This is a genomic window from Haemophilus sp. UMB1048 (genome assembly GCF_030218125.1).
Classification (GTDB): domain Bacteria; phylum Pseudomonadota; class Gammaproteobacteria; order Enterobacterales; family Pasteurellaceae; genus Haemophilus_D.
In genome coordinates this window covers 1-57,671 of record NZ_JASOPB010000009.1, presented here as the reverse complement: position 1 = coordinate 57,671, position 57,671 = coordinate 1, and the positions used below count along the sequence as shown (strand labels likewise).

General features: G+C 41.0%; 51 protein-coding genes, 7 pseudogenes and 1 riboswitch (1 of these 59 running past the window's edge). Of the genes and pseudogenes, 26 read left to right on the top strand and 32 right to left on the bottom strand.

Annotated elements, in window-relative coordinates:
- The 3 genes and pseudogenes from QP437_RS08990 to QP437_RS08980 form a co-directional block, all read left to right on the top strand.
- Positions 1-394, top strand: partial view of a porin gene (locus tag QP437_RS08990; protein ID WP_049381432.1) — the 3' portion only. It extends 728 nt beyond the left edge of the window; the window shows 394 of its 1,122 coding nt (coding positions 729-1,122); its start codon lies beyond the left edge, outside the window; it ends in the stop codon at positions 392-394.
- A gap of 198 nt (positions 395-592) precedes the next feature.
- Positions 593-1,459 (top strand): Hsp33 family molecular chaperone HslO, encoded by an 867-nt coding sequence (hslO, locus tag QP437_RS08985; RefSeq protein ID WP_285267612.1) that lies wholly within the window; start codon positions 593-595, stop codon positions 1,457-1,459.
- A 193-nt stretch (positions 1,460-1,652) separates the two neighbouring features.
- Positions 1,653-1,877 (top strand): annotated as a pseudogene (locus QP437_RS08980) (transposase); the annotation flags it as partial.
- A gap of 54 nt (positions 1,878-1,931) precedes the next feature.
- On the opposite strand, the gene putP reads toward QP437_RS08980, so the two are convergent.
- From putP to QP437_RS08965, 3 genes and pseudogenes are all read right to left on the bottom strand, one after another.
- Complete coding sequence (putP, locus tag QP437_RS08975) at positions 1,932-3,422, bottom strand: sodium/proline symporter PutP (RefSeq protein WP_054420213.1); 1,491 nt, start codon at positions 3,420-3,422, stop codon at positions 1,932-1,934.
- Between the two features lie 13 nt (positions 3,423-3,435).
- A complete protein-coding gene (gene putA / locus QP437_RS08970; RefSeq protein WP_285267611.1) occupies positions 3,436-6,888 on the bottom strand; it encodes a bifunctional proline dehydrogenase/L-glutamate gamma-semialdehyde dehydrogenase PutA in 3,453 nt (1,150 codons plus the stop codon).
- Positions 6,889-7,123: 235 nt separating this feature from the next.
- Positions 7,124-7,240: pseudogene (locus QP437_RS08965) on the bottom strand (radical SAM protein); the annotation flags it as partial.
- Between the two features lie 101 nt (positions 7,241-7,341).
- Between QP437_RS08965 and QP437_RS08960 the strand changes: the two are divergent.
- The 3 genes from QP437_RS08960 to QP437_RS08950 are packed head-to-tail and all read left to right on the top strand — an operon-like array spanning position 7,342 to position 8,154.
- Positions 7,342-7,533: a hypothetical protein gene (locus tag QP437_RS08960; protein WP_065244088.1), complete on the top strand. Its 192-nt coding sequence runs from the start codon at positions 7,342-7,344 to the stop codon at positions 7,531-7,533.
- A 14-nt stretch (positions 7,534-7,547) separates the two neighbouring features.
- On the top strand, positions 7,548-7,970 hold the full coding sequence (locus QP437_RS08955) for a recombinase family protein (RefSeq protein WP_285267610.1): 423 nt from the start codon (positions 7,548-7,550) through the stop codon (positions 7,968-7,970).
- A complete protein-coding gene (locus tag QP437_RS08950; RefSeq protein WP_285267609.1) occupies positions 7,918-8,154 on the top strand; it encodes a hypothetical protein in 237 nt (78 codons plus the stop codon). The genes QP437_RS08955 and QP437_RS08950 overlap by 53 nt, the downstream gene beginning before the upstream one ends.
- Before the next feature lie 266 nt (positions 8,155-8,420).
- On the opposite strand, the gene merA is transcribed toward QP437_RS08950, so the two are convergent.
- From merA to QP437_RS08930, 4 genes and pseudogenes are all read right to left on the bottom strand, one after another.
- Complete coding sequence (gene merA / locus QP437_RS08945; RefSeq protein WP_001031935.1) at positions 8,421-10,061, bottom strand: mercury(II) reductase; 1,641 nt, start codon at positions 10,059-10,061, stop codon at positions 8,421-8,423.
- Between the two features lie 28 nt (positions 10,062-10,089).
- Positions 10,090-10,482: an Hg(II)-responsive transcriptional regulator gene (merR, locus tag QP437_RS08940; RefSeq protein WP_285267608.1), complete on the bottom strand. Its 393-nt coding sequence runs from the start codon at positions 10,480-10,482 to the stop codon at positions 10,090-10,092.
- A gap of 199 nt (positions 10,483-10,681) precedes the next feature.
- A pseudogene (locus QP437_RS08935) lies at positions 10,682-10,807 on the bottom strand (7-cyano-7-deazaguanine synthase); the annotation flags it as partial.
- Between the two features lie 25 nt (positions 10,808-10,832).
- Positions 10,833-10,898: riboswitch (PreQ1 riboswitch) on the bottom strand.
- Between the two features lie 69 nt (positions 10,899-10,967).
- Positions 10,968-11,792, bottom strand: a complete 825-nt coding sequence (locus QP437_RS08930; protein WP_285267607.1) for an alpha/beta hydrolase — start codon at positions 11,790-11,792, stop codon at positions 10,968-10,970.
- Positions 11,793-12,052: 260 nt separating this feature from the next.
- Here QP437_RS08930 and pckA point away from each other — a divergent pair, with 260 nt between their 5' ends.
- On the top strand, positions 12,053-13,669 hold the full coding sequence (gene pckA / locus QP437_RS08925; protein ID WP_197543851.1) for a phosphoenolpyruvate carboxykinase (ATP): 1,617 nt from the start codon (positions 12,053-12,055) through the stop codon (positions 13,667-13,669).
- Between the two features lie 119 nt (positions 13,670-13,788).
- On the opposite strand, the pseudogene QP437_RS08920 reads toward pckA, so the two are convergent.
- The 6 genes and pseudogenes from QP437_RS08920 to QP437_RS08895 all read right to left on the bottom strand — a co-directional run.
- Positions 13,789-14,229: pseudogene (locus QP437_RS08920) on the bottom strand (poly-beta-1,6 N-acetyl-D-glucosamine export porin PgaA); the annotation flags it as partial.
- Positions 14,230-14,439: 210 nt separating this feature from the next.
- The gene (gene fecE, locus QP437_RS08915; RefSeq protein ID WP_049371815.1) at positions 14,440-15,207 is read right to left on the bottom strand and encodes a Fe(3+) dicitrate ABC transporter ATP-binding protein FecE; all 768 of its coding nucleotides are present in this window, start codon (positions 15,205-15,207) and stop codon (positions 14,440-14,442) included.
- Complete coding sequence (gene fecD / locus QP437_RS08910) at positions 15,207-16,190, bottom strand: Fe(3+) dicitrate ABC transporter permease subunit FecD (protein WP_285267606.1); 984 nt, start codon at positions 16,188-16,190, stop codon at positions 15,207-15,209. Before fecD ends, fecE begins: the two co-directional genes overlap by 1 nt.
- The gene (fecC, locus tag QP437_RS08905; RefSeq protein ID WP_285267605.1) at positions 16,190-17,179 is read right to left on the bottom strand and encodes an iron-dicitrate ABC transporter permease FecC; all 990 of its coding nucleotides are present in this window, start codon (positions 17,177-17,179) and stop codon (positions 16,190-16,192) included. Before fecC ends, fecD begins: the two co-directional genes overlap by 1 nt.
- Positions 17,179-18,069 (bottom strand): Fe(3+) dicitrate ABC transporter substrate-binding protein, encoded by an 891-nt coding sequence (locus QP437_RS08900; protein WP_285267604.1) that lies wholly within the window; start codon positions 18,067-18,069, stop codon positions 17,179-17,181. Before QP437_RS08900 ends, fecC begins: the two co-directional genes overlap by 1 nt.
- Positions 18,070-18,160: 91 nt before the next feature.
- Positions 18,161-19,027: a DMT family transporter gene (locus QP437_RS08895; protein WP_285267603.1), complete on the bottom strand. Its 867-nt coding sequence runs from the start codon at positions 19,025-19,027 to the stop codon at positions 18,161-18,163.
- Between the two features lie 113 nt (positions 19,028-19,140).
- Here QP437_RS08895 and msrAB point away from each other — a divergent pair, with 113 nt between their 5' ends.
- The gene (gene msrAB, locus QP437_RS08890; RefSeq protein WP_285267602.1) at positions 19,141-20,202 is read left to right on the top strand and encodes a bifunctional peptide-methionine (S)-S-oxide reductase MsrA/peptide-methionine (R)-S-oxide reductase MsrB; all 1,062 of its coding nucleotides are present in this window, start codon (positions 19,141-19,143) and stop codon (positions 20,200-20,202) included.
- A gap of 9 nt (positions 20,203-20,211) precedes the next feature.
- Positions 20,212-20,688, top strand: coding sequence for a redoxin family protein (locus QP437_RS08885; RefSeq protein ID WP_285267601.1), 477 nt, complete (start codon positions 20,212-20,214; stop codon positions 20,686-20,688).
- A 43-nt stretch (positions 20,689-20,731) separates the two neighbouring features.
- Here QP437_RS08885 and QP437_RS08880 read toward each other — a convergent pair whose 3' ends face one another.
- The 6 genes from QP437_RS08880 to QP437_RS08855 all read right to left on the bottom strand — a co-directional run bounded on the left by QP437_RS08880 (position 20,732) and on the right by QP437_RS08855 (position 25,566).
- Positions 20,732-21,277, bottom strand: coding sequence for a carboxymuconolactone decarboxylase family protein (locus QP437_RS08880; RefSeq protein ID WP_005695174.1), 546 nt, complete (start codon positions 21,275-21,277; stop codon positions 20,732-20,734).
- A gap of 104 nt (positions 21,278-21,381) precedes the next feature.
- Complete coding sequence (locus QP437_RS08875; RefSeq protein WP_285267600.1) at positions 21,382-22,455, bottom strand: MBL fold metallo-hydrolase; 1,074 nt, start codon at positions 22,453-22,455, stop codon at positions 21,382-21,384.
- A 38-nt stretch (positions 22,456-22,493) separates the two neighbouring features.
- On the bottom strand, positions 22,494-22,868 hold the full coding sequence (locus QP437_RS08870; RefSeq protein ID WP_054420200.1) for a hypothetical protein: 375 nt from the start codon (positions 22,866-22,868) through the stop codon (positions 22,494-22,496).
- A gap of 69 nt (positions 22,869-22,937) precedes the next feature.
- Complete coding sequence (gene manZ, locus QP437_RS08865) at positions 22,938-23,771, bottom strand: PTS mannose transporter subunit IID (protein WP_049368117.1); 834 nt, start codon at positions 23,769-23,771, stop codon at positions 22,938-22,940.
- Between the two features lie 10 nt (positions 23,772-23,781).
- Entirely contained in the window at positions 23,782-24,579 is a 798-nt protein-coding gene (locus QP437_RS08860) for a PTS mannose/fructose/sorbose transporter subunit IIC (protein WP_005695178.1), read from the bottom strand.
- 18 nt (positions 24,580-24,597) lie between these two features.
- Positions 24,598-25,566 carry a mannose/fructose/sorbose PTS transporter subunit IIB gene (locus tag QP437_RS08855; protein WP_285267599.1) on the bottom strand — a complete coding sequence of 323 codons (969 nt, stop codon included), beginning with the start codon at positions 25,564-25,566 and terminating at the stop codon, positions 24,598-24,600.
- Between the two features lie 294 nt (positions 25,567-25,860).
- Between QP437_RS08855 and QP437_RS08850 the strand changes: the two genes are divergently transcribed.
- From QP437_RS08850 to QP437_RS08830, 5 genes are all read left to right on the top strand, one after another.
- The gene (locus QP437_RS08850) at positions 25,861-26,337 is read left to right on the top strand and encodes a DMT family transporter (RefSeq protein WP_014064277.1); all 477 of its coding nucleotides are present in this window, start codon (positions 25,861-25,863) and stop codon (positions 26,335-26,337) included.
- Positions 26,338-26,385: 48 nt separating this feature from the next.
- Positions 26,386-29,133, top strand: coding sequence for a YdbH family protein (locus QP437_RS08845; RefSeq protein WP_285267598.1), 2,748 nt, complete (start codon positions 26,386-26,388; stop codon positions 29,131-29,133).
- Positions 29,117-29,323, top strand: a complete 207-nt coding sequence (locus QP437_RS08840; protein ID WP_115180228.1) for a YnbE family lipoprotein — start codon at positions 29,117-29,119, stop codon at positions 29,321-29,323. The genes QP437_RS08845 and QP437_RS08840 overlap by 17 nt, the downstream gene beginning before the upstream one ends.
- Positions 29,324-29,507: 184 nt before the next feature.
- Entirely contained in the window at positions 29,508-30,011 is a 504-nt protein-coding gene (locus tag QP437_RS08835; protein WP_285267597.1) for a DUF4189 domain-containing protein, read from the top strand.
- 210 nt (positions 30,012-30,221) lie between these two features.
- Positions 30,222-30,590, top strand: a complete 369-nt coding sequence (locus QP437_RS08830; RefSeq protein ID WP_285267620.1) for a rhodanese-like domain-containing protein — start codon at positions 30,222-30,224, stop codon at positions 30,588-30,590.
- Positions 30,591-30,750: 160 nt separating this feature from the next.
- On the opposite strand, the gene QP437_RS08825 is transcribed toward QP437_RS08830, so the two are convergent.
- Positions 30,751-31,086 (bottom strand): thioredoxin family protein, encoded by a 336-nt coding sequence (locus QP437_RS08825; RefSeq protein ID WP_285267596.1) that lies wholly within the window; start codon positions 31,084-31,086, stop codon positions 30,751-30,753.
- A 153-nt stretch (positions 31,087-31,239) separates the two neighbouring features.
- A complete protein-coding gene (locus tag QP437_RS08820) occupies positions 31,240-31,818 on the bottom strand; it encodes an NAD(P)H-dependent oxidoreductase (protein ID WP_285267595.1) in 579 nt (192 codons plus the stop codon).
- Positions 31,819-31,995: 177 nt separating this feature from the next.
- On the opposite strand from QP437_RS08820, the gene QP437_RS08815 reads away from it, so the two are divergent.
- A complete protein-coding gene (locus tag QP437_RS08815) occupies positions 31,996-32,886 on the top strand; it encodes a LysR family transcriptional regulator (RefSeq protein WP_285267594.1) in 891 nt (296 codons plus the stop codon).
- A 94-nt stretch (positions 32,887-32,980) separates the two neighbouring features.
- On the opposite strand, the gene QP437_RS08810 is transcribed toward QP437_RS08815, so the two are convergent.
- The 3 genes from QP437_RS08810 to QP437_RS08800 form a co-directional block, all read right to left on the bottom strand.
- Positions 32,981-33,964 carry an alpha/beta hydrolase-fold protein gene (locus QP437_RS08810; RefSeq protein WP_285267593.1) on the bottom strand — a complete coding sequence of 328 codons (984 nt, stop codon included), beginning with the start codon at positions 33,962-33,964 and terminating at the stop codon, positions 32,981-32,983.
- Positions 33,965-33,993: 29 nt separating this feature from the next.
- Positions 33,994-34,440, bottom strand: coding sequence for a tetratricopeptide repeat protein (locus QP437_RS08805; protein ID WP_285267592.1), 447 nt, complete (start codon positions 34,438-34,440; stop codon positions 33,994-33,996).
- Between the two features lie 224 nt (positions 34,441-34,664).
- The gene (locus tag QP437_RS08800) at positions 34,665-34,796 is read right to left on the bottom strand and encodes a LysR family transcriptional regulator (protein WP_285267591.1); all 132 of its coding nucleotides are present in this window, start codon (positions 34,794-34,796) and stop codon (positions 34,665-34,667) included.
- Between the two features lie 98 nt (positions 34,797-34,894).
- On the opposite strand from QP437_RS08800, the gene QP437_RS08795 reads away from it, so the two are divergent.
- On the top strand, positions 34,895-35,596 hold the full coding sequence (locus QP437_RS08795) for a glutathione S-transferase family protein (protein ID WP_285267590.1): 702 nt from the start codon (positions 34,895-34,897) through the stop codon (positions 35,594-35,596).
- 142 nt (positions 35,597-35,738) lie between these two features.
- Here QP437_RS08795 and QP437_RS08790 read toward each other — a convergent pair whose 3' ends face one another.
- Positions 35,739-36,812 carry a T6SS immunity protein Tli4 family protein gene (locus QP437_RS08790; protein ID WP_285267589.1) on the bottom strand — a complete coding sequence of 358 codons (1,074 nt, stop codon included), beginning with the start codon at positions 36,810-36,812 and terminating at the stop codon, positions 35,739-35,741.
- 245 nt (positions 36,813-37,057) lie between these two features.
- Positions 37,058-37,852 (bottom strand): formate/nitrite transporter family protein, encoded by a 795-nt coding sequence (locus QP437_RS08785; protein ID WP_049364747.1) that lies wholly within the window; start codon positions 37,850-37,852, stop codon positions 37,058-37,060.
- Between the two features lie 823 nt (positions 37,853-38,675).
- Here QP437_RS08785 and QP437_RS08780 point away from each other — a divergent pair.
- A pseudogene (locus QP437_RS08780) lies at positions 38,676-39,278 on the top strand (transposase); the annotation flags it as partial.
- A 54-nt stretch (positions 39,279-39,332) separates the two neighbouring features.
- Here QP437_RS08780 and QP437_RS08775 read toward each other — a convergent pair.
- Positions 39,333-40,676 carry an FAD-dependent oxidoreductase gene (locus tag QP437_RS08775; RefSeq protein ID WP_049369855.1) on the bottom strand — a complete coding sequence of 448 codons (1,344 nt, stop codon included), beginning with the start codon at positions 40,674-40,676 and terminating at the stop codon, positions 39,333-39,335.
- Between the two features lie 128 nt (positions 40,677-40,804).
- Here QP437_RS08775 and QP437_RS08770 point away from each other — a divergent pair.
- The 3 genes and pseudogenes from QP437_RS08770 to QP437_RS08760 form a co-directional block, all read left to right on the top strand.
- Positions 40,805-41,047, top strand: a pseudogene (locus tag QP437_RS08770) (transposase); the annotation flags it as partial.
- Between the two features lie 349 nt (positions 41,048-41,396).
- Positions 41,397-42,524 (top strand): annotated as a pseudogene (locus tag QP437_RS08765) (monovalent cation:proton antiporter-2 (CPA2) family protein); the annotation flags it as partial.
- Positions 42,516-43,160: an NAD-binding protein gene (locus tag QP437_RS08760; RefSeq protein WP_336620762.1), complete on the top strand. Its 645-nt coding sequence runs from the start codon at positions 42,516-42,518 to the stop codon at positions 43,158-43,160. The pseudogene QP437_RS08765 and the gene QP437_RS08760, both read left to right, overlap by 9 nt.
- Before the next feature lie 36 nt (positions 43,161-43,196).
- On the opposite strand, the gene QP437_RS08755 is transcribed toward QP437_RS08760, so the two are convergent.
- From QP437_RS08755 to QP437_RS08745, 3 genes are all read right to left on the bottom strand, one after another.
- A complete protein-coding gene (locus QP437_RS08755) occupies positions 43,197-43,487 on the bottom strand; it encodes a hypothetical protein (RefSeq protein ID WP_285267588.1) in 291 nt (96 codons plus the stop codon).
- A 353-nt stretch (positions 43,488-43,840) separates the two neighbouring features.
- Positions 43,841-44,431 (bottom strand): hypothetical protein, encoded by a 591-nt coding sequence (locus QP437_RS08750; RefSeq protein ID WP_285267587.1) that lies wholly within the window; start codon positions 44,429-44,431, stop codon positions 43,841-43,843.
- A 297-nt stretch (positions 44,432-44,728) separates the two neighbouring features.
- Positions 44,729-45,196, bottom strand: coding sequence for a single-stranded DNA-binding protein (locus tag QP437_RS08745; RefSeq protein WP_115180231.1), 468 nt, complete (start codon positions 45,194-45,196; stop codon positions 44,729-44,731).
- Positions 45,197-45,358: 162 nt separating this feature from the next.
- Between QP437_RS08745 and uvrA the strand changes: the two genes are divergently transcribed.
- The 5 genes from uvrA (at position 45,359) to QP437_RS08720 (ending at position 51,700) form a co-directional block, all read left to right on the top strand.
- Entirely contained in the window at positions 45,359-48,190 is a 2,832-nt protein-coding gene (gene uvrA / locus QP437_RS08740) for an excinuclease ABC subunit UvrA (protein ID WP_285267586.1), read from the top strand.
- Positions 48,191-48,304: 114 nt separating this feature from the next.
- A complete protein-coding gene (locus QP437_RS08735) occupies positions 48,305-48,535 on the top strand; it encodes a hypothetical protein (protein WP_285267585.1) in 231 nt (76 codons plus the stop codon).
- A 287-nt stretch (positions 48,536-48,822) separates the two neighbouring features.
- Positions 48,823-49,401 (top strand): prolyl oligopeptidase family serine peptidase, encoded by a 579-nt coding sequence (locus QP437_RS08730; RefSeq protein ID WP_285267584.1) that lies wholly within the window; start codon positions 48,823-48,825, stop codon positions 49,399-49,401.
- Between the two features lie 335 nt (positions 49,402-49,736).
- On the top strand, positions 49,737-51,053 hold the full coding sequence (locus QP437_RS08725; RefSeq protein WP_285267583.1) for an ATP/GTP-binding protein: 1,317 nt from the start codon (positions 49,737-49,739) through the stop codon (positions 51,051-51,053).
- A gap of 5 nt (positions 51,054-51,058) precedes the next feature.
- A complete protein-coding gene (locus QP437_RS08720) occupies positions 51,059-51,700 on the top strand; it encodes an RloB family protein (RefSeq protein WP_285267582.1) in 642 nt (213 codons plus the stop codon).
- A 265-nt stretch (positions 51,701-51,965) separates the two neighbouring features.
- On the opposite strand, the gene QP437_RS08715 is transcribed toward QP437_RS08720, so the two are convergent.
- Together QP437_RS08715 and QP437_RS08710 are read right to left on the bottom strand one after the other, a co-directional pair.
- Positions 51,966-53,492 carry a DHA2 family efflux MFS transporter permease subunit gene (locus tag QP437_RS08715; protein ID WP_285267581.1) on the bottom strand — a complete coding sequence of 509 codons (1,527 nt, stop codon included), beginning with the start codon at positions 53,490-53,492 and terminating at the stop codon, positions 51,966-51,968.
- A gap of 8 nt (positions 53,493-53,500) precedes the next feature.
- A complete protein-coding gene (locus QP437_RS08710; RefSeq protein WP_285267580.1) occupies positions 53,501-54,670 on the bottom strand; it encodes an EmrA/EmrK family multidrug efflux transporter periplasmic adaptor subunit in 1,170 nt (389 codons plus the stop codon).
- Positions 54,671-54,960: 290 nt separating this feature from the next.
- On the opposite strand from QP437_RS08710, the gene QP437_RS08705 reads away from it, so the two are divergent.
- Positions 54,961-57,671 (top strand): ESPR-type extended signal peptide-containing protein (locus QP437_RS08705; protein ID WP_285267579.1); only part of this gene is annotated, 2,711 nt, incomplete at its 3' end.

The following is a 57,671-nucleotide window of genomic DNA, read 5'->3' as shown; positions in this document are numbered from 1 at the left end:
CTTAGCATATAACTTTGTTCACACTACTTATGGTTTAGACTTTGCTCACAAAGATACTAAAAATAAAGATGGCGCAGGTAACAAGGTAAAAAATAATGAAGTAACCGCAGTAATTCGCCAAGGTTTAAATGAAGACTGGAACGTATATGCAATGTATTCTTATAAAACTGAGAAAACGTTACCTGTGGGTTCTGCATATTCCAAATCAACAGATCGCCAATTCTTAGTGGGTACTGAATACTATGTGTATAATCAAGGTTCATTAAAAGTTAAACCATTCATTGAATGGCAAGCGACTCGTACTAAATACGAGAATACCTTTGATGACGCAGGTAAACAGCTTGATCGTAGCCGTGATTTCAAAACTGTTATCGGTTTACGTGCATACTGGTAATTTATCAGTTTAATTTTATAAAGTGAGCGGATAGTGAAAGCTATCCGCTTTTCTTTTTGGCTTGTAATTTTGATTTTCACCCCCATAATACTGCTCAGGCGCAAAGTGCGGTAACAAAATGACATCTTTTTTGAATGTTTACGATTTATTCGAAAAATTGACCGCGCTTTTTACTCAAAGAATAAATAGGAACAAATAATGAATTACACTCAAGACAATGACAAACTTTACCGCTACCTTTTCCAAAACCGTGCCGTGCGTGGTGAATGGGTGCGATTAAATCAAACTTTTACTGATACGTTGAATACTCATCATTATCCAAAAGCGGTACAAAACTTATTAGGTGAGATGATGGTGGCGACTAATTTATTGACTGCAACATTAAAATTTAACGGTAATATTACTGTTCAAATTCAAGGTGATGGTCCATTAAAATTAGCTTTAGTAAATGGTAATGACCAACAACAGATCCGTGCATTAGCACGTGTACAAGGCGATATTCAAGACGGTATGAGCCTTCATGATATGATCGGCAAAGGCGTATTAGTGATTACGATTGCTCCAACTGAAGGTGAGCGGTATCAAGGCGTTATCGGTTTAGATAAACCAACGATTACGGAATGTTTAGAAGACTATTTTGTTCGTTCAGAACAATTACAAACTCAGCTTATTATTCGCACGGGTGAATATGAAGGCAAACCAGTTGCTGCAGGAATGTTGCTACAGATTATGCCAGATGGCCAAGGTACACCAGAGGATTTTGAGCATTTAACTACGTTAGCTGCAACCGTAAAAGATGAGGAGTTATTTGGATTACCCGCAGAAGAATTGCTTTATCGCTTATATCACGAAGAAGTAGTGGAAGTGTTTGAACCACAAGCTGTTTCTTTCTTCTGTGGCTGCTCACCGGAGCGTTCAGGGGCAGCATTATTACTGATTCCAGAAGCTGAAATTGAGGAAATCTTAGAGGAGCATAAAGGCAGCATTGATATGCAGTGTGAATGTTGTGGCACACATTACTTCTTCAATAAAGAAGCGATTGATAAACTCAAACAAGCACAATAAGAAAAATTCCCATTCATGATCTGCTCCCCAAAAGTTAGACTAAACTTCTAACTGATTAAGGTGCAGATTTTTTATGACTAAATATAATCAACTTTTCAAACAACAAGTCGTGAATTTCTATTTCGAATATCACGAAAATCTTGCTTTAACATTAAAGCATTTCAACTTAGCGGTAAAAACCGTTAGATATTGGATTTCTCAAAGTATGTCACGAAAAGGAAATTGTTTGGATAATGCAGCAATGGAAAGCTTTTTTGAGTGAATAAAAACGGAGTGTTTTCACGGAAAATCGTTTACTGGCATTGATGAACTTGAAAAGGTTATCAATGATTATGTCCGGTACTATAATGAAGAACGAATCCAATTAAAATTAAAAGGACTGAGTCCGATACAATATCGAAAGCAGTCCTTTAAATAACAGTCTAACTTTTGGGGGTCAGATCATTTTGTTTAGGTTTTTTGTTAAATAAAGTTAGCATCTTGTTTCAAATTCTGCTAGGGCTTCATCAAATTGTTGTTGCACTTTTGGATGAACAGATGCAAAGACAGATGATGTTAAAGTAATAAATGAGCAAACTAAGAAACCGGGAATAATCTCATAAAGTTTGGATAAATCGTCCCAGCCTAGATAGCGCATGAGTGGGCTCCATGCAACGACGGTGATAGCGCCAGATAGCATTCCCCATAATGCAGCTTTTGAGCTAATGTTACGGTTAAAGAGAGAAAGAATCACAACTGGTCCAAATGCAGCACCAAAGCCAGCCCAAGCGTACGAAACTAATCCCATCACTTTTGAGTTAGGGTCATGTGCGATAACGATAGCAATGACAGAGATGAGTAACACCATTAAGCGACCAACCCAAACTAATTCTGTGCTAGAGGCATTTTTACGGAAGAAACCTTTATAGAAATCTTCTGTAATAGCCGCAGAACACATCAATAATTGCGCAGATAAGGTACTCATAATTGCGGCAAGAATTGCAGATAATATGATGCCGACAATCCAAGGGTTAAACATGACTTTGGATAATTCAATGAATACAGATTCTGCATTCGCAAGGTCAATGTTTCTTTCAGTGAAATAAGCTAGTCCAAAATAACCGACAGCAACTGCACCACCTAAGCAAAGGATCATCCAAGTAATACCGATTTGGCGGGCTTTATTTAAAGAAGCAACAGAGTCTGCAGCCATAAAGCGAGCCAAAATATGTGGTTGCCCGAAGTAGCCTAAACCCCATGCCAAGGCAGACACTACACCAATACCAGAAACGTTGTGCAACCAGTTACTATAAGGAATACCTGTTACAGCAGATTTTGCTTCAAGTGCCATTTTGAGATCATCCCAACTGATCGTGAGAATAACCATCACAGGAGCAAGAATTAGAGCAAAAATCATCAATGAAGCCTGAATGGTATCACTCCAAGAAACTGCTAAGTACCCACCAATAAAGGTGTAGCTAATCGTCGCAATCGCACCAAACCAAAGCGCGGTAGTGTAATCCATGCCTAATAGGCTTTGGAATAATTTCGCACCAGCCACTACTCCAGAGGCACAATAGATGGTAAAGAAGAACAAGATAATACCTGAAGAGATAATTTTCAGTGCTTTTTTCTGACGAGGAAAACGTTGTGCAAAGAACTCCGGTAACGTTAAGGCGTTGCTATATTTTTCAGTAAAAATACGCAAGCGACCAGCAACAACACGATAGTTCAAATAAGCCCCAATAGTTAACCCAACAACAATCCAAGCTTCGGATAAACCAGAAAGGAAAATCGCACCTGGTAATCCCATTAATAACCAGCCGGACATATCTGATGCACCAGCAGACATGGCAGTAACAAAACTGCCCATTTTGCGACCACCTAGAATATAGTCGTCAAAATTCTGCGTGGAACGGTAGGCATATAATCCAATGCCTAAAATAACGAGCAAATAGAGCCCAAAGGTAATGTAGATTTGCATAAATTACTCCTTCTTAATGTTCTTCAGAAGACATTAACGAGGTGTTCCCGCCAGCAGCTGTGGTGTTGTAACTGCGAGAGAACTCATCGTATAACGGTAAAATATCTTGGGTAGTTTGCCAATCATAGCATTTAAAAATAGCTGAGCTGTTTTCAGCTAACCATTGGCGTCGTTCTTTGCTTAACTCTGCTAAGTAGATACCTTTTTGGCAGTGGCCTAGTTTAGTATCAACTCTTACGCCCGCTTTACTAGATTTAGCTAATGGATGACTTGGCTCAACTAAAATCGTAAAGCCTTTTGCCAATAGTTTATTTGCAGCTTTTTCTGATGTAGCTAAATCGCCATTTAGAATTGCTACTTCAGAAGGCAAGTAAGCTAAAGAGTTGCGTTCACCAGTAATACTGTCTAAAACAGGTTGTGCATTACCTAGACTGTTTTCATCCCCAAATTGGCTGTAGTAGCGGTCTGTTTTTGTTAAACGTTGCAAATAGAATTCGCCACCGGCTTTCGGACCTGTACCAGATAAACCATGACCACCAAATGGTTGTACGCCCACAACTGCACCAACAATATTACGGTTAATATAGAAGTTACCGCAGAGGAGGTGTTTTTCAACTAAGTCCATCTGTTTACGGATACGGCTATGGCAACCACCAGTTAGCGCATAACCTTTCGCATTAACTTCATTGAGTACGTTAACTAAGTTCTCTTTTTTATAACGCACGATGTGTAAGATAGGGCCAAACACTTCACGTTGTAATTGGTTAAGATTATCTAAAAGATAGACTGCTGGTGCGACAAAATGACCATTGGTTGGTGCCTCTAATTCGACATAAGCACGAGAGACTTTCCGCATATTCGCTTTATGATTTTCTAGATTTTGTTTCGCTTCTTGATCAATTACAGGGCCAATGTCTGTTGAGAGTAAACGAGGGTCGCCAAGGCTAAATTCGTTAATCGCTTCTGTAATCATTTTATAGTAATGATCTGCAACATCTTCTTGTAATAACAAGATACGTAGTGCAGAACAGCGTTGACCAGCAGAGTCAAATGCAGAGCTTAAAACGTCTGCAACAACTTGTTCTGGTAATGCAGAGGAGTCAGATACTAATACGTTTTGTCCACCAGTTTCAGCAATTAAAACAGGATCGTTATCCGCTTGTGCAATTCGTTTTTCAATCAATTTTGCAACTTCAGTTGAGCCAGTAAACACAACGCCATCAAAAGCTTGTTGTACTAATGCCGCCCCTAAATCGCCTGCCCCAAGCACCAATTGTAATGCCTCTTTTGGTACGCCTGCTTGGTGTAAAAGTTTTACTGCTGCATATGCAATAAGAGAAGTTTGTTCTGCTGGTTTAGCAATTACCGCATTTCCTGCTGCAAGGCTTGCAGCGACTTGTCCGGTAAAGATAGCTAAAGGGAAGTTCCAAGGAGAAATACAGAGAACTTTTCCGCGTGGTGGACCCAAGTGTTGATCTTTTGCGAGATATTCAAGCTGATTTGCATAATATCTGAGAAAATCGACCGCTTCTCGTAGCTCTGCAATTGCATTTGGTAATGTTTTACCAGCTTCAACAATGGCAAGTTTCATCAATAAGCCGAAGTTTTCTTCATATAAATCTGCGGCTTTTCGTAATACATTTGCTCGTTCAGTTGCGCTTTGTGCTGCCCATGTCTCATTATTTGCCGCATTAAATACAGCTTGTGCTTCAGTTGGGTTTAAGAAAGCAACTTCCGCTAAGCTCTCTTTCAGATTAGCTGGATTAACGACGGTATGTGCAGCTAAGTTTTCTGCATTAGCCAGCACCGTGAGTGATTGCGCATTTTCGATAGGTGCTTCGTTTAATGCTTGTTCTAATTTAGCTAACTCAAATTCGTTGCTTAAATCAAAACCTGCAGAGTTTCTACGATCATTAAATAGTTCAAGTGGATTGCGTACTAATTTATTCGGTTCACCATTAGATTTCTCATAGAGTTTCCAAGGCGGAATCACTAATTGTTCTACCGGAATATTTTCATCGACCAATTGATGAACAAATGATGAGTTTGCCCCGTTTTCTAATAAACGGCGAACTAAGTAAGCTAATAAGGTCTCGTGCGTGCCTACGGGGGCGTAAACACGGACTTGGCGATTAAAATTCTCTTTGCCAACAATGTTGTCGTATAAGCTTTCACCCATGCCATGTAAGCATTGGAATTCAAATTGTTTGCCTTGACCTAATTCGTGGATCGTACACATGGTTTGTACGTTATGCGTCGCAAATTGTGGGTAGATTACATCTTGAGCAGCAAGTAATTTTTTCGCACAGGCAATATAAGAGATATCGGTATGATTTTTGCGAGTATAAAGCGGGAAACCATCTAAGCCATCCGCTTGCGCCCATTTTACTTCGCTATCCCAATAAGCTCCTTTTACAAGGCGAATCATTAAGTAACCGTCTTTTTCTCGGGCAAGATTGATTAAGTAATCCAATACAAATGGGCAACGTTTAGAGTAAGCTTGAACAACATAGCCAATACCTTTGTAGCCTTTGAGTTCTGGCTCATCTAGTAATTTTTCTACTAAATCCAGAGATAGCTCTAAACGGCTAGCTTCTTCTGCATCAATGTTTACGCTGATGTTATATTTTTTGGCAAGTAAGAAAAGTTCTTTTACGCGCGGATAAAGCTCGTCGATAACACGATCATATTTCGCACGCCAATATTTTGGATGGATAGCAGAAAGTTTAACGGAAACACTGTTACCATTATAGATAGTGCGACCTGCAGCATCTTTCCCCACACTTTCAATGGCATGGAGATAATCATTAAAATAACGATCTGCATCCGCTTGGGTCATGGCTGCTTCACCAAGCATATCAAAAGAGAAGGTAAAGCCTTTTTCATAACGAGGTTTAATGTTCGTTAGCGCTTTTTGCATGGTAACGCCAGCTACGAATTGTTTCCCTAAGATTTGCATGGATTTTACAATGAGCGTACGCATAATCGGGGCAGAGAAGCGAGCAAAGCTACGGCTTAACGCATTTGCGAGGCTTTTTTCGTCTAAATTTTCACTAATTTTTTTACCGAAAACTAAGCCATAACTAGCTGCGTTGATAAAAAATGAGTTAGCGTTACCAATGTGAGATTTCCAGTTACCATCACGTAATTTTTCATAAATCAAATCATCGCGGGTTTCTGCATCAGGAATACGTAATAGCGCTTCAGCTAAGCACATTAGTGCGACACCTTCTTCACTGCTTAATGAGAATTCTTGCATTAAGGCATCTGCGCCATATTGTTTTTGTTTAAGATGGCGAAGTTTGTTAATAAGTTTGATCGCATTGTCAGTAATGCGTTTTTCTTGTTCTTGGGTAAAATCTAAGGTTTTAAGCAAGTTATCTACTGCCGTTTTCTCATCTAAGCGATAGTTTTCGGTGATGAGTTGGCGTTCAGGACGGTAGGTTTTAGAAAGTTGGAAGGACATAGTAATCACCCCTTGTTACTTTGTTACAAGATTGTTAATGAACATAAAATCAACAGAGGGAAAAGTAAATGCTTTTTTCTCGAATTTGTGAATCACTTCACAGAATTGTGTGAAAATAATGCAAAATTCACGAAAATACTGAATAAATAGCGATATTTTTTAGTTTTTGAAGAAAATAGAAAAGCAAATTTGAGAAGAATCGCCTGATTCTTCTCAGAAAGATGTTAATAAGATATTACTCGATACCAATAATCTTATGAGTTTGAAGGCTTAACTGCCATTTAGGTTTAGTAGCACGAAGATTTAATTGACCTAATTGAGTGATAGTTTCTAATAAATTCATTTTGCCATCATGCCCATTAAGCATATGTGCCATATCAAAAATGAATTCTTTTGCAATTTTAAACATTTGCTAGTCCTTTTTCTGTTGAATTTTGAACATAGGAGTTAATTATGGATTATGATTATCAAAAAGGCTTTGAAGAAGGTTATAGAATGATTATGGGGGCATCCGCATTGCTATCTCTAGCCCCTATTCAACCATTAACACCACTTGGAAGCACTCCATTTAGAGAGGGATTAAAAGCTGGTATAAATTTAGCTAAAAGAAATAACCAACAGTCATTTAATAACATTTTTAAGTAATTTTAAGAGAAAAGATGGCATTAATAGGCTTCGCTAGAGTATCAACTCAACAGCAGGATTTGAGTGAACAGATTCAAGCATTAAAAGAATACGGCTGCAAAAAAATTTTCTCAGGGAAACATTCCGGTAAAGCTGAGAAAAATAAAGCACAATTGGATGAACTACTGGATTATGTTCGAGAGGGTGATGTTGTTGCAGTAACTAAGCTTGATCGCTTAGGAAGGAGCCTTGCTCAGTGTTTGAATACACTTGAACTATTTAAGAATAAAAATATTGGCTTTGTTGCAATTCAACAAGGAATAGATACTCGAACCCAAAACAATCCTATGGGGATGGCACTAATTCAATTGTTAGGTATTTTTGCTGAATTGGAAAGGAGTTTTATTGTTGAGCGTACTCAGGAAGGGAAGCGAACAAAAACTTGCTTCGGGTCATAAAAATGCTTTAGGCGGCCGTCCACCGAAAGTAACAGATAAAATACGCAAAAAGATTTATGCGGATTTTAAAGCTGGTGATTCTATTTCAACAGTAATGAAACGATATGATTTATCTAAATCAACGGTGGCAAGAATAAAAGGTATTTATAATAGGGAAATACTTAATTGTAGAGAAAAAGCCTAATAATTTTGAATTATTAGGCTTCTTATATAATTAATTCTTCATTTTATCGTAGTGTTCAATAGCTGCTTCAAGAACTCTAGCCAATCCTTGTCGTTCAGGGCCATTTCGGCCATCAATTCCTGCTCCACCTGGACGCTCAAATTTAGAGAAATCATAAAAAGTTCTTACAATTTCTTCTAATAAGTTAGCTCTATTAAGAGGGGTATCGTTTTCAGTATTTCTTAACCATTCTTCAATAATTTTCTTTATATCCTAAAAAAGTTCCCTTAGCCTGCACAACAAGATAATTTCGAAATATCTTTATCGAACGTAAGTGCAACTAATTTTAGCCCTTCAGCCATTGTTAAATATGGTGCTAGGGTTTCTGTTAAATCTTCTATCGTTAAGCCAAATTTAACAGCTAATGATGCTGCATAGATGACATCTCCTGCATTTTCAGATACAATATGAACCCCTAATACTTTTAGTGTTTCTGCATCTGCTACTAGTTTAAATACACCGGTTGTTTCACGGTTTACAATTGCTCTTGGAACAGCATCTAAAGGTAATACAGATGTCTTCACATCATACCCTTTCTCTTTTGCTTGTTCTTCTGTTAAACCAACCGTTGCAACCGTCGGATTCGTAAACGTAACAGCAGGAACTACCGATAAATCTATTTTTTTGTTTAATCCACCAATAGCATTATCAGTAATAATTCCACCTTCATAGGCTGCTACATATACAAATTGTGGTCCTAAAGTCACATCTCCTGCTGCATAAATCTTTTCATTACTTGTTTGACCAAAATCATTGATCAGGATTTCATTATTTTTTCCAGTTTCAACACCTGCTGCACTTAAATTTAAAGAATCCGTATTTGGTTTTCTTCCAGTGGCAACAAGTAACTGATCTGATTCAATGACTTCTCTACTGCCATTTACTGTTACGTAAACCCTTTTTATCTCTCCACTTTGTTCAACACGCTCAAAAGTTGCCCCTTTGACAAGGTTTATACCCTGTTCAATTAACGCTTTTTCAACTGACTCTGAAATCTCAGGATCATACTCCTTTAAAAGTCGCTCACTTCTTTGCATAAGCGTTATTTCTGAACCTAAATGATGAAATAGTTGTCCAAGCTCCATTCCAATGTATCCTGAACCAATTACAGTTAATCGTTTTGGTATTTTCTTTAACTCAAGAAGTGTTGTACTAGTTAAATAGTCCATTTTTTCAAGTCCTGAAATTTGGGGCAACGAAGGCGATGCACCTGTTGCAATTAAAAAGCGTTTTGCAGATAACTTTGCCCCATTGACCTCAACCGTACTAGCATCAACGAATTTTGCTTCACCTTTAATTAAATCAAAATTATATTCATCAATTAAATCCATATATTTTTGATTCCGAAGTTCGCTCACCAATTTATCCTTTTGCGTGATTAAACTAGCTAAATCCACTTCTCCAGCGGATGTTTGTAAACCTATAAACGGATTGTCTTTTGATAAATGATTGATTTCCCCTGCCCTAAGAAGAGTTTTTGACGGAACACAGCCAATATTCACACAGGTTCCCCCAACCGTTCCACGCTCAATCATTCCAACTTTTGCACCGTATTCTATAGCTTTAATTGCCGAAGAAAAGGCAGCAGCACCAGAACCAATAATAAGAAGGTCATAATTGTCTTCATTAATTAACGCCACGTTTTCTAGTGATGATACTTCTTCAATTTCTCCGGCTTGGTAATTTGCTTCATCAATCGCCTTTATTGCACTTTCAACCTCAATATCATCGGGCAGTTCAAATACTGCTTCACCACGACGATAACTAGACTCAATATTTTTAGCACCTATCTTTTCAAGTGCTGATTCTACGTGTTTTTCACAACCCGTACAGGTCATTCCTGAAATGTTTACCTTAAATTTATTCATAAAAAAGCTCCTTTCGTTAATTAATCTCTCATGTTAATGTTTCTATTATTGGACACGAATGTAATTGCTTTTCAGCTGGACATCGTTGTTTTAAGTCGTCTAACATAGTTTCAATTCGTTTTAAATCCTCTATTTGTTTTTGCACTTCCTTTTGTTTTTTAGAAACAAATTCGAACATATCTTGACAACGAACTTCATCTTTATCTACAACACCAAGTAATTTATAAATCTCGCTTAAAGAGAAACCAAGTTCCTGTATTCGTTTAATAAACCCAATACGCTTAACGTCATCATATGAATATATCCGATAACCAGCTTCCGTTCGGTGAGGTTCTTGTAATAAATTTTTTCGCTCGTAATATCTGATCGTTTCTTTATTAACTCCACATTTATCTGCAAACTCACTAATGCGATAAATCATCTTATTTCACCCCCTGAATATTATAAACCATGTACCATAGTACACGGTCAAGTAAATTGGACTATTTTATTTTTTTTCCAAAGTATCACTCGTATGTGATTGATACTTTTATATAATACTATTGATTATCCTAACATCCCACCAGAAAATCCAATTTAAACACCAGTTGTTTTTAAACTATTAAGTATTCGTTAAGCCCTTTTTCTAGCTCAATTGCATGACGTTGTCCGTATTGAAAGGTCACTACTTCGACATTTTCTTTGCCGAATTCTGCGATGACCTGAAATAGGCAAGTTGTGGAGTCTTGGCCGCCTGAAAAAATCACAAGGGCTTTTTATTTTGTTGCATAAACATCCTTAGTTTTGTTTTCTCGTCAAATATTGACTAACCGTGGGAAAGTTTCGAACCACGGAAAATGAAGAGAAAATAAGCGGTCAAATTTCTTGGGGCAGATCATCATGATAACGGGGATTTTTTTGGACGTTTTATTGTTGCACTTGTTCCAAGCTATGTTTGATTGCGTCAGGAATTGAGCCACCGTGGTTTTTATTGGGAATGGAAATAAACGCCACGGAATTTCCTTGTTTGGTTAATATTTCCGCCAGTTGATGCGCATTGATTGTTCGCATTTGTTTCCGTTGATTAATACGCTGTAATTGCTCTTCAGTGATATTCGGATCCTGTTCAGGATGTTCTTCATAAGAGCCTAATGTAATCAGAATATGTGATGGTTTTTGGCTAATCCATGGCTCATTTTGAGGCAAAAATGAACCATTCCCCCACCAAAGAGAAGGGCTTGCCAATGTGTAATGTTGAAATAAATCCGGTTGATGGAAGAGCACGTATAATCCAAACAACCCACCAAAAGAATGGCCAAAGAAATATTGTTTTTCCTTATTGATATCGAAATGCTGTTCAATATAAGGCTTTACATCTTGTTGAATAAAACGTAGAAAATCAGCGGCTTTCCCTCCTTTGGCAAATTCAGCGCCTTCTACTGGAAAAGTGTAATCTCTCATTCGTTCCTCAATGACGTAAGCTTTATCAGATACATAACCGATACCAACAATAAGGGGGAGTGGTTTATGAGGATTGACAGCATTCACTGCTATTGGAAATTGAGCGTTACCATCTAGCGTATAAAGTGCGGTCAGTTTTTTCGACGTTTTCGGTGGAATAGCAATAAACAAACGATAATGCTTGCCTTCAAAAGTAAAATCTTTTTGTTGAATTTGATACATTTTTTTCATGCTTTCTTGAATAGGAGGAATCTTAAAGTTGGGTTCTGCTTGCGCGCTTTGCGTACACATCAGCAGGAAAAATAAAAAGGGTAAACGCAGAAATGAGAACATGGTTATCCGGTCTTAATTTGAGAATGGTTATCACTATATAGGAAAAGTAAAGGTGAAATCAACCGCACTTTATCTTGGCTCCCAAAAACACCCTAAAAATAGGTAGAAATTTCCAATGAATGTTCAAAAATGAGATCTAGTTAACATTTTTTTTTTGACAATTCCCATACAATGAGCATAGGAAAAAATTTTTAAACTTTTTAATCAAGAGGTGAACTATGACTGATGTTAAAAACGTAATTAAAGAACTTGAAGCCGTTGGTATTCGTGATGTTAAAGAAGTGGTTTATAACCCAAGTTATGAACAACTTTTTGAAGAAGAAACAAAACCAGGCTTAGAAGGCTTTGAAAAAGGTACACTTACCACAACTGGCGCGGTGGCTGTTGATACAGGGATCTTTACCGGTCGTTCACCGAAAGATAAATATATCGTTTTAGATGATACCACAAAAGATACAGTGTGGTGGACGTCTGATGTAGCGAAAAACGATAATAAACCAATGACTCAAGAAACGTGGTCAAGCTTGAAAGGTCTTGTGACTAAACAACTTTCTGGTAAACGTTTATTTGTGGTGGATGGTTTCTGTGGTGCAAGTGAAAAAGACCGTATCGCAGTGCGTATTGTGACGGAAGTGGCATGGCAAGCACACTTTGTGAAAAATATGTTCATTCGTCCGACAGAAGAACAATTAAAAACTTTTAAACCAGATTTCGTGGTGATGAATGGTTCTAAATGTACTAACCCGAACTGGAAAGAACAAGGTTTGAACTCTGAAAACTTCGTTGCATTTAACTTAACTGAGCGTATTCAATTAATCGGTGGTACTTGGTACGGCGGTGAAATGAAGAAAGGTATGTTCTCAATGATGAACTACTTCCTACCACTTAAAGGTGTAGGTGCAATGCACTGTTCTGCTAACGTAGGTAAAGACGGTGATGTAGCAATCTTCTTCGGTTTATCAGGTACAGGTAAAACCACCCTTTCCACCGATCCAAAACGTGAATTAATCGGTGACGATGAGCACGGTTGGGATGATGTAGGTATCTTCAACTTCGAAGGTGGTTGCTACGCGAAAACTATCCATCTTTCTGAAGAAAATGAGCCAGATATCTACCGTGCAATCCGCCGTGATGCATTATTAGAAAACGTCGTGGTTCGTGCAGATGGTTCAGTTGATTTCGATGATGGTTCTAAAACAGAAAATACTCGTGTGTCTTACCCAATTTATCACATTGATAATATTGTTAAACCAGTATCTCGTGCAGGTCACGCAACGAAAGTAATTTTCTTAACTGCGGATGCATTCGGTGTGTTACCTCCAGTGTCTAAATTGACACCAGAGCAAACCAAATACTACTTCTTATCTGGTTTCACTGCTAAATTAGCTGGTACAGAGCGTGGTATTACTGAGCCAACTCCAACTTTCTCAGCATGTTTCGGTGCAGCGTTCTTAACTCTCCACCCAACACAATATGCTCAAGTATTAGTTAAACGTATGCAAGCTGCTGGTGCAGAAGCGTATTTAGTTAATACTGGTTGGAACGGTACGGGTAAACGTATCTCAATTAAAGATACTCGTGGTATTATCGATGCAATCTTAGATGGTTCTATAGAAAAAGCTGAAATGGGTGAGTTACCAATCTTTAACTTAGCGATTCCAAAAGCATTACCTGGTGTAGATCCTGCGATCTTAGACCCTCGTGATACTTATGCTGATAAAGCACAATGGGAAGCGAAAGCGAAAGACCTTGCAGGACGTTTCGTGAAAAACTTCGAAAAATATGCGACTAATGCAGAAGGTAAAGCACTTATTGCAGCGGGTCCAAAAGCTTAATTAGAGAATATCATATCTAATTAAACATCTCTAAAAATAACCGCACTTTGGTTTTTAAATCAAAGTGCGGTTTTCTTTTAAACATTCAGTGCATTTTTTGCCGCAGTGTAGTTTTAGTTTTTGGTTTCAGTGGGGGCTAATGCGCCACCAAGCCATCCATTTGGATTATCAGGGAATTGCTTTTGCAATTGGGAATAGAATGCAACGGCACGGTCGTATTGTTTTTCATTTCGAGCGGCTTTGCCTAAATTTTCCAGTTCATTTTGAGAAAATTGCGCGGGTGCGCAGCTTTCGCAAAGTGAAAGTGCTTTAGCGGATTGATTCGTCCTCAGATAGAGTGTAATTAAATCATCGCGCACTTTAATATCGTGTGTCCTCTTAAATAAGGCCTCAAGTTTTGGAATAGCTTGATTTAATTGAGCCTCTCCTTGACGAGAGAAAATGATGATATTTTCTCGTTCGGTATCAATAGAGGAATTTTGGGCATAGGCAACCTGTACTACTGAGGTACTGACACCTACTAATAGCACAGCCTTAAAGATATGGGATAGAGACTTCATATTAACTTCTACTATGTTTAATTATAATTATTTATTGTGGACTCCATATTTATGACAATGTAAAGAAAGTGTAAGTTTCGTAAAGTGGTCTGACCTCAAGTTGGGCGATAAAAAATATTAGTTATGTATAACAGCGGATGTTTTAGGTAAAAAAATAGGCGTTTTAGTAAAATAAAACGCCTATTTGATATTTAGAGAAGTGATTGAAAGTTATTTCAAAATAAACATCGGTGTGTTACTGATAGGATCACGATGAATGATGACATCCAAATCAAACACATCCTTAAGTAACTCTTCGGTCATCACTTCATCAGGTGTGCCTTGTGCCATTAAGGCACCTTTTTTCATGACGATTAAGTAATCGCAATAGCGGCAGGCTTGGTTGAGATCATGCAACACCGTAATCACGGTTTTACCGTTTTGTTGCATTTGTCGCATCATGCCCATGAGTTCTGCTTGGCGGTTTAAATCCAGATAAGTGGTAGGCTCATCGAGTAGCACTAATTCGGCATCTTGCGCAAGAGTCATGGCTAAAAATACCCGTTGTTGCTGGCCACCGGATAAATCGGAAACTAACTGCTCGGCGAGTTCGGTAGTTTGTGTTTGTGCCATCGCCCAATTAACCAATTCTTCATCTTTTTGGCTGAGTTTGCCCCAGAGATTTAAGTAAGGCGAACGCCCGTAGGCGATCAATTCCCGCACTTTAATCCCTTCGGGTACCAGGTGTTGCTGCGGGAGAAAAGCCAATTCTTGGGCATATTCTTTAGGGCTTTTTTGCCAAATATCCTGACCTTTATGGGTGATTGAACCTTGCTTTGGCTTAAGCAAGCGAGCTACCGCTTTTAATGTGGTGGATTTACCGCAACCATTTGGGCCGATTAATGCAATCACTTTATTTCTCGGGAATTTTAGCGACAGATTTTTAACCACGAGTTTATCTTGATAACCTAAAGATAAATTATTGATTTCAATGCTCATTATTTAGTTCTCATCAATAAGTAGAAGAAATATGGCGCACCGATAATCGCGGTCAGAATACCCGCTGGTAGTTCAGTTGGTGGGTCAATCACCCGCGCCAAAATATCCGAAAGTTGTAATAAGAGGGCGCCAATAATCAAGGCTGCCGGTAATAGGGTGCGATGTCTGCCACCGACTAAACGACGGGCAAGATGCGGAGCAACCAAGCCTAAAAAGGCAATCGGACCACCAATTGCCACAGCTGTAGTGGAAAGAGCTACCGCTAACACTAAAACGCTAATTTGCACTTTATTTACGGTTACGCCCAGGGTGGAGGCTTTGTTTTCACCTAAACCAAGGGTATCGAGATCGCGACAGAAAATAAATGGTAAGGGCAGCAATACCACTAACCATGGCAATACCACATTCAAATAAGACCAGCTGCGCCCCCACAGGCTTCCTGTGAGCCATAACATAGCCGTGTTGATCTCGACCGGATTGGTAAGCATCAGATAATGACTAATGGCTGCCCATAATGCGGAAAGTGCGACCCCAATGATTGCCATTTTGATAGGGCGGAAGTTAAAACCGCACACGATCCATAAAATGACAAAAGAGAGCACGCCGCCTAAAAAGGCAAAAATTGGCATCCAGTAAAATGCTAAGTTTGGCAAGAACATCAATACCGAAACAGCAACCAACCCAGCCGCGTTGTTAATCCCTAAAATGTCGGGAGAGGCAAGTGGATTGCGCACCACGCTTTGCACTAACACACCAGAAATTGCTAAGGCTCCGCCTAATAAAATCGCTAACACTGCACGGGGGAGACGATATTCCATCAAGGTAAAATAGTTTTTATCATCAGGCTGAAAGGCCGCCCAAATTTCCTCAAAAGAAAGCGTATAAGTGCCAAGGCGAATACTCAATCCAAAGAGTAGTACCATCATACTGAGCGTGATGACATAAAAGCCGATAGCGCGAAAAGATACATGAGAGGTTCGCATTAGTGTCTTCCTCTGGCAAATAATACAAAGACTGGGGCACCGATTAAGGCAAGCACCGCACCAGCAGGCACTTCGCTAGGGAAGTTCACCGCACGGGCAATGGTATCTGCAGCGAGCATTAAAATTGCACCGAGTAACATCGCCATAGGGAGCGATTTTCGCAAGTCATAACCAATCCAATAGCGGGCAAGATGGGGCACGAGTAAGCCAATAAAGGCAACTGGGCCAGCAACACTCACGCTTGAGCCCACAATCAATAACGCCATGATGTTAGCGTACCAACGTAAACGAAAGAGATTGATGCCTAGGGAACGAGCGGATTCATCGCTTAAATTGAGTAAATTCAAACGGCTGGCAAAAAATAGGCAGAAAAGTGCGGTCAAAATAAAGAACGGAAATAACGTCAATAATTCATTCCAACGGGCATGTGCAATGCCGCCAGCTAGCCAACTCATAATACCGAAGGCATGATCTTCCGCGATAATGAGCACCAATTTCGTGAGCGCTGCACAAAGTAGTGATACGGCAATCCCCGCTAAAATCACTCGGCTACGATCTCCACTGTTGTCTTTCCAACCATTGCTGATCAGCATTACCACAAACCAACTCAGACCGCCGCCGATACTAGCCACTAAAGCAATGCTATAACCAGAAAGAATCAGGGGGCTAAACGCACTGGTGGTCACCATGGCAAGACTGGCTCCCGAGTTCACGCTGAGTAGTGTAGGCGAGGCTAGTGGATTACGCGTAATGGTTTGTAACAACGCCCCCGCCACCGCAAGATTGGCACCTAAAATCATGCCAACTAATGCGCGCGGTAAGCGTAAATCGGTTACCGTAATTTTGGCAATTTCATCGCCATCGGGGAGGAGCGCTTGTAAAGCTGCAAGCGGTCGAATTTCGATGGGATAATACAAAAACAGGCTTCCCCATAATAGAAAAGCCAGAATGATAAGGGAAACTCCCCAACGGAAAGTGGACTTCATCATTATTTTTGTTTCACGAAACCTTCAATTTGTTTTGCCATAATTTTGCTCGCTTCTAAGCCACGACCGCGAGCCCACATGTCAGCGTCAACGCTGTAAACATGATTCGCTTTTACGGCAGGAATGGCTTTCCAAAGTGGCTCGGCTTCCCATTTGCGCGCAATACTTTCATCACGATAATGGGCGATGAACAAGTATTCCGGTTTTTCCATTACTAATTGTTCAAGGTTGATTTCCACGAAAGCCTGATCGCTATTGAGTTTGGTTGGGGCAAAACCTAATGTCGTTAAGAAACTACCCACATAGCCATTGTCATTTTGGATATTAAATTTATCTTCTCGGGAAGTACTAAATGAGGCTTTTTTGCCTTGTACACCTAGATTTTTTGCAATGTTGGCAATGTAATCATTATGTTCATTGATCTTCGCTTTCATTTCGGCGCTTTTACCCACTAAATCACCAATTTTCTGCGCAGTTTCAAGATTTTCTTGGTAGCTTTCATGACGGGAATCAAACATCACTGTTGGCGCAATTTTTTTCAATTCTTCAAATACTGCAGTATGGCGAGATGGATCAGCAATAATTAAATCGGGTTTGAGGGAAGCAATCACTTCAAGACTCGGTTGAGAACGCGTACCAACGGATTGCCATGCAGCAATTTTTTCGCGTACTTGCGGCAGAATACGATCGACTTTGTTGTCGTCAGCCACACCCACTGGGCTAACACCGACTTGGGCTAAAGCATCCACAAAAGAATATTCCAATGCCACAACACGGCTTGGGGTTTTATCAAGGGTAAATTCACCTTTCGCATCTTTAACCGTCACGGCGCTAGCGAATGCGGATACCATTAATAATGCAGAAGCTAAAGTGGTTTTGAATAATTTTTTCATAATGTGTCCTCAATAATAAAAACCATTTGGATTATACACTCAAACAATGTTATTGGGAATAGTTATATTTTATCTATTTGGTCGGATTTCTCTATTTTGCCCGCATTCTAGCAAGCAAGTTGACAGCGATAATGATGACTAATGAACCAATCCAGAAATTCAGACTAGGTACGTTATCCCAGAAGAGCCAGTCACAGATGCTGGAGAAAATCACGCCAGTAAAAGCAAAAGGCGTAATAACATTTGCAGGCGCGTATTTAAAGGCGCGAGTCAATAACAATTGGAAAATAAGACCGAATCCGCCCACTAAAAGTAGCAGAGTAAATCCATGTAATGTTGGCATTTTCCACTGCGTGATGAAAAAGAGTGGCAATAAAATCGAGCCTAATAAGTGAAAGTAAAACACGATATTTTTAGGTGAGTTGTGTTTATTGAGCTCTTGTAAGCTGATAAATGCCATGGCTGCTAGCACAGCAGCACCTAACGCATAGCCTACATGGATAGGGTTGATATTCATTGATCCGTTGGTCAGCATAATGATGGATATACCGATAAAACCCATAAAACTACAAGCTAATACTTTTAATGGTGTTCTGACTTTAAAGAAAAACAGCAATAAAGGCACAAAAAGTGCGGACGTATTCATCAATAAAGTCGCAATGGAAATTGGTAAATATTTAATCGCGTAAAAGGTTAACAACATACTAGCAATGCCGGCGAGATTACGCAAAACGAGAAACTTCCATTGCGACATATCAACTTTGAAATCGCCATCTTTAATTAAAAAAGGCAGGAGAAACACAAAACCAATAAAAAAACGGGAAAATAAAATTTCACTGGACGGTAATTCATCAGAGGCGTATTTTACAAATACGCCCATTAAGGCAATGCTGATGTAAGCTAACACCATACAAACAACAGCCTTTTGATAATTATTGCGGAGATGTATGTTTGGCATAAGGGTTCCTTGCATAAAGTGCGGTAAAAAATTGCCTTATTTTGTAAGAAAATGGGCTTGTCTTCGTCTAATGAAATGTAATCTGAAGATATTTTCTATAATAAGGAAAGAAAATGAAATATACAAAAACATTTCTCATATTAACCGCACTTTTTGGCGGTTTACAAAGTAGTTTAACGTATGCTGATGATCCAACTTCATCAAAGGAGCAAAAAATGACAATGGAAAGTAAACAAGAACAACGCATTATTTATCTTGCAGGTGGTTGTTTTTGGGGACTAGAAGCTTATATGGAACGTATTCAAGGCGTGACAGATGCGGTTTCGGGCTATGCCAATGGAAAAGGTGATACCACGAATTATCAATTATTGCATGCGACAGATCATGCTGAAACCGTGAAAGTGACTTACGATCCAAACAAAATTTCGTTAGATAAATTATTGCAATATTATTTCCGTGTTATCGACCCAACCAGTATTAACAAGCAAGGCAATGATCGTGGCAGACAGTATCGCACGGGTATTTATTATCAAAATGAACAAGATAAAGCGGTTATTGAGGCAGCATTGAAAACCTTACAAAGCAAATATCAAGAACCGATTCAAATTGAAGTAGAACCGCTGAAAAATTATGTGGAGGCGGAAGAGTATCATCAGGATTATCTCAAGAAAAATCCGAATGGTTATTGTCATATTGACATCAAAAAAGCCGATGAGCCATTAATTGATGATAAAAAATACCCAAAACCAAGTGATACAGAATTAAAGCAAAAATTGACCGCACTTCAATATGACGTGACACAAGGCAAACATACCGAACGTTCTTTTAGTAACGAATATTGGGATAATTTCGCGCCTGGTATTTATGTGGATATCACCACGGGAGAACCGTTATTTTCTTCCAAAGATAAGTTTGAATCCGGTTGTGGTTGGCCAAGTTTTACCAAACCGATTGCCGCTGAAGTGGCGGAGTATCAAAAAGATAATAGCTTTAATATGACTCGTATTGAGGTGTTAAGTCGCAGTGGTCATGCCCATTTAGGCCATGTGTTTGATGATGGTCCGCGTGATAAAGGCGGCTTGCGTTACTGCATCAACAGCGCATCGATTAAGTTTATTCCATTAGATGAAATGGAAAAACAAGGCTATGGCGATTTGATTCCCTTTGTGAAATAAGAGGAAAAAATGAAAAAAATATTGACCGCACTTTTATTATTTTTGAGTCCATTGAGTTTTGCACAAGAGAAGGTGTCTTTGGCGGATATCTCCTTGAAAACGTTGGATAATCAAACCGTCACCTTATCACAATATCAAGGTAAACCGCTTTATATCAAAATGTGGGCATCCTGGTGTCCAATTTGCTTGGCGGGTTTAGCAGAAATTGATGATCTCAGTGCTGAAAAGAATCTTAATTTTAATGTAATTACGATTGCCTCACCCGGACAAAAGAACGAACAAAATAGCCAAAAATTTATCAATTGGTATAAAGGCTTGGACTATAAAAATATCACGGTATTATTGGATGAAAATGGGGAAATTATTAAACGTGCTAATGTGTTAGGCTATCCATTTAATTTGCTATTGGATAAGGATTTAAATCTTATCAAAGCGCAGCCAGGTCATTTGAATTCAGATCAAATTAAACAATTTGTGAAGGAATAAAAAAGTGCGGTCATTTTTGACCGCACTTTTTATATTGGCTTGATTATGCAAATGCCTGTAATTCAGGGTTGATTGGGGTTTCAGCGATGTTGTTCACATAGTTACATAATGTGGCGAGGCTAACACCTAAAATCACATCAATAGCATTTTCTTGAGTATAACCCGCATCAAAGAACGCTTTAAGCTGCGCTTCAGTTAATTTTGCTTTTTGCAAAATAACGGCAAGGGTGAAACGTGCTAAAGTATCCAGTTTTTTATCACTTTCAATACGAGCAGTTGCACGAATTTGGTTTACAAGCTCTTCTTCAAGTTTTAACACTTTTAAAGCGATCTTCGTGTGGCCTGCTACACAGAAACCACAACCGTTAACTACAGCCGCAGTAATTTGCACCACTTCGCGTTCTGTTGCCGTTAAGCTGTTACGACCATTAATGCCGCCCACTGTGCGATAAGTTTCAAGTGCAGTAGGGGCGTTTGCGAGAACACCAATTAAATTTGGAATAAACCCATTGGCATTTTGTACGGCTTTTAAGGCTTCTTGTGCTGCTTCAGGGGCTGATTCAATGGTGTGAATTTTAAATTGAGACATAAACTACTCCTAAGGGATAAATCATAAATTTCTGCTTGATAATACCTTTCTAACTTAAGTAAGAAAAAGAAGAAAAGCTTATTTCATATAGCCAAAAGTTATGATTATTCTTGGGTAAACCAATCTTCTGTTTTTGTATTTACGTCAAATACTTGTCCTAACAATGGCGTAAGTGTATTCACGCCCAGTGTTCTTGCCATTGGTACGCTTTTAAGTACAGGCTCATTCCACGTATGCAAGGCAAGGGGATAAGCGCCCCAGTGAATGGGCATAAATCTTGTTGGTTGTAGTTTTGCCGCGAGTTGTGCGGTTTGCTCAGGGAAAAGATGGTTATTGGGCCATCTTTCGTCATATTGTCCGTTCTCGATAAACGCAATATCAATTTTACCGACACGGCTGGCAATTTCATCAAAATGTTTACCTTGGGCGGAGTCACCATGGAAGTAAAAACGTTCTTCATTTTGACCGCGCTTATGCTCTATTAAAAAACCAGACCATAATGCTTTGTTATGATCAAACAAGCCACGGCTAGAATCATGTCTTGCAGGTAATGCAGTATATTTTACGCCATTGCGTTCAGTGCTTTGCCACCAGTCTAACTCCGTAATTCTAGCTGTATCTATTCCCCATTTTTGTAAAATTACGCCCATTCCTAAAGAAACCACAAAATGACTTTGTGTTTTCATTAATTTCTCGATGCTTTCTTGTTCTAGGTGATCGTAATGACTATGTGAAAGCAGCACGACATCTATAGGTGGTAATTCTTCAATTTCTGCCACAGGTGGTTGAAAACGGTGCATCATTATTGGTACAGGGGACGCACTATTTCCAAAAAGCGGATCGGTAATGATGGTTTGATTGCCAATACGCATAAGTAGCGTCGAATGTCCAAACCACATAAATCGACTCTGTTCAGCTGGCGTTAATAACTCGGTCCAATTTGGTTTGACTGTTGGCAATGGTTTTTTCGGGTGAAAATCTTTTTCATGAAATGTCATTTCCCAAAGTGCACTTGCAACATTTATTGGTGCGCGTTGAGGTTCTGCATTATAGAAAGTTTGTGTATCAGGATCATAATGATCACTCTTCGGATATACCGGATAAGTTGGCAGATAAAACCAATAGGTGACAAATGAGGCAATTCCCGCAAGAGTAATGAGTTTCTTTGTATGTCTCATATTTATAAGGATACTTTCCAAATATAAATTTGGCAGCATTATACCTTTAAATGTGTTTTTACTACAGTAAGTAATCTTTCTAACTCTTTTTTGCCTTTTTCGGAAAGGACTTTGTTGTCGCGCAACATTTGGGTGGCGCGTGCTTCAATAAAGCGGAGGTAATCGCTGTTTTGGGTTTCTTGGAATTGCTTCTCGGCTAACTGCATTTCGGTGAAGTCTTTATTGGTTTGAGCAATCAGCATTTTTTGCCCGATTAACACAATCAGTGCAGCAATTAAGGCGATGACAGCACCATAGCCATTAGTGGGGTAATAAAGAATGCCCGCGAGAACAAAAAGTGCGGTCACTAAATTGGATGAATTTTTGATATAGCCTTCAGCCGGTGGTGGCTTGATGAGATCTTTCAGGTTCATAGGATTTATATGTCATGCTAAAAATTTGCCTTCCCTCAAGCGAAAGAGGGAAGGCAATATCATAATATATTACGCTAACACACCAAAATGATAGCCTAAAATACCCACGCCGAATAAGGCGAAGATGATGTACATGGCATTGACTTTTTTACGTAATAAATACATACATAAGAAAGTTAAACCTAACGCTGCAAGACCAGGGAGGAGATCGTTTAACACGCTTTGTACGGTGGTCACCACTTCTTCGCCCATTTGGTTTTTATAGCGAGAAAGTTCTAATGGAATATTAATACTCGTCCATTTCGATACCAGTGAGCCCATGACAAAGAGACCGAGGATAGACGCCCCCTGCGTCAATTTTTGTAAGCGGCCGCCGCCCATATCGTTAACGATGGTGGTACCTTTTTCATAGCCATATTTAAAGCCATACCAACGGGTTAAACCGCGGCAAAGGTTGATACCGATGAAGAAAAGTAATGGCCCTAAAAGGCTACCGGTAAGGGCTAAGCCCGCGCCAAGTGCCGCTAATACAGGACGTAATGTCCCCCAGAAAATTGGGTCACCCACACCGGCTAATGGTCCCATTAAACCGACTTTCACCCCGCTGATTGCTGAGTCATCAATATCGTTACCATTCGCACGTTCTTGTTCCATTGCGGCGGTTACACCGATGATAGATGAGGCCACCCAAGGTTGGGTATTAAAGAATTCTAAGTGGCGTTTTAATGCGGCCGCTTGATCTTCTTTTTTGCTGTAAAGACGTTTAATGGCTGGGATCATCGATACACAGAACCCCATTGCTTGCATACGTTCAAAGTTGAAGGAACCTAGCAAGAAAGTTGAACGCCAGTAAGTGCTACGAATATCGCCTTTTGTTAATGATTTTTTAGTTTGTTCAGTCATAATTTCTTCCTTATAGTCCTTCAAGTTCATCGTCAGCTAATTCACGTTTTGCAACTGCTTGTGGCGCAGTAGATTGATGGAAACGTGGGTTTAATTGAATGTAAATCATCGCTAAGCATGTGCCTAAAATACCGAGACCTACAAGGTTGTAATTGGTGAAAGAGGCGATTACGAAGCCTAGGAAGAAGAATGGCATTAATGCGCCTGCACGCATCATATTGATGACCATTGCATAACCGACGACTACGATAAAGCCACCTGCGATCTGTAAACCGCGAGTGACTACTTCTGGAATGGCGTTCAATGCTTCAGTCACCGTATCTGTACCTGCTACTAATGCAACGAAGAAGGTTGGAATTGCCACACGTAACGCTTGTAACGCAAGACCGCTGAAGTGACAGAATTCAATGCCGCGGAAGTTGGCTTTTGCGGCAAAATCATCGGCTTTGTGTTGAAGGAAGATGGTTAAAGTACGCACGAAGATGGTTAATACTTGGCCTGCCGCCGCTACCGGAATCGCAATCGCTAATGCGCTCCCTTTATCTTGGCCGCCTTTGATGACGAGGATCGTTGCAATCACACTGGCTAATGCCGCATCTGGTGCCATTGCCGCACCGACGTTCATCCAGCCTAATGCCACTAATTCAAGGGTACCACCGACAATAATACCGGTTTCTAAATCACCTAATACTAAGCCGATTAAGGTACAAGCAACTAAAGGACGATGAGTTTGACGTTCGTCCAATACACTCCCCATACCGCAAATGGCGGCAACGAGCGTGACTAAAATAATTTCCATTGTTGTCATAATGAATTGTCCTCGTAATTAAAATTGAATCGCATCAAGCTCTTTGTGCGTGAGCATTGATTTCGGGCTGCTCGCCACTTGTTGTAAGCTTAATTCCACGCCTTTATCTAAAAGCTGTTTAAATGCTGCTACATCTGTTGGGTTGACGGCAACCGCTTGGGAAAGCATTTTGTCGCCTTCACGGAACGTCATACCGCCCACGTTAACTTTATCAATTTTTACGCCACCCTCGATTAAGCGCACGATATCTGTTGGGTTGGTTACCAACCAAAGAATATTTTTGCCCGCATATTTCGGGTTGTGATACACCTTAATGGCTTTGTCTACAGGAATCACATAAGCTTTCAAATGTTCAGGGGCGATTTGGAGTAATAAATCACGACGAAGCGCATCATTCGCCACATCATCATTTACCGCAAAAATCGCTTCACATTTCACTGCTTTCGCCCAAGAGGTCGCTACTTGACCATGGATTAAACGGCTATCAATACGCAATAAGGAAATGTTCATATTGCCAGAAAGTGCGGTTGGATTTGGAGAGGTTTTTGGTGCTTCAGCTGGTTTAGCAGTTGGCGTTGGAGCAGGCTTGCTTTCTTTAGGTTGACGGAAGGATTTCACAGCAGCGACCCCGACTTCTTTCGCGGTTTCTACCAATTCATCTAAGCTGGCGCCATCTTTGGCATCAAGCACTTCTAGCAACATCGGTAGATTAATGCCGGTGACGATATCGGTATTATCCCTTTCACTGGCCACTCGGCTTGCCGCGTTGTATGGGCTACCACCAAATAAATCAACCAGAAAGAGCACCGGTTCATTTTCTGGCAGCGTGGCAATAATCGCATTGTATTTCTCGATTAAATGCTCACCGCCTTCACCCGGTAAGAAAGTCACGACATGGCAGTTTTCATCTTCGCCATACACCATAGCGGCGGAATTGACGATTTCTTCAGAAAACTTACCGTGTGTTGCAACGATAATGTGGGTCATGGATATTCCTCCCATTGAGTTGATAAAATCAGTCTATTTTGCTTTCAATACGCATTGCGCAAACGATTGCTCTGAATGGAGCTTAGTGTATGGATTTGAAGATTAGCGTCAAATAAAGAATAGTCAAATGGTGATCAAGATCAAATAAACAGGTAAGATGACTTACAACTTTTGAGGTATTTGTGAATGAAGTACAAAGTGCGGTTGATTTTGGGCCGATTTTGCCGAATAGAAAGCATTTCACGGTAAATTAGAAAAGGTTAAAATAAACTAAATTTTATGTTGGGAGTTTCGATGTTTTTTGTTTATCTCATTGTCGCTTTAGCGGCAGGCGTAGCACTCGCGACGCAATCAGCGATTAATACGCAATTGGCGAAAGCCATGAGTGGCGAAGCGGTAATTGCTACCTTTATTTCTTTTGCGGTAGGCACGATTTTTCTCTTTTTTATCGCTTTGGCTAAAACTGATTTATGGGGCAATCTATCCACGATCCCATCACAACCTTGGTGGAAATTAATTGGTGGGGTACTCGGCGCAGTTGTCGTGTTCACAACCGTTTTACTTGCACCTAAATTAGGCATTACTGCGATGTTATTTTTTATCATCGTCGGACAATTAATTACGGCAACAACTATCGATCATTTTGGTCTTATCGGTATGCCGATCCGAGAAGTAAATATCACAAAACTCATCGGATTAATTATTGTCGCCTTTGGATTGGTATTTTATTTCTTTGGGGATAAGTTGGTTGAGCTATTTGGGGCAAGATAGGATAGAATACGCCTCTATTTATTGATTAATCGCGTAATTGGGGAAACTATGCGAAAGCGTTGCCTGTGGGTGTTGATTATTTTGTTGCTATTGATCGTAATAAGCATTGGCTTATTACGCGTTTTTGCGACCCCGAAACGTGTAGCGCAACTTACCAATCATTTTTTAGCACCGCATTATCACATTGAATTAGCCGATGACTGGCAATGGGAAACCACAGGTTTAACACTGCCAGAGCTAAAAGTGAAAACTGACCAATGTACGCTAGTGAACCTGAATAATACTCAGGTGACTTGGTGGAATACGCATAGTCTTGATGTTGAAAAGGCTAGCTTGAATTATGATTGTTTAACCCATTTACCCAGTGATAATGCTGAAAAAACACCGCCAAATTTGACCGCACTTTGGGCAGCATTGCCTATTTCTCATGTCAACGTTAAACACTTTCAATTAACGAATGCCAAAGCCTTGACACAAGGGGCTTTAAAACCTTTCTTATCGGCTGATTGGGCGTTAGACGCAAACTATAATGGCAACCAATTAGCCCTTGAGGCTCAAGCCAATAATGACGGGCTTGAGCTGCATCATCAATCCACTGTCACGCCACAAGATGGTATTTTCCAATGGGCGGGAAGTGCCGACATCAAACAAGCGGGAGATAAAACCTACGATCTTCATTTCTCTGCGAATTTTGATCCTGATCTTTCTCAACTCCCTCAACAAGGCAATGCCTTACTTAACTGGAATAACCCAGAACTAGCCGTCACAAAAGGCGAGGCAAAAGTGTCGTGGCAAGGGGCGGATGGCCAGTTAAATGCTCAAGATTTAACGGCGAATTCGCCTCTGTTAGATGTGCCTTTCGTGTTCACCAAAGATGGCTTGGATATTTCGTGGGGGAAATTTTATTGGACCTTCGATAGCTATCAACCGATTAAAGGCTTCCTTGGGTTATCTATTCACCGTGCGGCAGAAGGCTTATTGCCGTTAAGCATTGATATGAACGTGATCTTGCAAACCTTTGGTGAAATGGGCAAAGGGGAGATCGTGATTTCAGGCAAAAATGGCGAAATCGGCGGTGGCGATGACAATAACGAATTGGATTTTGAGCTGAAAACACGCGGGGATTTACGTTATAACGCTACCGTGGCACAAACCAATTTAACCTATCATCTCGGCGGGCTCTTTACCCATCCAGTGGTGTATTTTTACCCGGGTTCCGTCTTTAAAATGGATACCGTTCAGCCAGATACCAAGTTGCACGTTCGTTTACCGTTAGATGACATTATTATTGGTCGTTATGGTTTGGAAGGTCGTTTGCTCGCAACATTAAAGGGCACGACACCACAGTTTGAAAATCTCGATTTAAAATTAGACGGAAACGCCCATGAGTTTATTGCCGGTATTAAAACCGTGTTTGATTTGCGGGATGAAGAACATAAGTTGCAGTCTGTGGAAAAACAAGCGACAAACCGTTGGGATTGGACAATCAATGGCAGTGCAAACTGGAAATCCTTAAATACGCCAGTCAAAATGGAAGGGAAAGGTTTTTGGGAAGCGGATCATATTGAATTAAATCAGCTTTCTGCACGTTCTAATGAAGTGAAAATGAAAGAGGTGAAAATGGCACCGCTTTCGTTAGAACTCAAAGACCGACTCCGCTGGGATTATGAAGAAGAGCATATTCGAGGTTTGTTGCAAGCGAAAACAGATTGGATTGAACTGGCTTATGGCGGTCGTTTTGTTTCGCCTGTTTTCGGTTTAGGTATTGATGGTAAGAGTATCAGTAACTTCAATTTCGCAGGTGATTTAAAGGCTGGTTCGCTTGGGCCTTTAGATGTCTTGGGTGTATATCAAAATAGTGCACTTTCAGGTGAAATTAGCTGGAAAGAACAATCCGCAAAAGTGTTCCAATCACTCTTCCCACAAAAATGGAACTGGTTAATTCATGAGGGCAGCATTAAAGGACAAAGTGAATTCGCAATCAATGGCAATGGCGTGAAGATGAAGGGGGAGCTGAATCTTAAAAATGGCAAAATCACTATGCCAGATGGCGAGATTTATGGCTTGAATATTCATTTCCCAATGAATTATGAAAACTCGGCATTGCAAGTGTCTTCGAGCAAACCAATCTATATTTCGACTCACAATATTCGCTATGGCGCGCTTTTCGTCGCAAATGGGGAATTGGATTTATTTGGGCGTTATCCGAATACCATGAAAAATCCGCTTACTTTGAGAAATGTGAAACTTTCCTTATTTGATGGCGTATTGACGGTGCCTCAGCTCAGTTTCCCACAAAGTAAAATGGCGACGCTTTCTTTTACCAATATTGATTTAGCCCAAGTGTTAGCCTTGGCACAATATAACCAAGTAACCTTGACCGGCCGCGCCAATGCGACCCTGCCATTTTGGCTTGGTCACAAGGAATGTTTGATTTGTAATGGTACATTGGAACAAGTGGGAAATGTGTCCATCAAATTAACCGATGAAATGGTGAAAGGGTTGAAAAAAGGCGGTTGGACAGAAAATATCTTGGTGGATTTATTAAAAGAAATGGAACTGCAAAATTCCCATGCAGCGGTGACGCTCGATCCGAAAGGACAAATGACATTGCGTGCGAGTATTAGCGGATTTAATCCAACCAAGCGAACCAATAATCCGATAACGTTAAATTATACGCACCAAGAAAATATGTTTGAATTGTGGAATATGATTGACTATGGCTCGCAATTTGAACAAAATCTGCAATATAAACTTTATAAGCAATTAGACAAGACAAATGATAAAACACCTTAAATTTCAACCGCACTTTTTTATTTTTGCGGCAATATTTACACTTACAGCTTGCACACCAACTATTCAATTGGATACACCAAAGGAAGGCATCACCATTAATATGAATGTGGTGGTGGACCATAATATTAAAGTCGAAATGGATGAAAAATCTCAGAAAGCCGTGGGTGAAGTAGAGCCTGTGAAGAAATAATCGAATAAATTGAAAAGGCCATCTGAATGTTAGATTTCAGATGGCTTTTTTTTAAAGTGCGGTTAGATTTTAAAGTGTTTTTGACTGACAAACTTGTTTGTTAATCATAAATAAGTGACAATGCAATTTATCAATCAAAATAAACAAAAAATGACAAAACGATAAAATCGTAAAGGAATATGCAATGAGAAAACTAATACTAGTATTGTTTGGTTTAACTGCTTTAAATACCTATGCCGATGTGACTCAAGGCGCTTTGCAGAATAACCCTGCTTTATGTGCTTATGGTCACAATCCGAATTGTGGTGGAAATGCTGGAGGTTACACTCCCCAAGTACGTGTAGAGCATATTACGATCTATCACCCTCCAAAATTTGGAGCTTTAGCACTCAACACAAAAACTAGGCATCTTGCAGGCGCACTAAATAAAGATACCCTAGAAGAGGCAAAACGCGAAGCTATAAATTTCTGTAAGCAGGGTAGTGGTGATAAAAACTGTAAAGTTATTCAATGGAGTAGAAATGGTTGTGTCGCAGCAGCTGAAGGGAAGCTAGGTAATAAATTTCATCTTGTAACAGGAGCAGGAAAAGTGGGAGAAGCTGAACGAGAAGCACTTAATGGTTGTAGAAATAATGGAGCCAAAAATTGTAAAATTGTTATGCCGGAAGGTTGCTCCCTTCCCCAGTAATATATCTCTTCCAAAGGCTGTCTGAAAGTTATTTTTCAGACAGCTTTTTTCTTTTAAAGTGCGGTCAGATTTTACGAAAATTTTACTTAAAATTTACTTCATTTACAGTTTATTATCTTTATATTTAGGCGTATGATGATTATTAGTTTTACATAACCCCTAAATTTATTTAGGTAAATATATTATTTCTATTTAATTGGAGATTGAATGATGAAAAAATTACTCACAACAGTACTTTCTGCGGCAGCGATTGCTGTACCTTTTTTTGCTTCTGCGAATACTGCGCCACAAACAGAACAAAGTGCAGTACAACCGGAAAAAGCAAAAGGCGTTTGGATTGATGTACGTTCAGCCGAGGAGTTTAACGCAGGTCATTTACAAGATGCGGTGAATATTCCACATGATAAAATCATTGAAGGTGTTAAAGCGATTGGCTCAGATAAAGATGCACCGATCAACCTTTACTGTCGTAGCGGTCGCCGTGCTGAAGCCGCACTCACTGAGCTGAAAAATGCAGGCTATACCAATGTAACCAACCACGGCGGTTATGAAGATTTGGTTAAAAAAGGTTTGAAATAAACAACACATCATTTAACGTAAAAATCCCCTAGATTAAGCATTTAGGGGATTTTTATTATAAAGAGCGGTCAAATTTTTAAGTGTTTTGCAAATCATCTTAAAAACTTGACCACTTGCATCATTATCAAGACCGCAGCCGTCTGAAACATTGATAGACCGGTTACTGATGTCCGCTTTCTGCTACTTTTGTCCATTTTGCCAATATCTGCTTCATCTGTGCCTGAGGGATGAAGCGGGCCATCCGTTCTACTTCCTTGCCTTGATAAAACAGCAGCCATGCAGGTGCGGTCAGCACGTGGAAACGTCCTGCCATTTCGGGTATTTCAGCAATATCGGCTTTTACGGCATACACATTTCCTTCCTCCGCCAAAGCTGAGTCAAGCTGGGCATCCACGACCGTACAAACACCGCAGCTTGGGGCTTTGATGTACAATGATACTAAAGGGTGTGTGGCGATGGTCTGTTCGATGTCTTTCAGAGTGTGTAGTTGTTGCATGTCATGTACTCCTTTGAGCGATTAAGCACGTTTCAAATTATCTACCGTGTCGTGATTGACGATGGCGGCGAATGTGCCGTCCAGTTTGGCAATTTCGGCTTTGTCTTCATCGCTGAGGGCAAAAGTCCACCGCTTCAAGTTGATGTTTTATCATTAACCGAACACTTTTTTCAAGTGTACTTGATAGTCTGCTAAGTATTGTTCTACTTGTGGATTTTTAACTACATCGTTACATGTAAATGTCGGTAGACGGCTCATACCGAGGAATTCGTTGAGTTTATGAAAGTGCATGTACAAGTCATCCACTCCTTTTCCTTCAAAAAAATCGCCTTCACGGGTGAACGCTTCAATCGGCGCATTCCAAGTAAGCGAAAGCATGTGTTTTTTGCCTTGCAATAAACCACCTGTACCGAAGCCTTCGGTCGGGCTGACACGATGACGGCCATCACTGTGGTAAAGCTTGCCGTGTCCAGCGATAAATACTTCGTCTATGTATTTCTTCACTGTCCAAGGCTCGTGCATCCACCAAACAGGCATCTGCCAAATCACGGCATCCATCCACAAGAATTTTTCGATTTCTGCCTCAACATCATAGCCAGCATCAATCACAGTTTCTTTTACATTGTGTCCAAGTGCGGTCAAAACTTCTTTTGCTTTTTTGTGAAGCGTGTTGTTTAACTCACCATGCGAATGGCCGAATTCTTTACCACCGTTTAATAATAAAATGTTCATTTTTACTCCTAGAATAAATAATTTATAAAAAAAGGATGTGATGTTTACGGATATTGTCTTCTGTTTACTCTCATGAAAGTGTAGTCATTTTATGATTTGTTTTTATTGAGATAAATAGGGTTTAGCTTTATGATGTAATGAATTAAATTCACTAATAAAAGAGAGTTTAAAGAGAAAATGCAGAACTTTAACGAACTGAATTATTTTTTGACGTTGGCGCAAACGCAGAGTTTTGTGAAGGCAGGGCAGCTTTTGGGGATTTCTTCTTCGGCGTTGAGCCACAGCATAAAAAATCTGGAAACACGACTGAACCTGCGCCTGCTCAACCGCACTACGCGCAATGTGTCGCTGACCGAAGCCGGGCAGCAGCTTTTCGACCAACTTTCTCCACTTTATCAAGCCATAAACCAAGAAGTCGATGCATTAAATGATTTTTTGAATACGCCATCAGGATTGATTCGCATCAATGCCCCTGTAATAGCAGCGGAAGCCGTGTTGTATCCAAAATTAAAGCCAATTTTGAACCAATACCCGAAAACCCGCTTGGAAATCGTGGTGGACGATCGTTGGGCAGATATTGTGAAAGAAGGATTTGATATGGGCGTTCGGTTAGGTAACAAGGTAGCGAAAGAGATGATTGCGGTGCCAATTTCCGCACCGCTCAAAATGGTATTGGTTGCCTCGCCCGATTATTTGGCACAACACGGTTCACCGAAAAATATTGATGATCTGCAACAACACCGCCTTATCGGCATAAAACTCTCCGGTGAACACGGCACGGAGATACAGTGGGAATTCAAATACAAAAAAGAGCTGATTACGTTCACGCCAAAATCGCAGTTTTCCATCAACAATCATCTGCGTCTGCAAGCCGTTTCAGACGGCCTTGGCATTGCGTGGATAGCACATATGAGCGTAGCAGATGCACTCAATTCGGGGCAGTTGGTCGAGCTGTTGCCTGAGTATGCTATGACTTACGAACCGCTTTACCTCTATTACCCCAGCCGCCGCGGGCATTCCAATGTGTTTAAGCTGATTGTGGATGCGCTAAAATTAAAAGCTGTCTGAAATTTCAGGCGGCCTTTTTCATAACAAAGTGCGGTCAGGTTTTCAGGTATTTTTGCAAATTCTCTTTAAAAGATGACCGCTTGTATTTTTTTAATTATTTTCCTTTCTTCTGACGCATCAACCAATCACGGGCGGGTTCGAGCAAATAGGCGTAATCAAACGAATACATATGCTCCGCTCCTTTGTGAGTGCTGTTTTCTGGAATCACCGTATTCGGCGTGAAGCGGATAAAGTTGATGCGTTTGCCTTGGGCGAGCATTTGTTGGACTTTTGCGTCTTGTTCGGTCTGCGGTAGTTTGGCAGAGAACTCCGTTTCAGCGTAGCTGACTTTATCTTGTTTCAGCATTTTTCCAACTTGAGCCATGCCTGCAGAGGCTTTTGGATCGGCAGCCGAAACGGTATAAATAAACTTCGCTTTCTCCAATGGTTTTAAAACATTGATATCCCATTGACTACCGACAAACATAGAAGCCGCAAAGAAGTTAGGCTCGATACTATTTAGGTAGAATGAAATCATACCACCCATGGATTGACCAGTGGTATAAACACGATTGGCATCAATCGCTTTTTCGGCGATCAGATTTTTGACAAGGCGTAAGGTCATGGGGACTTCTTCAGTTGTTTCCCATTTATCGTTGACTGCCGTTTCGGTGTAAGACGGTACAAGGACAAAGGCTGGGTATTTCGCCTGCGCTTCATCGGTTGCCCAGATGATGCCGCCGTAGCCTTGCATTAGTGGGGCTTTCACACCTTTTCCTGCTGTGCTGGCATCTGCGATAAACATGACTAACGGATATTTGCGACCCGGCTCAAGATTTTTCGGGGTGTACAGGTTGTACTGCATTTCTTTGCCTGTTTTGGGATCTTTAAACGTTAACACTTCAAAACGTGGTGCAATTTGTTCACGCAAGGCAAGCAAGCGACTATCGTAGGATTTATCCGCGCCGCCGTATTGTTTGTCCCAAGCGGAATTTTGCGTGTTTTGAGTCGTCACTGCTTTTTCAGTCGCATTTGAGGTGGCGTTGCAAGCGGCAAGCAACAAGCTTGCGGCGATAATTGTTACGGTTTTCTTCATCATGGAAACTCCTTAAATTTTGTAAGAAATCGTCAATGTGTTTTGATGCCTAAACGGTTCAACGCATCAATCGCTGGCTGGGAAATATGGTCGCCTCGTTTAGCAGACTCTTGATACCAATGTACGGCTTTGGTCATGTCTTTTGCCGTGCCGATGCCGTTTTCGTAGCAATGGCCGAGCCAGTATTGCCCGGTGATGTCGCCCTCTTCTGCCGCTTGCATGAAGTAGGCAAAAGCAGTTTTCGCATTCCTGGCGACACCTTCGCCGTTCAGATACATCAAGCCCAGATAACGCGGCGCTTTCATATGCCCCGCCTGTTGAGCTTGCTCAAAGTAGGGCATTGCATGTTGGTAATCCTGTTTTTGATACAAGGCGATGCCTTCGTCCAACAGGGCTTTTGCCTGTTCATTATGTTGCGGAACGGTGGAACAGGCGGCGAGAAGGGTTGTAGCGACGAGCGCGGATAGTTTGGATTTCATAAATCACTCCCTAACATGTATCGCAAATTGAAATAATAGTACAAAGTTTCGTTTTAGACATCAAAGTGCAGTCAGATTTCAAGGCTTTTTATTTATCCCTTCACCAAAACAATGCATTAAGCAATCCAATACAATGCGTACTTTTGCTGATTGGGTGCGATGCGCGGTGGTGGCATAAAGGGTGCGGCTGGGAAGTTTGTGCAAATAGTCTGGGGAAGCACAAATCAAGGTTTGCCATTGTGCCAATGGGCGCGAGATGCTGTCGGCGTGAGGCTGCGTGTGGTGCGGTTAAGTAATTTGACATCGTAATAATTTTCCAGCTTGCGAATGGCTTGACTGATTGCGCTGGCAGTCATGCCCAAATTCGCCTCATCCGGTATTTGTCGTGAACTTCCCGGCTGTTTGGACTATAGTAGAACCGTATTTGAATAACAAATAATGAAAGGAAAACAAAATGCTTAAATTATTTACTTTACCCGGTGAAGGTAAAATTCACAGTCCATCACCTTTCGCTTGGAAAACTGAAGCGATGCTGCGTTTATCCGGCTTAGATTTCGAAAAAGAATATGTTGCCGATCTTAGCAAAATGCCTAAAGGCAAAGTTCCGGTATTGCAAGATGGCGAGAAGTTGATTCCTGATAGTTCTCTCATTCAGCGTTATCTAACCGAAACCTACGGCATTGATTTAGATAAACATTTAACGACTGAACAAAAAGCGATTGCTGAAGCCTTTCGCCGTATGACAGAAGAACATCTATATTGGACGGGCGTATATAACCGTTTCGTCGATCCTCTCAGCAAACCATTTATGATGAAGGCAATGTTTGATGGCATGCCGACCGAACAAGCCGAAGCGATTTTTGCTGTGTTACAGGAAAACGCAAAAAAAGAAATGTACGGACATGGTATCGGAAGACACACGCAATCCGATATTTACGCCTTCGGAAAAGGAGATTTAGACGCCATTAGCAACTACTTAGGCACAAAATCCTACTTTTTCGGCGAAGAATTAACCTCCGTTGATGTGTCCATCGTGCCTGTTGTTGCAAACCTGATTCTTACCCCCATCGACACTGAAATTGCGCTATATGCAAGAACCAAAGCAAATTTAGTCGCCTATATTGAACGTTTCGATCGGGCAGTATTTGGAGAATAAAGCAAGAAATCAAAGGCCGTCTGAAAATTCAGACGGCTTTTTTATGTGAAAGTGCGGTCAGGTTTTTAGGTATTTTTGTAAATCATCTTCAAAATCTGACCGCTTGTATTTTTACTTTAATTTAACTGTAGTAATCCCTTATTTAAAGCCGTTTTTTTAATGTCGGCAATATTGCATCCCAAGCAGTTAAAGCCTCTTTCTCATTGAGTGGCGAACCCTTGGTATTTTTCTTATTAGTACCGAAAGTCATCTTAAATCTCACACTACCATCATCTTTTTCCCAGATAAATAAATATCGATTTCCCTGCCACTTAACCAGTTTTTCACTGCCGGTCATACCATTAATATCGCGTTTTCCTTTGCGGATGGTGCTGTATTTCGCCCACGAGAAGAGTTTATCCAAACCACTATCTTTAGCGAAAAGATCTCGTTCTAATAGTGATTTATCACCTTCCTCCAAAGATCCACCTGTCGTTAGCTCGGCATAAACGTCTTGATAGTCTTTGATTTTGATGCCCGCACTGCCAAAAAACGGCTCAGTTCCCTTATCGGCAATAAACCCTTCTGTTAAACAGACCCCCTGTTGCTGTGGCATTTCAGTATCTTTACGATCTCTCAGCTTGTCGAAAAAATCATTCCGCATATGCCCAATAGCTTCGTCAACTTTACTTTTTTCCAGTTGCTTAAGGTTTGGGGGAGCTTTGCCATTAACAGGCATAATGCTTGAAAGGGTTTTAATGGAATAGGCATCATTCTTGCCTAACTTGAAATAGAAATAGACATAATAGATCATGCCTTTTAGGTGCTTTGACACCGAGTGTTCCCATGAACCAGGAGCCTGTGTGACCATCGCTATCGCTTTATTAGGAATAACCGTGCGGTTTTCTATAAAACTCTCGTTTCCGTTATATCCTTTTTCTTTAACCTCTAATACAGATTCTACTTCCAGATTCCAATAATCTGGTCGCACAATTATCTGCCAACCATTGTATTTAAGCCAGCCCGTCCCACTTATACGGTTAGATGGTAAGTTAATTTGGTAACGCCCGCTGCAAAATGGCTGTTCAGTCCAATACGTAGCCGCTTTTTGAGCATAATTGCTCGCTGTATTTTCTAGTGCTGAGTGAGTTTGGGCATGTTGACTGCAAGAAGACAACATAACACTAGTTAAAACAGTGCTATAAAACATTAGTCTAGAACATTTCATCTTCGGCATGTGATTTCTTCCTTACTGTAAATTTGAGAATGTTAAATAAAATGGAAATTCTGCTAATACTTTTCTTTCCATATTGATCTTAATAGATGAGTTTACATGCTTTAAGTGTAAAGTACAACTCTTCACTATTCAAAACGGTATCGAGTTAATTAAGAGAGGATTCAATACATTTTAGGGAGAATAAAAGGCCTTTTGACATTTCAAAAGACCTTTTTCACGCCAAAGTGCGGGCAGATTTTCGTTTACTAAATACAATAATCTTCTTTTAATAAGTGACGATAGGCGTAAAGATAAGATGCACCGACAAATGCTGCACCACCCGTGACATTGCCTAAAAAGACAGGAATCATATTGAAGAAGAATTGGCTCCAAGTCACATTAGCACCAGCAAAAATCCCGGCAGGAATAATAAACATATTAGCGACAAAGTGTTGTAATCCGATAAGCACAAAAATCATCACCGGGAACCATATGGCTAGGATACGACCGGAGGTTTGTTTAGCGCCAAAATAGAACCAAATACCCATGCAGACCATCCAGTTACAGGCAATGGCAGAAACAAAGGCGCGACCAAAATCCATTTGCACTTTAGCTTCGGCGATAGCAATGGTTTTAGCTGAGGCGGCCCCTTCTGATAAACCGACATAATGCCCTAAGAAATATGCCATAAACAGCGCACCGAGCAGGTTGCCCAAACTCACTACAATCCAGTTACGAAATAATTTTTTAAGGCTTACTCTTTTTGTTAAACGGCCTAATGCCATCATCATCATATTTCCCGTGGCTAATTCACCACCACCGATTAGAATACAAATCAAACAAATAGGAAACACGGCTGCACCAAGTAATGTTGATAGCCCACTCCACTCTGGAGGAATACCGCTCACGACTTTTAAATAGGCCATATAACCAAAACTCACATAGCCGCCCCCTAAAAAACTTAAAATAGCCAGTGTTTTTAGGTGTCCTTCCGACTTAGCATAACTTTTATCAATAACATCTTGTAAGATTTCATGGGGATAAAGATCGCGATGCTGCATAATTGTACCTCTAGTGAAAATAAGACGGTAAAAATGTAGCAAACCACATAGCAAAATCGAAAGAATTGTTAAATATATGTACTGATTTTTAGTTATAACGAAATTGAATAATAATCTGAACCTAAAATTAGGTGTCTAGGTTCTTTTTTTGAGGGGCAAAGTGCGGTCAAAATTTAATGAATTTTTGCAAGAAATTATAAAAATTTGACTGCTTGTATGTATAGAAAAAGCGTTGTTCTAGCGATATAGAACAACGCTTTTGTTTTTAAATTATATGTAACTTAAAAGGGTTGTTTCTATATAAGGAAAGAATGAAAAATAAAACTCTAATTATTTCAACTTGTTGCAATCAAATATTGATAACTTCCTTAAAAATACGTAAAAATAACCCCGATAACAGAGTAATTATATCATTATATTTTACAATATTAACGTAAAATTTTTACACATTGCTTTCAAGAGCCAACCATTTATGTTCTCTGTTTTACTTTTTGAAAATAAAAACAGAGGACTTCTATACTTTGGTGTAAATAATTCTCTTGAATAAATTTCTGTTCTATAGCTATGCTCTATTTTTGAGTTTCAAATGTAGTATGGAGTTATCAAAATTGACAACTCCATAAATAATATTCTTATTCTTTGTTTAATCTAACAAGAAAATGCTTAAATTGTTCTTCGTCGTTATTCAACTTTCCGAAAAATAACTCATCAATTTGCTCAATTAACGGAACAGCTGTTTGTAATATTTTTTCTCCTTTTGAGACCTTTGCAAAATCCCCTCAAAATCCCCTAAATTCCCACCAAGACATTTAGGGGATTTTTCATGAGCACCTTCTTCCAACAAACCGTCCAAGCCATGATTGCCAAACACATCGACCGCTTCCCGCTATTGAAGTTGGATCAAGTGATTGATTGGCAGCCGATCGAATAGTACCTGAATCGTCAAAGAACCCGTTACCTTAGAGACCACCGCGGCCGTCCAGCCTATCCCCTGCTGTCCATGTTCAAAGCCGTCCTGCTCGGACAATGGCACAGCCTCTCCGATCCCGAACTCGAACACAGCCTCATTACCCGCATCGACTTCAACCTGTTTTGCCGTTTCGACGAACTGAGCATCCCCGATTACAGCACCTTATGCCGCTACCGCAACTGGCGGCGCAAGACGACGCCCTGTCCGAATTGCTGCAACTGATTAACCGCCAACTGACTGAAAAAGACCTAAAAGTAGAGAAAGCATCCGCCGCCGTCATTGACGCCACCATTATTCAAACCGCCGGCGGCAAACAGCGTCAGGCCATAGAAGTCGATGACGAAGGACAAGTCAGCGGTCAAACCACACCGAGTAAAGACAAAGATGCCCGTTGGACAAAGAAAAACGGTTTATACAGACTCGGTTACGAAACAACATACCCGCATCGATTCTGAAATCGCTTTCAGATGGCATTTCCGTATCAAGTGCGGTCGTTTTACAACCAGTTTTTTAGCAGCCCGCGAACAAATCGTTCAGCCCTTCGGCGATGGTCGGGTGGGTGAAGATTTGGTTTTTGACATAGCGGGCAGGGACGCGGAAATCGATTGCCATTTTAAACAGGTTGATGATTTCGTGCGCTTCGGCGCAGAACAGGGTTACGCCGAGGATTTCGCCGCTGTGCGCGTCCACCACGGCTTTGAGCAGGCCGTCGGTTTGGTTGAGGATTTTGGCTTTCGGAATCGCGTCGGCTTTCAGTTTCAACACTTTCACCTCGCGCCCCGATTGCTGCGCGGCGGTTTCGGTTAAGCCGATATGGGCGAGCGGCGGCTCGGTAAAGGTGGCGGTCGGGAACGGGGTGCGGTCGGCGCGGTTGCGTTTGCCGTCGCCGAAAAGCTGTTCGCGCACGATGCGATAGTCGTCGAGCGAGATGTAGGTGAACATCGGGCTGCCCGCCACGTCGCCCATCGCCCAGATGTGGTTTTTGCCTTGCACGCGCAGATGGTCGTCAACGAGGATGAAGCCGCTCGGGTCGGTTTCGATGCCCGCGTTTGCCAAGCCCAATCCTTGCGTGTTCGGCACGCGGCCTACGCCCACCAGCACCGCGTCGGCGGTAAATTCGCCTTGCGAGGTGATGACGCTGGTGTCCGCCGTATTGTCGCGGAACGCTTCAATTTTCACGCCTTGCAACACCTTGATGCCTTTGCTGTTTAATACGCGCAGCATTTCTTCGGCGATGTCGCGATCTTCACGCGGCAGGAAGCGGTCGCCGCCATCGAGAATGGTGATTTCGCTGCCGAAAGCGTGGAACATAAAGGCAAATTCCAAGCCGATGTAGCCGCCGCCGATGATGACGAGGCGGCGCGGGCGTTCGTTCAGCGCGAGTACACCGGTGCTGTCCAGTACGCGCGGGCTGTCTTCGCCCGCTACGCCCAGGCGGCGCGGGGTGGCACCGGTGTTGATGAAAATGCGTTCGGCGGTAAGGGTTTGCTCGCCGCCGTCTGGGTCAGTCAGTTTGACCGTGCGATCATCGAGAAACTCGGCGCGCGCGTTGAGCACGGTTACGCCGTCCAGATTGTCCAGTTTGGCGAAATTGGCGGCGCGCAATTTCGGAATCAGGGTGTTTTTCGCGTTCATCGCCGCCGCAAACACCGCCGCTTTGTCGGCGTTATGCCCGCGCTGCTCGCTCTCGACAATCAGTTTTTTGCTGGGAATACAGCCGATGTTGATGCAAGTGCCGCCGTACATCTGCGCCGACTGTTCCACCAGCACGACCTGTTGCCCGTGTTTCGCCAAATCCGCCGCCAGCGTTTTGCCCGCTTTGCCAAAGCCGATAATAAGATTTTGTGTGTGCATAATTTGTCTCCGTGAAATGATGGATTGCGCACCAATTATAGACCTTATCGATTTGTTTTTACATAAGACCTTTGCAAAATTCCCCCAAAATCCCCTAAATTCCCACTAAGACATTTAGGGGATTTTTTATGACTACCTTCTTCCAGCAAACCGCCCAAGCCGTGATTGCCAAACACATCAATCGCTTCCCTCTATTGAAGTTGGATCAGGTGATTGATTGGCAACCGATCGAACAGTACCTGAACCGTCAAAGAACCCGTTATCTCCGAGACCACCGCGACTGTCCCGCCTATCCCCTGTTGTCCATGTTCAAAGCCGTCCTGCTCGGACAATGGCACAGACTCTCCGATCCCGAACTCGAACACAGCCTCACACTGCAAATGCTTGATCCCGAAATCGCCATTGAGTTTGACAGCGACCCCAAACAGGCACGCGCCAGCCGCCAAGACGCGCTCAAAGATGCCGCCACACGTAAAATCTGGATAGCTGGCGCACATATGCCCTTCCCTGGCATCGGACACATCCGTGCCGAAAGCAACGGCGCTACACTTGGCTGCCGGTGGAATATACCCCGATCGAAATCGACGGCAAAGTGCAATAATTTAACAAAAACCGACCGCACTTTTCTTAGAGGAAGCCGTCAAATGACGACTTTTTTGTGTTACGGCGATTTTCCTTTATAATACGAAAAATTTTTATGAATTAACAAAGGCAGGAATTATGGCGGTAGAAGCAGCTAACGGCGATTTATTGCACGTGGTGGAGTTATTGGGGGCGGCGGTAGTTGCCGTGCCGTTATTTAAACGTTTAGGTCTAGGCTCGATTCTGGGTTATTTGGCTGCGGGGCTGGTTATCGGACCCTTCGGATTAAAGCTCGTTACCGATTCCCACGCTATTTTGCATATTGCGGAATTCGGCGTGGTGATGTTTCTGTTTTTGATCGGGCTGGAAATGAAGCCGTCGCATTTATGGAAATTGCGTAATCAGATTTTCGGCTTGGGTACCCTGCAGGTGACTTTTTCCAGTCTGTTCCTTACCCAAATCGGGCTGGCTTACGGTTTTTCTTTAGTGATGTCGTTTATTTCGGCGGTAGGTTTTACACTCACCTCCACCGCAATGGTCATGCAGATTATGGACGAACGTCATGAAATCAGCACACCGTAAGGTCAGCGCATTGTCTCCATTTTGCTGTTTGAAGATTTGCTGATTGTGCCCATGCTGGCGATTGTAGCATTTCTAGCGCCCGATAATCCCAATGCCGTTGCCGATGCCGTACCGCTATGGCAGAAAATCGGTGTTGCCGCGCTTTCTTTGGCAGCGTTGATTGCGACAGGTATTTGGCTGCTCAATCCGCTGTTTAAAATTCTGGCAAAATCCAAAGCACGCGAGGTGATGACTGCCGCCGCGCTGCTGGTGGTACTCGGTGCGGCTTATTTAATGGAGCTGGGCGGTCTGTCTATGGCGATGGGTGCGTTTCTGGCGGGAGTGCTGCTGTCGGAATCCGACTTCCGTCATCAGCTTGAAGCGGATATCGAACCGTTCCGAGGCCTTTTGCTCGGGCTGTTTTTCTTAGCTGTCGGGATGTCGCTGGATGTGGCAACGGTGCTCAATAACTGGAAGGTAATTCTTTCCGCCACTGTACTGATGATTATCTTGAAATGCCTTGCCATTTATGGAGTGGCGCGTTTTGCCAAAGCAAGCCATCACACCGCGATACACCGCGCCGTACTGATGTCGCAAGGCGGTGAATTCGCCTTCGTATTACTCGCCTCCGCTGCCGTACAACGGGCGATTAATGCGGAAGTGCTAGCGAATATGACGGCAATCGTGGTGCTCTCCATGATTATGACACCCTTCAGCGTTATGCTGTTCGACCGCTATTTCAAAGAATCCCGCGCAGCTGCGGCAGTGGACGATGTGGAAGAACATGCGGGCGAACTCAAGGGCAACGTGCTGATTATCGGATTCGGGCGCATGGGGCAGGTGGTCAGCCAAATGCCGCTAGCCTACGGTGCCACCATTTCCATTCTGGACAACGATCCTGACACCATCAACGTCGCACGCGAATACGGTTTCAAAGTCTATTACGGCGAAGCCACCCGCGCCGACGTGCTGCATGCCTGCGGCGTAGAACACACCGACATCGTAGCGGTATGCGTGGACGACGGAGAAAGTGCGGTCAGAATTGTGGAAAATATTCATCATATCAACCCGAACGCCAAGGTGTTCGTGCGCGCCTGGGACAGACGCAATGCGCTGGCCCTAGTGAAAGCGGAAGCGGATTTCGTAGTGCGCGAAACCTTCTATTCTTCCATGAAAATGGGCGATGAAATTGTCAAGGCATTGGGTGCTAGCGTGCAGGAATTACGTGCCGTACACGACAAAGTACGCGACGCCGACAAAGAACGCTTCGCTTTGGAAATTGCCGGCAAGGAATTTGAAGGGCGCAGATTACTGTTGGGGAATATAAAGAAAAATTCGTAAAATAGACCGCACTTTTGTAGCTGCAAGCGATGGAATTTAAGCGAAAAATTGCAAAAATTCCACCGCACTTTTTACGCCCGTTCGGAACGCAGGCGGTGTTGGCGGATGTTTTTCAGCAGGCGGAACAGTTCCGCCCACGCGGAGCGTTTCGGCTGCGGGGTGTTGCCTGTGCCGATGAGCTTCATTTGATAAGCATACCAGCCCAGTTCGAGGAAGACGCCATAAGCCTCCAGCGCCAGTATCTGAACTAAACGCAGCTACTGATTTAAGCTCGCCTCCATAGCCTAGTTCCCAGCCTTTCCAGTCTTTTTCAGTAGCATTTGTCATATTAAAGTTAATAGCTTTGGATGTATGATTATAGACTTCAATCGGCAAGCTACTCGTATCTAAATGACTGCTACACGCAGTCAGAAATGAAGATAAGCCTACAAATAATAATGCGATTATTTTTTTCATAGTTTACCTTTTATATTTATAAAAATAATTAGAGTGAACTCTATCTATTATACATTTGGTGTACCAGCAAGTCATCATGTGATTACTGAATTCTTATTCAGTGATAGTGATCTATTTCTCTAATTTCGCTTTAAAGCTTACCACTGCGTTTTTTTCTTCTAAAGTGCGGTCGGTGGTGGAACAATGTCGTCCAAGTTAGAAACGGTATAAGGAAACATCGTTTGTTACATTTTTCTATAAATCAAAATCCGCGTAAATTCAGTCGGGTAGTCCAATCTGAATGTCGTACCGGGTGAATGGTAGAGACGAAACTCAACGGTAACGTTAGGGTATTTATCGATAGAAAATTCATAGGATGTGAAAAAATATGTGGTTTCATCAAAAACTCTTCTCAATGTTTCTGATTTTTCCTCACTTTTTTTAAGATTCAGATGAAAGTATTTTGTCAATTCATCTTTGTCAAATAGGATATTGATTGAACCTTTGCTTTCATCCCAATAGAGATTAAGTTTCGTATTCTGTTTTAACTCTTTAGGTACAACCAAATGAACTTTTGATTTTTCCAAAGTGTAGCTTGTATAACCGTTTTTCATGTTTGTATGAGTAAGAACGTTGATATTCCTACGTTTATATTGCAATAAATCAGGATCAACAGATTGTTTTTTCTCCATAATTTCAGATGCAATATCAATCATTTCTGCTAAATAGGCTTTTTCCAATTGGATTTCGGTTTGTGTCATGGAAAATATATTTTGCGAATAGAACAATAAAAAAATAACAGATAATTTCGAAAGGATTTGTTTAAAATTTCCCATATATTCTTACTCCTAAAGATGTTCAAAGGAAATAAAGCAAAGATACATCGTTTTCTTTTTCCTGATTCGAGTGATGTTGCCCATCTAAGAAATGTTCTCCTTGATATCTATACTATTTTCCAGTATTCAAATAAAGATATATTAGATTCGGATGCGGTGCAATAAATTGAATATTTATTGCGTTTTAGTGCTTGATCGAGATAAGGCATACGAATAATTGATGTCAAAATGAGAGATAAAAAGAGACCTTTCAATGAAAGGCCTCTCTTCGTATAGATAATCTTGTATCAATACAATTTAGAATGGAATGTTGTCATCAAATGCGTCCATTGGTGGCTCAGCTTGTGGCGCTGGCGCAGATTGTGCTGGACGAGATTGATAGCTTGGCTGTGGTGCTGGTTGTGCAGGTGCATAACCGCCCATCTCTTGATTACGACCACCTAACATTTGTAAGTTATCACCTTGGATTTCAGTGGTGTAACGATCTTGACCATTGTTATCTTGCCATTTACGGGTTTTTAAACGACCTTCAACATAAACTTGTGAACCTTTGCGTAAGTATTGTCCCGCAATTTCCGCTAAACGACGATATAACACGATACGGTGCCATTCGGTCACTTCACGGCGTTCGCCTGTGTTTTTATCTGTCCAGCTTTCACTTGTTGCCACGCTAATATTTGCTACTGCTTCGCCATTTGGCATCGTGCGGATTTCAGGATCATTACCTAAATTACCCACGATGATTACTTTATTAATACCTGCCATAGAATCCTCTATATTTTAGAAATAAGGTGAAAAATTTTGGCTATTTTGCCTTAAATGAAACAAAAGATCCATAAAAATTAACTGGATATTTGCACAGATATTGAAATATGCGATAATGGTCGCAATTTTTGAATTTATTTTCTTAAGGCAATCGCTTTTTTTATGGATACTATCGACATTCGTGGGGCTAGAACCCACAACCTCAAAAACATCAATTTAACCATTCCGCGCGATAAATTAATTGTGATTACAGGCTTGTCTGGTTCGGGCAAATCTTCTTTAGCATTTGATACGCTTTATGCGGAAGGGCAGCGCCGTTATGTGGAATCGCTTTCTGCTTATGCGCGTCAATTCCTTTCTTTGATGGAAAAACCTGATGTGGATTCGATTGATGGATTATCACCAGCGATTTCTATTGAGCAAAAATCTACTTCTCATAACCCGCGTTCAACCGTGGGCACTATCACCGAAATTTACGATTATCTGCGTTTGCTGTTTGCTCGCGTAGGGGAGCCGCGTTGTCCTGATCATGATGTGCCATTAACGGCACAAACCATCAGCCAAATGGTGGATAAAGTTTTAAGCTTGCCTGAAGAAAGCAAAATGATGTTGCTAGCGCCCGTAGTGAAAAACCGTAAAGGTGAGCACGTTAAGCTGTTAGATAGTTTAGCGGCACAAGGTTATATTCGCGCAAGAATTGATGGTGAGATTTGTGATTTATCTGATCCACCAGAACTTGCTTTACAGAAAAAACATACCATTGAAGTGGTGGTGGATCGCTTTAAAGTGCGGTCAGATTTAGCTACACGTTTAGCCGAATCCTTTGAGACAGCTTTAGAGCTTTCGGGAGGTACAGCGGTTGTGGCAGATATGGATAATCCTAAAGCTGAAGAATTGGTTTTCTCGGCGAACTTTGCTTGTCCGCATTGTGGCTATTCTGTACCGGAATTAGAGCCTCGTTTATTCTCATTTAATAACCCGGCAGGGGCGTGTCCGACTTGTGATGGCTTAGGTGTTCAGCAGTTCTTTGATGAAAGCCGAGTGGTGCAAAATGAAAGCATTTCCCTCGCAGGCGGTGCGGTGAAAGGTTGGGATCGTCGCAATTTCTATTATTACCAAATGCTTACTTCGTTGGCGAAACATTATAAATTTGATATTGAAACGCCATACGAAGATTTGCCACAAAAAATTAAAGATATTGTGATGCACGGCTCGGGCAAGGAAGAAATTGAATTCCAATATATGAACGACCGTGGCGATGTGGTGATTCGTAAACATCCTTTTGAAGGGATTTTGAATAATATGGCACGCCGTTATAAAGAAACGGAATCCATGTCTGTGCGCGAAGAATTGGCGAAAAATATCAGTAACCGTCCTTGTGCAGATTGTGGTGGTTCACGTCTTCGCCCTGAAGCTCGAAACGTGTATATCGGCAGCATTAACTTGCCGCAAATTTCAGAGAAAAGCATTGGTGAAAGCCTTGAGTTTTTCCAAGGGCTTACCTTAACCGGTCAAAAAGCACAAATTGCGGAAAAAATCCTGAAAGAGATCAGAGAGCGATTAGAATTCTTAGTGAATGTGGGCTTGAATTATCTTTCCCTTTCCCGTTCTGCAGAAACCCTTTCAGGTGGTGAAGCGCAACGTATTCGTCTTGCGAGTCAGATTGGTGCGGGCTTAGTAGGCGTCATGTATGTGTTGGATGAACCTTCTATTGGTTTGCATCAACGTGATAATGAACGTCTGTTAAATACGCTGATTCATCTGCGTAATTTGGGCAACACCGTAATTGTGGTGGAACATGATGAAGATGCTATTCGAGAAGCCGATCATATTATTGATATTGGTCCTGGAGCAGGTGTACACGGTGGCCAAGTGATTGCGCAAGGTACCGCCAAAGAAATCATGGCGAACCCAAATTCGATTACGGGTAAGTTCTTATCGGGTGAAGAAAAAATCGAAATTCCGAAAAAACGAACCGCACTTGATAAAAGCAAACTTTTAAAATTAAAAGGTGCGACAGGGAACAATCTGAAAGGCGTGAATTTAGAAATTCCAGTGGGCTTATTTACTTGTATCACAGGGGTGTCAGGTTCAGGCAAATCAACGCTAATTAATGATACGTTATTCCCATTGGCTCAAAATGCTTTAAATCGTGCAGAGAAAACAAGTTTTGCGCCTTATAAATCCATTGAAGGCTTGGAATATTTTGACAAAGTGATCGATATTAACCAAAGTCCAATAGGCCGTACACCGCGTTCTAACCCAGCGACTTACACGGGGTTATTTACCCCAATTCGTGAATTATTTGCGGGCGTACCAGAGGCGCGTGCGCGTGGTTATAATCCAGGACGCTTTAGCTTTAACGTACGCGGTGGTCGTTGTGAAGCATGCCAAGGTGATGGCGTGCTAAAAGTAGAAATGCACTTCTTGCCGGATGTGTATGTACCTTGTGATCAATGTAAAGGCAAACGCTATAACCGTGAAACCTTAGAGATCCGATACAAAGGTAAAACTATTCACCAAGTGTTAGATATGACGGTGGAAGAAGCTCGCGAGTTTTTTGATGCCATCCCAATGATTGCTCGTAAATTGCAAACCCTAATGGATGTAGGCTTATCTTACATTCGTTTAGGTCAGTCTTCTACCACGCTTTCAGGTGGTGAGGCACAACGCGTTAAGTTAGCAACGGAGCTTTCAAAACGCGATACCGGTAAAACCCTTTATATTTTGGATGAACCGACAACCGGCTTGCATTTTGCTGATATTAAACAACTTCTCGAAGTGTTACATCGCTTACGCGATCAAGGCAATACTATCGTGGTGATCGAACACAACTTAGATGTGATCAAAACCGCAGACTGGATTGTGGATCTTGGTCCAGAAGGGGGCAGTGGCGGTGGTCAAATCATCGCGACAGGCACCCCAGAAGAGGTCGCCAAAGTCAAAGGTTCGCACACCGCGAGATTCCTAAAAGACATCTTAGCAAAAGGCTAGAAAAAACGACCGCACTTTTGAACATCATCAAAGTGCGGTTATTTTTTAACGAGACCATTGAAGGTTAATGAACAGATTGATATTATCTTCAGCATATAAACAAAGGGGGATAATATGGAATGTTCTCACCCAGTTAGTTGCCAATGCCAACCTATTGCAAAAGTGAATGTCTTAGGTGCTCAGATTTCTCATATTGAGCTGTCTTTTTCGCAGCCCATCTCGGTGTTTTCATTATCTCAAGTTTCTGTTTGGGTGAAGAGTTTAAATACTCAAAATGAATGGGTAAAACTCGATTTAAATGCTTGCCATCAAAATAATGAGAGCAATTTTATCTTATTGATTTAACCAGATGCACATTGTCTCGCCACCAAATTGTTATATTTTGATATTGAGCGATTTACTCAAGTGCGGTCGGAATTACAGCTAAAAATTGAATTTGATCAATCGCTTCATATTTCAGTATCGCAATGTCATATTCTGCCGATTCTTTGCCTTGATACCCAAGGTTTCACTCATTTTACTTATCAAGATCTCACTTGTAGTTTCTACCAACCTAAGGCTTATTTTCAATTACATCCATTAATTATTTGTTTGCACGGTGCAGGTGAAGGAGGAAATAATCAGAGCAATATATGGCGGTGACTTTCGCAAACCAATTACACCAAGATATGCTGGATTATCCTTATATTCTTGCTCCTCAATGTCCTAGTTTCTGGGTAGATAAATTTCTATTAAATGGTCAATATTATTATGGTGAACGAGATTACACCTCTGATTTATTAGCTTTAATCCAAGATACTTTGATTAAGCATCAAGATATTGATCCAAAACGCATTTATATCGTGGGTGGTTCAATGGGAGGGTATCAAGGATTACGGCTTTTTTCTGATGCACCCGATTTATTTACTGCGGCTTTAATTGCTTGTCCAGCGAAACTCCCTGCTCTAGAAAAATTACATCATTTAAAGAATAAAAAAATATGGCTTATTCATAGTGCCTTAGATGAAGTCGTACCGATTGAAAATAGCCTTAATCTGCTCGAACAAATCTACAATGAAAAATCTACACAAGCAATGTTTACGCTTTATGGAAAGGTTGTCATAGAGGGAAAAGTTATCGATCCACATTGTATCTTTTTACCTCTTTACGGCAACCAATTAACATCAGGACAAAATTCCATTTTTGAATGGTTGGGACAGCAAGGAGTTTAAGAAAAAAATAGCAGTTATTTATTTGAATCGTATCATAAAGTTGAGCTATCTCATCAATTAATAGAGATATAATTACATTCGTATACGACTTTTCTCCTTATTTTATGATAGGAGAGACCGTATTCCTGAAAACAGATTTTATTGTTTAGGATATAGGAGTGCTGAATAGGTCGTCTAGTGGGTTTTCATACAGATACAGATGTAGACTGAGAACGCTATAGTAGTTTCATAGTGAATTTTATATGTAAAAGAATAGACAGATTTTAATTGAAATGTTAATCTTAAAGCTATATTGAGTAAAAAAATCCTAAATTTTGGCTTTAAGTGGGGCTGTTATGTTAATTCAATTTTCGGTTGAAAATTACCGTTCAATTAAAAAAGAGCAATCTCTTTCGCTTGTTCGAGCTTCTGGATCCGAAATGGAAACCAATTTCTTTGAGAGTAAAGCTCCTGGTACTCCAGCACTATTAAAGTCGGCCGTAATTTATGGTGCAAATGCTTCTGGTAAATCAAATATAATCAAAGCACTGAGTTCAATGGTAGATATTGTCACTAATTCGTTTAAGAAAAATCCGAAAAGAAATATGACAACTGAAGCTTTTATGTTTGATGCGTTAGCTGAAAGGGAACCTACAATTTATGATATTTCTTTCGTTGTTGAATTTGCTAATGATGGGAATAAACTTCAGCCTACCCGTGTTGATTATGGGTTTGTTGCAGATAAAACAAAGATCTACGAAGAATGGCTAAGTGTTTATCCAAAAGGTCGAGAACAAAATTGGTTTCATCGTGAATATAATTCAGAAAAATCGGAGTATGATTGGAAATTTTCTCCTTCTTTGAAAGGGGAAAAAGAAAGCTGGAAAAAACAAACAAGAAGTGATCAGCTTTTTTTATCTAGTGCTGTTCATTTAAATAGTGAACAAATGAAACCTATTTATGAATCACTGACCGCTAGAATGCCAATTGTTCGCACGGATCGAATTAGTGATAAGATGTCAAAAGAAATATGTAAAAAATCTAAAAATGATAAATTAATTTTATTATCTTTATTACGAGCAGCAGGGATTGAAATTGATGATATTTCTTTCAAGAAACCAAAGATTGATTTTGATAATTTTCCAATAGATCTTCCTGATGAAATTAGAAAGGATATTTTAGATGGTATAGAAAGAGATATTATATCCAATCTAGAAACTTTTTTTATTTATAAAGATAATCTAGGTAATGAAAAGAAAATTAATTTAAGAAAGGAATCAGATGGAACCCAAAAATTATTTGAATTTGCAGGACTAATTCTTGCGGTATTGAACAATGGCGATACCTTGATTATTGATGAATTAAATAAGAGTCTGCATCCAGATCTTGTTAGATTCTTAGTAAAATTATTTAATTCCAAATTGAATAGAAAAAATGCTCAGCTTATTTTTACCACTCATGAAACCTCTGTATTAAGAAAAGATTTATTACGTAGAGATCAAATTTGGTTTTGCGAAAAAGATTCGGATAGAGTGACAAGCTTATATCCGCTAACCGACTTTAAACCCCACATTAGTCGAGAAGATATTGAGGAATATTATCTGAATGGTAGATATGGGGCTAAACCTGTTTTGCAGGATTTTCTTTTGCCTGAACATTTCTGGGGGGAGTAAGATCAATGTCAAAACGCAAATCTAATCGTAGTTTATATAGGCAGGATTCTAAAAAATCACCTTATGAGGTAATTTTAATTGTTTGTGAAGGAGAAAAAACGGAGATAAACTATTTTAAAGACTTAATCAAGATTGAAAGATTGTCTTCTGTAAATATAGCAGTATATTCAGGATCTGGTTCAGATCCTGTATCTGTTGTGAGAACAGCTATAGAAAAAGATAAGGAGCAGAAGATGTATCTACCCTTTGATAATATTTATTGTATTATTGACAGAGATGAGCATAAAAATTTTGATGATGCGCTACAACTAGCAAAAGATCATAAAATTAACCTTATTGTTTCTTATCCAAGTTTTGAGTATTGGTATATTTGCCATTTCAATTACTCTAGAGCTCCTATTCTCCGTACGAATAATAGGAGCCCTGGAGATAATTGTGTTCATACTCTAAAATCAGAATGGAGAAAAGTGTTTTGCGAAGAATATGAGAAAAATATTAAAAATCCTTATTCCAAGTTAAATACATATGTAGATAAAGCCTTAATTAATGCTCAAAATGCATTGAAAGATGCAAAGAGTAGCGAAGAGCTTAATCCATCAACTAGAGTTCATGAGTTAGTAGATTTTCTACGAAATATCAAGAAGTAAAGTAATCACTGTTTTAAGAGGTTCTTTAAATTATAGAAGATTTTTAATGCTATGTTACTTTCAATTTCACCAAAGGTAAATAAATCTAGAATTTGGTAGTTTAGTCGTTCTTGCTTTCTTCATGTATAAAAAAGTATGATTTCCTGTTCATGTTTTAGGTATTGTAGAAATGACATTTTACAAAATATCCTAGCTTTTCAGACTTACCAAATAACAAATTCTTGTCGTTTCAAATAGAAAAGTGCGGTTATTTTTTCGGGTGTTTTTAATGTTTGCTACTGAACGGTGGTTTAGCAAACCAAATGAGAACGACCAAGGAAATGAACGTTATCGCAGAAACTAAGAAGATTTCATTGGCACCAATAATAAAGCCTTGAGCGGTGATTTGTCTGGCAAGATAGGATTCCGTTTGTTCTTCACTTAAACCAAAACTCCCCATAGTTTGGAAGAATTGTTGGGAAATCGGATTATATGGATTAATGACTTCTGTGAGTTGCGTGTGATGCACGGCTTCGCGGTTATACCAAATAAAAGTAGTAAGTGATGTGCCTATTGAGCCGGCAAGGGTTCGGAGAAAATTAAATAAACTCGACGCCGAAGCCATTTTTTCGGGCGGTAAACCAGAAAGCGTGATGGTTGTCAGTGGCATAAAGAAGCAAGCAACGGCTAAGCCTTGCACAAATTGTGGTAACGCTACATCCATAAAGGTCATTTCTGGCTCAAAGGTCACGGCTCGCCAATAAAAGGTGAGCGCATAAACCATAAAACTGACGGTGATTAAAATACGCATATCAATTTTATTGCCGAATTTCCCTATAATCGGTGCAAGTAGAATCGGCAATAATCCTACTGGAGCTGCCGCAAGTCCCGCCCATGTTGCTGTATAGTTGTAAACCTGTTGAAGCAGAAGCGGGATAAGCACGACCGTCCCTGAATATACCAAGAAAGCAAGGCTAGTCGAAACACAACCTACGGTGAAATTTCGGGATTTGAATAAGGAGACATCCACAACTGGATTATCGTCCGTGAGTTCCCAAATGATGAGGGCGATTAAACCTACCGCCGCGATAATGGTAAGTACCACAATTTCAGTGGAGTTGAACCAATCTAGCTCGCGACCTTGATCCAGCATTAATTGCAACGCACCTACACCGAGTGCTAACAAAATCAGCCCAATAGTATTAACTGGTTGATGAGAAATTCTACTTTCTCGCCCTTCTAAAATTTTCCAACTGATTAAGACAACGGCAAGCCCAATCGGAACGTTGATAAAGAAAATCCAACCCCAGTGAATATTATCGCTGATCCAACCACCTAAAATCGGGCCACAAATCGGGGCGACGACGATCGTCATTGACCAAAAAGCCAATGCCATTCCGCGTTTTTCAGGCGGATAGTTATTTAATAATAAGCTTTGAGAAAGGGGGATGATTGGGCCGGCTACCGCACCTTGAAGGACGCGGAAAACGATCAACATTTCCAAGCTATTTGCAATACCACAAAGCCAAGAGGCTAGCACGAATAATAGCGTTGCAATTAAAAATAACCGCACTTCACCAAAACGTTTTGCCAGCCAGCCTGTGATCGGGATCGAAATCGCATTTGCCACCCCAAACGAAGTGATCACCCATGTGCCTTGGCTAGACGAGGCACCCAAATCACCTGCAATGGTTGGAATGGCTACGTTGGCGATGGTGGAGTCTAGCACGAGCATAAAGGTGGCTAATGAAAGCACCAATGTAAGCATCGCTAGCGCACCGCCTTGTAGCGGTTTGAAATGAGATTGCGGCATAACGGAACCTAATAGCTATTGTCGCGAATAATAGATTCGATCAAATTATTGACCGCACTTTCATCATATTGCAGCACATTCGTGGAATAAAGCGTTGTAGATGGCGCTTGGTTACGCAAGGTTTCACCTTGGCTATCGGTCACATTCACTTTCACAGTCGCAGAAAGTCCGATGCGTAGTGGATTTTCAGCTAGCTGTTGTGGATCCAATTGAATACGCACAGGCACACGCTGCACCACTTTGATCCAGTTACCTGTCGCATTTTGAGTGGGTAATAATGAGAATGCACTGCCCGTACCCATTTCAATTCCCACGACTTTTCCATTAAAGGTTTTATCTTTGCCATAAAGGTCGAAATGAATTTCAACTGGCTGACCAATTCGCATATGGGTTAATTGTGTTTCTTTGAAGTTGGCATCTAACCAGATTTGATCGGTAGTCACCACCGCCATTAATGCGCCACCAACAGAAACCGCTTGTCCTACTTGAGCATTACGACGAGCCACATAGCCTTTAATTGGACTGCGGATTTTCGTGCGTTCTAAATTCAACCAAGCTTGCTTCAAATTACTGACCGCACTTTGAATTTGCGGCTGTTCACTTAAAGGCCCGTCTAACAATAGCGCTTGATTTGCGCCAAGCTGATTTTGTGAGGTGGTTAAGTTCGCTTTTGCTAGCTCTACAGCTTCTTTGGCGTGTTGGAACGATTCTTTATCAATCGCCCCATCTTTGACTAATTGCACACGACGGTTCAAGTTTCCTTGTGCTTGAGCAAGGGTAATTTCATTCGCACGAACGGCAGATTTCAATTGTTTTACGGTGTAATTCAGTTGAGAAACTTGGCGAACTGCATTGGCTAAATTGCTTTTTGCTTGCTCAAAACTCAATTTGGCGTTGGTGTCATCCAGTTCTAATAACACATCGCCCGCTTGTACGGGATCCATATTATCGACATTAATTTTCGAAATATTCCCCGCGACTTGTGCCGATATCATCACCTGATTGCCGCTGACATAGGCATCTTCCGTTTCTTCAAAGCCTTTAATAAAGAAATACCAATAAGCCGCGGAGCCGATCGAAATCAGAAGAAGCAAAAGAATAAAAATAGAAAGCCCTTTTTTACGTTGTTGAGATTTATTATTTGAGGAAGTTGGTGTATCTGTTTGTTGATCGGACATAATGCGCGCCTTATCGAAAAATGCTGAAGTAACAAGGCTTCAGTTTATAAATATGAATATTTGTTCATTATGACCCTGAATGAGAATTAATTCAAGAATGGCTGCACTTTAGCGTACAAAGTGCGGTTGTTTTTTCAAGTATTTTTACTTGATTTGTGAGACTGGTCGGATCTGTTTAAGCTAGTCTTTATAAGGCTCCTAGGGCAAAATGGCATGTTATGCTGCGCTTAGTATGCCTTATCAAGCGTGTCATTTATTTTGTTAAATTTTAAAGAAGGACTTTATATTCCATGAATAAGATTTTTAAAGTAATTTGGAATCGTACTACACAATCGTTGGTGGTGACGTCTGAGTTAGCGAAAGGTGCAGCTAAAGCATCGTGTGAGAATACTCACGTAGAAACCAAAACTTCATTTGGAAAAATTTTTAAATTATCTGCTGTTACGATGGCTTTGCTTGGCGTGGTTGGCACAACTAATGCTGCATATACTCCTAGCTATGGCTTAGGTTCTGCAGATTCTATTGCAATTAGTGGTAATTTTGGCAAAAAAGCTGATGCACTAGGACAGGATGGCACTACTCATACGGGTAATATTGCTATTGGTACTGAGTCAGCTGCTAAAGGTGGTAATGCTGTCGCAATCGGATATGAATCTAAAACGATGGGAAATGGTGGTACAGCGGTAGGTCAAGGGGCGAAAGCTGGTACAGCAAAAGAGCAAGGACGTGGCTCTTCAGCTTTTGGCTATTATTCAGTAGCATCAGCAAACAATGCTACCGCATTAGGATCTGAATCTAAGGCTTTAACTGGTTCTGCTACAGCAGTAGGTTATAAAGCGGATGCTTCGGGGTTAAGTGCAACTGCTTTGGGGACTAATGCAACCGCTTCAGGTCAAAGTACAATCGCTATTTCTGCAGGCGCTAATACCACAACTGCAAGTGGACTTGGTTCTATAGCAATTGGTACGAATGTAACTTCGAATGGAATTGGAAATATTGCAACTGGTGCGGGTGCTAATGCAACTGGAAATGGTGCTGTTGCAACCGGCTCAGGTTCGGTTGCGAATGGAAATAATGCAGTAGCAGTTGGAACGAATACAAATGCAACAGGTGCTAAGGCTATTGCAATTGGTTCAGATTCTAAGGCATTAAAAAATTCTAGCTTAGCTATCGGTGATGCAGCTAATGCGAAGAATGCTAATGATGTTGCTTTAGGTGCAGGTTCAGTCACTGGAAATCGTAATTCATTAACTTCAATTACAATTAATGGAAATGAAGTTGGTAATAATGGTCAAGAGAGTGGAACGTCTGTTCTCGCGGTCGGTAATAGTACCTCTGCTAGACAGGTTCAATATGTTTCAGCAGGCTTAATTAGCGCAACTTCTACCGATGCGATTAATGGTTCACAGCTTTACAACGTGATTACAGTCGTAAATTCAACAGCAAGTACGGCGACAGCCGCTAAAACGACTGCAGATAATGCACAAACTACCGCAGATAATGCTCAGACTACAGCAACATCCGCTAAAACGACAGCAGATCGTGCACAAACTACAGCAACAGCGGCAAACACTACCGCAAACAATGCATTGGCTTTAGCTAAGGAGGCATCATCTACCTATTTCCATGTAAATAATGGAGTTGATGATATAGATAAACAGCCTTCAGCTGAGAGTTTAAGGACTAATGAAGGTCCAGTTAGTTCATATGCTGGTGCACAAGGCACATTTTCTGTTACAGCTGGTGTGCAGGCAACAACAACCTCTGCTGGAGCTGATTCGGTTGTTATGGGGCATGTGGCTTCATCAGCATCTCCATATGCAGTTGTAATTGGTTCATATAGCTCAGTCCAAGCTAATGCGGCAAATGCAATAGTAATTGGTTCAGATAGCTCAGTCCAAGCTAATGCGGCAAATGCAATAGTAATTGGTAGAAACTCAAGCGTGAAAACTAATGCCACAAATGCAACCGTATTAGGTTCTAACTCTCAGGTTGAAAAAAATGCTCAAAATGCAACTGTAATTGGTCAGTTCTCTGCAGCAGGTGAAAATTCTCTAAATGCCACTGTTTTAGGGGCAAGAAGTTATGTTCGTCCAAACACAAACAATGGTACCGCATTAGGTTACTACTCTGGTGTAGATAATAGCACTATAAATGGTACTTCTGTTGGTGCACACACTTGGGTGGGTCAAAACGCAACCAATGGCACAGGTTTAGGTGTGTTTAACTTAATTGGTAATAATACCAACAATAGTATTGCTGTAGGTGTGTCTAACAATATTGCAGATGCCACTTCAAACAATACTATTATCGGTCATGGTAATAAAATTAGCGCAAACGGCACAACAGTAATTGGTAATGGTGTTGAAGTTGCGGCTGGTTTAGATAATGCCGTTGTTTTAGGCAACCATTCAACCACTACGGGTTCTCATACTGTTGCGAATGTAACTGAAGCAACTGTGGGTAATTTAACCTATAGTGGCTTCAAAGGAACAGTTGCGGGCGCAGGCAGTTTCGTAAGCGTTGGAGCAGCAGGTAATGAGCGCAAATTGATCAATGTTGCAGCAGGAAATATTTCCGCGACTTCAACAGAAGCGATCAATGGTTCACAACTTTATGCAGTAACTTCACAATTAGATAAAACAAACGAAACAGCGAAAACAGCAGCTTCAAGTGCAAGCAATGCAGTGTCTTTGGCCTCTACAGCAGCTTCAGCAGCAACATCAGCAGCGGAAGTGGTTAATAACAACTTAGATAAAATTGAAAGTGCGGCTTCAGCGGCTGCAAGCTCTGCTACAGCAGCGGATAAATCCGCGAAGTCTTCTGCAAGCTCTGCAGTAGAAGCAGATAAATCAGCGAAGTCATCAGCATCTTCTGCAACCGAAGCAGATAAATCCGCGAAGTCTTCTGCAAGCTCTGCAGTAGAAGCAGATAAATCCGCGAAGTCTTCTGCAAGCTCTGCAGTAGAAGCAGATAAATCAGCGAAGTCATCAGCATCTTC

What these genes read in the sequence shown, in the direction of transcription:
- hslO (WP_285267612.1), top strand. Translation starts at nt 593, where the DNA reads ATGAATTACACTCAAGACAATGACAAACTTTACCGCTACCTTTTCCAA.
- putP (WP_054420213.1), bottom strand. Translation starts at nt 3,422, where the DNA reads ATGCAAATCTACATTACCTTTGGGCTCTATTTGCTCGTTATTTTAGGC.
- putA (WP_285267611.1), bottom strand. Translation starts at nt 6,888, where the DNA reads ATGTCCTTCCAACTTTCTAAAACCTACCGTCCTGAACGCCAACTCATC.
- QP437_RS08960 (WP_065244088.1), top strand. Translation starts at nt 7,342, where the DNA reads ATGGATTATGATTATCAAAAAGGCTTTGAAGAAGGTTATAGAATGATT.
- QP437_RS08955 (WP_285267610.1), top strand. Translation starts at nt 7,548, where the DNA reads ATGGCATTAATAGGCTTCGCTAGAGTATCAACTCAACAGCAGGATTTG.
- merA (WP_001031935.1), bottom strand. Translation starts at nt 10,061, where the DNA reads ATGAATAAATTTAAGGTAAACATTTCAGGAATGACCTGTACGGGTTGT.
- merR (WP_285267608.1), bottom strand. Translation starts at nt 10,482, where the DNA reads ATGATTTATCGCATTAGTGAGTTTGCAGATAAATGTGGAGTTAATAAA.
- QP437_RS08930 (WP_285267607.1), bottom strand. Translation starts at nt 11,792, where the DNA reads ATGTGTACGCAAAGCGCGCAAGCAGAACCCAACTTTAAGATTCCTCCT.
- pckA (WP_197543851.1), top strand. Translation starts at nt 12,053, where the DNA reads ATGACTGATGTTAAAAACGTAATTAAAGAACTTGAAGCCGTTGGTATT.
- fecE (WP_049371815.1), bottom strand. Translation starts at nt 15,207, where the DNA reads ATGAGCATTGAAATCAATAATTTATCTTTAGGTTATCAAGATAAACTC.
- fecD (WP_285267606.1), bottom strand. Translation starts at nt 16,190, where the DNA reads ATGCGAACCTCTCATGTATCTTTTCGCGCTATCGGCTTTTATGTCATC.
- fecC (WP_285267605.1), bottom strand. Translation starts at nt 17,179, where the DNA reads ATGATGAAGTCCACTTTCCGTTGGGGAGTTTCCCTTATCATTCTGGCT.
- QP437_RS08900 (WP_285267604.1), bottom strand. Translation starts at nt 18,069, where the DNA reads ATGAAAAAATTATTCAAAACCACTTTAGCTTCTGCATTATTAATGGTA.
- QP437_RS08895 (WP_285267603.1), bottom strand. Translation starts at nt 19,027, where the DNA reads ATGCCAAACATACATCTCCGCAATAATTATCAAAAGGCTGTTGTTTGT.
- msrAB (WP_285267602.1), top strand. Translation starts at nt 19,141, where the DNA reads ATGAAATATACAAAAACATTTCTCATATTAACCGCACTTTTTGGCGGT.
- QP437_RS08885 (WP_285267601.1), top strand. Translation starts at nt 20,212, where the DNA reads ATGAAAAAAATATTGACCGCACTTTTATTATTTTTGAGTCCATTGAGT.
- QP437_RS08880 (WP_005695174.1), bottom strand. Translation starts at nt 21,277, where the DNA reads ATGTCTCAATTTAAAATTCACACCATTGAATCAGCCCCTGAAGCAGCA.
- QP437_RS08875 (WP_285267600.1), bottom strand. Translation starts at nt 22,455, where the DNA reads ATGAGACATACAAAGAAACTCATTACTCTTGCGGGAATTGCCTCATTT.
- QP437_RS08870 (WP_054420200.1), bottom strand. Translation starts at nt 22,868, where the DNA reads ATGAACCTGAAAGATCTCATCAAGCCACCACCGGCTGAAGGCTATATC.
- manZ (WP_049368117.1), bottom strand. Translation starts at nt 23,771, where the DNA reads ATGACTGAACAAACTAAAAAATCATTAACAAAAGGCGATATTCGTAGC.
- QP437_RS08860 (WP_005695178.1), bottom strand. Translation starts at nt 24,579, where the DNA reads ATGACAACAATGGAAATTATTTTAGTCACGCTCGTTGCCGCCATTTGC.
- QP437_RS08855 (WP_285267599.1), bottom strand. Translation starts at nt 25,566, where the DNA reads ATGACCCACATTATCGTTGCAACACACGGTAAGTTTTCTGAAGAAATC.
- QP437_RS08850 (WP_014064277.1), top strand. Translation starts at nt 25,861, where the DNA reads ATGTTTTTTGTTTATCTCATTGTCGCTTTAGCGGCAGGCGTAGCACTC.
- QP437_RS08845 (WP_285267598.1), top strand. Translation starts at nt 26,386, where the DNA reads ATGCGAAAGCGTTGCCTGTGGGTGTTGATTATTTTGTTGCTATTGATC.
- QP437_RS08840 (WP_115180228.1), top strand. Translation starts at nt 29,117, where the DNA reads ATGATAAAACACCTTAAATTTCAACCGCACTTTTTTATTTTTGCGGCA.
- QP437_RS08835 (WP_285267597.1), top strand. Translation starts at nt 29,508, where the DNA reads ATGAGAAAACTAATACTAGTATTGTTTGGTTTAACTGCTTTAAATACC.
- QP437_RS08830 (WP_285267620.1), top strand. Translation starts at nt 30,222, where the DNA reads ATGAAAAAATTACTCACAACAGTACTTTCTGCGGCAGCGATTGCTGTA.
- QP437_RS08825 (WP_285267596.1), bottom strand. Translation starts at nt 31,086, where the DNA reads ATGCAACAACTACACACTCTGAAAGACATCGAACAGACCATCGCCACA.
- QP437_RS08820 (WP_285267595.1), bottom strand. Translation starts at nt 31,818, where the DNA reads ATGAACATTTTATTATTAAACGGTGGTAAAGAATTCGGCCATTCGCAT.
- QP437_RS08815 (WP_285267594.1), top strand. Translation starts at nt 31,996, where the DNA reads ATGCAGAACTTTAACGAACTGAATTATTTTTTGACGTTGGCGCAAACG.
- QP437_RS08810 (WP_285267593.1), bottom strand. Translation starts at nt 33,964, where the DNA reads ATGATGAAGAAAACCGTAACAATTATCGCCGCAAGCTTGTTGCTTGCC.
- QP437_RS08805 (WP_285267592.1), bottom strand. Translation starts at nt 34,440, where the DNA reads ATGAAATCCAAACTATCCGCGCTCGTCGCTACAACCCTTCTCGCCGCC.
- QP437_RS08800 (WP_285267591.1), bottom strand. Translation starts at nt 34,796, where the DNA reads ATGACTGCCAGCGCAATCAGTCAAGCCATTCGCAAGCTGGAAAATTAT.
- QP437_RS08795 (WP_285267590.1), top strand. Translation starts at nt 34,895, where the DNA reads ATGCTTAAATTATTTACTTTACCCGGTGAAGGTAAAATTCACAGTCCA.
- QP437_RS08790 (WP_285267589.1), bottom strand. Translation starts at nt 36,812, where the DNA reads ATGCCGAAGATGAAATGTTCTAGACTAATGTTTTATAGCACTGTTTTA.
- QP437_RS08785 (WP_049364747.1), bottom strand. Translation starts at nt 37,852, where the DNA reads ATGCAGCATCGCGATCTTTATCCCCATGAAATCTTACAAGATGTTATT.
- QP437_RS08775 (WP_049369855.1), bottom strand. Translation starts at nt 40,676, where the DNA reads ATGCACACACAAAATCTTATTATCGGCTTTGGCAAAGCGGGCAAAACG.
- QP437_RS08760 (WP_336620762.1), top strand. Translation starts at nt 42,516, where the DNA reads ATGATTATGACACCCTTCAGCGTTATGCTGTTCGACCGCTATTTCAAA.
- QP437_RS08755 (WP_285267588.1), bottom strand. Translation starts at nt 43,487, where the DNA reads ATGACAAATGCTACTGAAAAAGACTGGAAAGGCTGGGAACTAGGCTAT.
- QP437_RS08750 (WP_285267587.1), bottom strand. Translation starts at nt 44,431, where the DNA reads ATGGGAAATTTTAAACAAATCCTTTCGAAATTATCTGTTATTTTTTTA.
- QP437_RS08745 (WP_115180231.1), bottom strand. Translation starts at nt 45,196, where the DNA reads ATGGCAGGTATTAATAAAGTAATCATCGTGGGTAATTTAGGTAATGAT.
- uvrA (WP_285267586.1), top strand. Translation starts at nt 45,359, where the DNA reads ATGGATACTATCGACATTCGTGGGGCTAGAACCCACAACCTCAAAAAC.
- QP437_RS08735 (WP_285267585.1), top strand. Translation starts at nt 48,305, where the DNA reads ATGGAATGTTCTCACCCAGTTAGTTGCCAATGCCAACCTATTGCAAAA.
- QP437_RS08730 (WP_285267584.1), top strand. Translation starts at nt 48,823, where the DNA reads ATGGCGGTGACTTTCGCAAACCAATTACACCAAGATATGCTGGATTAT.
- QP437_RS08725 (WP_285267583.1), top strand. Translation starts at nt 49,737, where the DNA reads ATGTTAATTCAATTTTCGGTTGAAAATTACCGTTCAATTAAAAAAGAG.
- QP437_RS08720 (WP_285267582.1), top strand. Translation starts at nt 51,059, where the DNA reads ATGTCAAAACGCAAATCTAATCGTAGTTTATATAGGCAGGATTCTAAA.
- QP437_RS08715 (WP_285267581.1), bottom strand. Translation starts at nt 53,492, where the DNA reads ATGCCGCAATCTCATTTCAAACCGCTACAAGGCGGTGCGCTAGCGATG.
- QP437_RS08710 (WP_285267580.1), bottom strand. Translation starts at nt 54,670, where the DNA reads ATGTCCGATCAACAAACAGATACACCAACTTCCTCAAATAATAAATCT.